The 57,671-nt window shown below is 43.1% G+C and carries 55 protein-coding genes and 1 pseudogene (1 of these 56 only partly in view); 32 read left to right on the top strand and 24 right to left on the bottom strand.

All coding sequences use genetic code 11. The annotated features are described in order from the left end of the window. Positions 1-146 precede the first annotated feature (146 nt). From EGI32_RS10530 to EGI32_RS10495, 8 genes are all read left to right on the top strand, one after another. The gene (locus EGI32_RS10530) at positions 147-1,187 is read left to right on the top strand and encodes a putative sugar nucleotidyl transferase (protein ID WP_255155358.1); all 1,041 of its coding nucleotides are present in this window, start codon (positions 147-149) and stop codon (positions 1,185-1,187) included. Positions 1,188-1,266: 79 nt separating this feature from the next. Further along, on the top strand, positions 1,267-2,028 hold the full coding sequence (gene tpiA, locus EGI32_RS10525) for a triose-phosphate isomerase (protein WP_255155357.1): 762 nt from the start codon (positions 1,267-1,269) through the stop codon (positions 2,026-2,028). A 119-nt stretch (positions 2,029-2,147) separates the two neighbouring features. Next, entirely contained in the window at positions 2,148-2,669 is a 522-nt protein-coding gene (locus EGI32_RS10520; protein ID WP_255155356.1) for a hypothetical protein, read from the top strand. Next, entirely contained in the window at positions 2,656-3,510 is an 855-nt protein-coding gene (locus EGI32_RS10515; protein ID WP_255155355.1) for a hypothetical protein, read from the top strand. The genes EGI32_RS10520 and EGI32_RS10515 overlap by 14 nt, the downstream gene beginning before the upstream one ends. A 39-nt stretch (positions 3,511-3,549) precedes the next feature. Then, a complete protein-coding gene (locus EGI32_RS10510; protein ID WP_255155354.1) occupies positions 3,550-4,857 on the top strand; it encodes a lipopolysaccharide biosynthesis protein in 1,308 nt (435 codons plus the stop codon). A 27-nt stretch (positions 4,858-4,884) separates the two neighbouring features. Then, positions 4,885-5,724 carry a hypothetical protein gene (locus EGI32_RS10505; RefSeq protein WP_255155353.1) on the top strand — a complete coding sequence of 280 codons (840 nt, stop codon included), beginning with the start codon at positions 4,885-4,887 and terminating at the stop codon, positions 5,722-5,724. A gap of 1 nt (position 5,725) precedes the next feature. Further along, on the top strand, positions 5,726-6,907 hold the full coding sequence (locus EGI32_RS10500) for a glycosyltransferase (RefSeq protein WP_255155352.1): 1,182 nt from the start codon (positions 5,726-5,728) through the stop codon (positions 6,905-6,907). 144 nt (positions 6,908-7,051) lie between these two features. Continuing rightward, a complete protein-coding gene (locus tag EGI32_RS10495) occupies positions 7,052-7,936 on the top strand; it encodes a L,D-transpeptidase (protein WP_255155351.1) in 885 nt (294 codons plus the stop codon). Between the two features lie 44 nt (positions 7,937-7,980). Here EGI32_RS10495 and EGI32_RS10490 read toward each other — a convergent pair whose 3' ends face one another. The 5 genes from EGI32_RS10490 to EGI32_RS10470 form a co-directional block, all read right to left on the bottom strand. Then, positions 7,981-8,250 carry a YtxH domain-containing protein gene (locus EGI32_RS10490; RefSeq protein ID WP_255155350.1) on the bottom strand — a complete coding sequence of 90 codons (270 nt, stop codon included), beginning with the start codon at positions 8,248-8,250 and terminating at the stop codon, positions 7,981-7,983. A gap of 112 nt (positions 8,251-8,362) precedes the next feature. Continuing rightward, entirely contained in the window at positions 8,363-8,905 is a 543-nt protein-coding gene (locus EGI32_RS10485; RefSeq protein WP_255155349.1) for a GNAT family N-acetyltransferase, read from the bottom strand. 10 nt (positions 8,906-8,915) lie between these two features. Then, positions 8,916-9,362, bottom strand: coding sequence for a GNAT family N-acetyltransferase (locus tag EGI32_RS10480; RefSeq protein WP_255155348.1), 447 nt, complete (start codon positions 9,360-9,362; stop codon positions 8,916-8,918). Positions 9,363-9,470: 108 nt separating this feature from the next. After that, on the bottom strand, positions 9,471-10,064 hold the full coding sequence (locus EGI32_RS10475; protein ID WP_255155347.1) for a hypothetical protein: 594 nt from the start codon (positions 10,062-10,064) through the stop codon (positions 9,471-9,473). A 257-nt stretch (positions 10,065-10,321) separates the two neighbouring features. Continuing rightward, the gene (locus tag EGI32_RS10470) at positions 10,322-10,504 is read right to left on the bottom strand and encodes a hypothetical protein (protein ID WP_255155346.1); all 183 of its coding nucleotides are present in this window, start codon (positions 10,502-10,504) and stop codon (positions 10,322-10,324) included. A gap of 300 nt (positions 10,505-10,804) precedes the next feature. On the opposite strand from EGI32_RS10470, the pseudogene EGI32_RS10465 reads away from it, so the two are divergent. The 3 genes and pseudogenes from EGI32_RS10465 to EGI32_RS10455 form a co-directional block, all read left to right on the top strand. Further along, positions 10,805-11,812, top strand: a pseudogene (locus EGI32_RS10465) (pyruvate dehydrogenase complex E1 component subunit beta); the annotation flags it as partial. Between the two features lie 140 nt (positions 11,813-11,952). Continuing rightward, the gene (locus EGI32_RS10460; protein WP_255155345.1) at positions 11,953-12,807 is read left to right on the top strand and encodes a DUF6089 family protein; all 855 of its coding nucleotides are present in this window, start codon (positions 11,953-11,955) and stop codon (positions 12,805-12,807) included. 172 nt (positions 12,808-12,979) lie between these two features. Next, a complete protein-coding gene (locus tag EGI32_RS10455; RefSeq protein WP_255155344.1) occupies positions 12,980-14,803 on the top strand; it encodes a UbiD family decarboxylase in 1,824 nt (607 codons plus the stop codon). A gap of 210 nt (positions 14,804-15,013) precedes the next feature. On the opposite strand, the gene EGI32_RS10450 is transcribed toward EGI32_RS10455, so the two are convergent. Further along, a complete protein-coding gene (locus EGI32_RS10450) occupies positions 15,014-16,153 on the bottom strand; it encodes a serine protease (protein ID WP_255155343.1) in 1,140 nt (379 codons plus the stop codon). 2 nt (positions 16,154-16,155) lie between these two features. After that, positions 16,156-16,722 (bottom strand): sigma-70 family RNA polymerase sigma factor, encoded by a 567-nt coding sequence (locus tag EGI32_RS10445; RefSeq protein ID WP_255155342.1) that lies wholly within the window; start codon positions 16,720-16,722, stop codon positions 16,156-16,158. A 141-nt stretch (positions 16,723-16,863) separates the two neighbouring features. On the opposite strand from EGI32_RS10445, the gene EGI32_RS10440 reads away from it, so the two are divergent. The 8 genes from EGI32_RS10440 to EGI32_RS10405 all read left to right on the top strand — a co-directional run bounded on the left by EGI32_RS10440 (position 16,864) and on the right by EGI32_RS10405 (position 25,068). After that, entirely contained in the window at positions 16,864-17,067 is a 204-nt protein-coding gene (locus EGI32_RS10440) for a hypothetical protein (protein WP_255155341.1), read from the top strand. Between the two features lie 499 nt (positions 17,068-17,566). Continuing rightward, positions 17,567-18,409: a prephenate dehydratase gene (locus tag EGI32_RS10435; protein ID WP_255155340.1), complete on the top strand. Its 843-nt coding sequence runs from the start codon at positions 17,567-17,569 to the stop codon at positions 18,407-18,409. A gap of 134 nt (positions 18,410-18,543) precedes the next feature. Continuing rightward, the gene (locus EGI32_RS10430) at positions 18,544-19,728 is read left to right on the top strand and encodes a pyridoxal phosphate-dependent aminotransferase (protein ID WP_255155339.1); all 1,185 of its coding nucleotides are present in this window, start codon (positions 18,544-18,546) and stop codon (positions 19,726-19,728) included. Beyond that, complete coding sequence (locus EGI32_RS10425) at positions 19,725-20,597, top strand: prephenate dehydrogenase (RefSeq protein ID WP_255155338.1); 873 nt, start codon at positions 19,725-19,727, stop codon at positions 20,595-20,597. Before EGI32_RS10430 ends, EGI32_RS10425 begins: the two co-directional genes overlap by 4 nt. A gap of 45 nt (positions 20,598-20,642) precedes the next feature. After that, positions 20,643-21,716, top strand: coding sequence for a chorismate mutase (locus tag EGI32_RS10420; RefSeq protein WP_255155337.1), 1,074 nt, complete (start codon positions 20,643-20,645; stop codon positions 21,714-21,716). 6 nt (positions 21,717-21,722) lie between these two features. Continuing rightward, complete coding sequence (gene aroB / locus EGI32_RS10415; protein WP_255155336.1) at positions 21,723-22,751, top strand: 3-dehydroquinate synthase; 1,029 nt, start codon at positions 21,723-21,725, stop codon at positions 22,749-22,751. A 31-nt stretch (positions 22,752-22,782) separates the two neighbouring features. Further along, on the top strand, positions 22,783-24,060 hold the full coding sequence (gene aroA, locus EGI32_RS10410; RefSeq protein ID WP_255155335.1) for a 3-phosphoshikimate 1-carboxyvinyltransferase: 1,278 nt from the start codon (positions 22,783-22,785) through the stop codon (positions 24,058-24,060). 18 nt (positions 24,061-24,078) lie between these two features. After that, the gene (locus EGI32_RS10405) at positions 24,079-25,068 is read left to right on the top strand and encodes a chorismate synthase (RefSeq protein ID WP_255155334.1); all 990 of its coding nucleotides are present in this window, start codon (positions 24,079-24,081) and stop codon (positions 25,066-25,068) included. 110 nt (positions 25,069-25,178) lie between these two features. Here the strand turns inward: EGI32_RS10405 and ychF are convergent, their stop codons facing one another. Next, complete coding sequence (gene ychF, locus EGI32_RS10400; RefSeq protein WP_255155333.1) at positions 25,179-26,276, bottom strand: redox-regulated ATPase YchF; 1,098 nt, start codon at positions 26,274-26,276, stop codon at positions 25,179-25,181. Positions 26,277-26,489: 213 nt separating this feature from the next. Between ychF and EGI32_RS10395 the strand changes: the two genes are divergently transcribed. Beyond that, positions 26,490-27,908 (top strand): nucleoside recognition domain-containing protein, encoded by a 1,419-nt coding sequence (locus tag EGI32_RS10395; protein WP_255155332.1) that lies wholly within the window; start codon positions 26,490-26,492, stop codon positions 27,906-27,908. A 128-nt stretch (positions 27,909-28,036) separates the two neighbouring features. On the opposite strand, the gene EGI32_RS10390 is transcribed toward EGI32_RS10395, so the two are convergent. The 5 genes from EGI32_RS10390 to EGI32_RS10370 form a co-directional block, all read right to left on the bottom strand. Next, the gene (locus EGI32_RS10390; protein WP_255155331.1) at positions 28,037-28,804 is read right to left on the bottom strand and encodes a DUF4397 domain-containing protein; all 768 of its coding nucleotides are present in this window, start codon (positions 28,802-28,804) and stop codon (positions 28,037-28,039) included. Positions 28,805-28,820: 16 nt separating this feature from the next. Continuing rightward, positions 28,821-30,479 carry a SusD/RagB family nutrient-binding outer membrane lipoprotein gene (locus EGI32_RS10385; protein ID WP_255155330.1) on the bottom strand — a complete coding sequence of 553 codons (1,659 nt, stop codon included), beginning with the start codon at positions 30,477-30,479 and terminating at the stop codon, positions 28,821-28,823. A 28-nt stretch (positions 30,480-30,507) separates the two neighbouring features. Continuing rightward, complete coding sequence (locus EGI32_RS10380) at positions 30,508-33,720, bottom strand: SusC/RagA family TonB-linked outer membrane protein (RefSeq protein WP_255155329.1); 3,213 nt, start codon at positions 33,718-33,720, stop codon at positions 30,508-30,510. A gap of 68 nt (positions 33,721-33,788) precedes the next feature. After that, positions 33,789-34,538, bottom strand: coding sequence for a DeoR/GlpR family DNA-binding transcription regulator (locus EGI32_RS10375; protein WP_255155328.1), 750 nt, complete (start codon positions 34,536-34,538; stop codon positions 33,789-33,791). A 147-nt stretch (positions 34,539-34,685) separates the two neighbouring features. After that, the gene (locus tag EGI32_RS10370; RefSeq protein WP_255155327.1) at positions 34,686-36,017 is read right to left on the bottom strand and encodes a serine hydrolase; all 1,332 of its coding nucleotides are present in this window, start codon (positions 36,015-36,017) and stop codon (positions 34,686-34,688) included. A 55-nt stretch (positions 36,018-36,072) separates the two neighbouring features. Between EGI32_RS10370 and serA the strand changes: the two genes are divergently transcribed. Next, complete coding sequence (gene serA, locus EGI32_RS10365; protein ID WP_255155326.1) at positions 36,073-37,311, top strand: phosphoglycerate dehydrogenase; 1,239 nt, start codon at positions 36,073-36,075, stop codon at positions 37,309-37,311. 69 nt (positions 37,312-37,380) lie between these two features. On the opposite strand, the gene EGI32_RS10360 is transcribed toward serA, so the two are convergent. Beyond that, positions 37,381-38,097: a hypothetical protein gene (locus EGI32_RS10360; protein WP_255155325.1), complete on the bottom strand. Its 717-nt coding sequence runs from the start codon at positions 38,095-38,097 to the stop codon at positions 37,381-37,383. A gap of 186 nt (positions 38,098-38,283) precedes the next feature. On the opposite strand from EGI32_RS10360, the gene EGI32_RS10355 reads away from it, so the two are divergent. Together EGI32_RS10355 and EGI32_RS10350 are read left to right on the top strand one after the other, a co-directional pair. After that, on the top strand, positions 38,284-39,546 hold the full coding sequence (locus EGI32_RS10355; RefSeq protein ID WP_255155324.1) for an NAD(P)/FAD-dependent oxidoreductase: 1,263 nt from the start codon (positions 38,284-38,286) through the stop codon (positions 39,544-39,546). 1 nt (position 39,547) lies between these two features. After that, positions 39,548-40,261 (top strand): YqjF family protein, encoded by a 714-nt coding sequence (locus EGI32_RS10350; RefSeq protein ID WP_255155323.1) that lies wholly within the window; start codon positions 39,548-39,550, stop codon positions 40,259-40,261. Between the two features lie 139 nt (positions 40,262-40,400). Here the strand turns inward: EGI32_RS10350 and EGI32_RS10345 are convergent, their stop codons facing one another. From EGI32_RS10345 to EGI32_RS10310, 8 genes are all read right to left on the bottom strand, one after another. Beyond that, positions 40,401-40,916, bottom strand: coding sequence for a hypothetical protein (locus tag EGI32_RS10345; RefSeq protein WP_255155322.1), 516 nt, complete (start codon positions 40,914-40,916; stop codon positions 40,401-40,403). 59 nt (positions 40,917-40,975) lie between these two features. Next, on the bottom strand, positions 40,976-41,692 hold the full coding sequence (locus EGI32_RS10340; RefSeq protein ID WP_255155321.1) for a copper homeostasis protein CutC: 717 nt from the start codon (positions 41,690-41,692) through the stop codon (positions 40,976-40,978). A 120-nt stretch (positions 41,693-41,812) separates the two neighbouring features. Then, a complete protein-coding gene (locus EGI32_RS10335; protein ID WP_255155320.1) occupies positions 41,813-42,841 on the bottom strand; it encodes an isoaspartyl peptidase/L-asparaginase family protein in 1,029 nt (342 codons plus the stop codon). A 120-nt stretch (positions 42,842-42,961) separates the two neighbouring features. Continuing rightward, the gene (locus EGI32_RS10330) at positions 42,962-43,270 is read right to left on the bottom strand and encodes a phosphoribosylpyrophosphate synthetase (protein WP_255155319.1); all 309 of its coding nucleotides are present in this window, start codon (positions 43,268-43,270) and stop codon (positions 42,962-42,964) included. A gap of 92 nt (positions 43,271-43,362) precedes the next feature. After that, complete coding sequence (locus EGI32_RS10325; protein ID WP_255155318.1) at positions 43,363-43,530, bottom strand: hypothetical protein; 168 nt, start codon at positions 43,528-43,530, stop codon at positions 43,363-43,365. Positions 43,531-43,829: 299 nt separating this feature from the next. Beyond that, entirely contained in the window at positions 43,830-45,182 is a 1,353-nt protein-coding gene (locus EGI32_RS10320; RefSeq protein WP_255155317.1) for a dihydrolipoamide acetyltransferase family protein, read from the bottom strand. A 153-nt stretch (positions 45,183-45,335) separates the two neighbouring features. Continuing rightward, on the bottom strand, positions 45,336-46,583 hold the full coding sequence (locus EGI32_RS10315; protein ID WP_255155316.1) for a competence/damage-inducible protein A: 1,248 nt from the start codon (positions 46,581-46,583) through the stop codon (positions 45,336-45,338). A 23-nt stretch (positions 46,584-46,606) separates the two neighbouring features. Further along, the gene (locus EGI32_RS10310) at positions 46,607-47,197 is read right to left on the bottom strand and encodes a Uma2 family endonuclease (protein ID WP_255155315.1); all 591 of its coding nucleotides are present in this window, start codon (positions 47,195-47,197) and stop codon (positions 46,607-46,609) included. A 46-nt stretch (positions 47,198-47,243) separates the two neighbouring features. Here EGI32_RS10310 and dacB point away from each other — a divergent pair, with 46 nt between their 5' ends. Together dacB and EGI32_RS10300 are read left to right on the top strand one after the other, a co-directional pair. After that, complete coding sequence (dacB, locus tag EGI32_RS10305) at positions 47,244-48,653, top strand: D-alanyl-D-alanine carboxypeptidase/D-alanyl-D-alanine-endopeptidase (RefSeq protein WP_255155314.1); 1,410 nt, start codon at positions 47,244-47,246, stop codon at positions 48,651-48,653. Between the two features lie 125 nt (positions 48,654-48,778). Further along, positions 48,779-49,216 carry a DUF6526 family protein gene (locus EGI32_RS10300; RefSeq protein ID WP_255155313.1) on the top strand — a complete coding sequence of 146 codons (438 nt, stop codon included), beginning with the start codon at positions 48,779-48,781 and terminating at the stop codon, positions 49,214-49,216. A gap of 296 nt (positions 49,217-49,512) precedes the next feature. On the opposite strand, the gene EGI32_RS10295 is transcribed toward EGI32_RS10300, so the two are convergent. Both EGI32_RS10295 and EGI32_RS10290 read right to left on the bottom strand, forming a co-directional pair. Beyond that, positions 49,513-49,920 carry a thioesterase family protein gene (locus EGI32_RS10295; RefSeq protein ID WP_255155312.1) on the bottom strand — a complete coding sequence of 136 codons (408 nt, stop codon included), beginning with the start codon at positions 49,918-49,920 and terminating at the stop codon, positions 49,513-49,515. Positions 49,921-50,012: 92 nt separating this feature from the next. After that, entirely contained in the window at positions 50,013-50,423 is a 411-nt protein-coding gene (locus tag EGI32_RS10290; protein ID WP_255155311.1) for a DoxX family protein, read from the bottom strand. 218 nt (positions 50,424-50,641) lie between these two features. Between EGI32_RS10290 and EGI32_RS10285 the strand changes: the two genes are divergently transcribed. From EGI32_RS10285 to EGI32_RS10255, 7 genes are all read left to right on the top strand, one after another. After that, a complete protein-coding gene (locus tag EGI32_RS10285; RefSeq protein ID WP_255155310.1) occupies positions 50,642-53,680 on the top strand; it encodes a tetratricopeptide repeat protein in 3,039 nt (1,012 codons plus the stop codon). A gap of 5 nt (positions 53,681-53,685) precedes the next feature. Next, positions 53,686-55,374, top strand: coding sequence for a hypothetical protein (locus EGI32_RS10280; protein ID WP_255155309.1), 1,689 nt, complete (start codon positions 53,686-53,688; stop codon positions 55,372-55,374). A 6-nt stretch (positions 55,375-55,380) separates the two neighbouring features. Further along, on the top strand, positions 55,381-56,001 hold the full coding sequence (locus EGI32_RS10275) for a hypothetical protein (RefSeq protein ID WP_255155308.1): 621 nt from the start codon (positions 55,381-55,383) through the stop codon (positions 55,999-56,001). A 148-nt stretch (positions 56,002-56,149) separates the two neighbouring features. Further along, positions 56,150-56,551 carry a HEPN domain-containing protein gene (locus tag EGI32_RS10270; protein ID WP_255155307.1) on the top strand — a complete coding sequence of 134 codons (402 nt, stop codon included), beginning with the start codon at positions 56,150-56,152 and terminating at the stop codon, positions 56,549-56,551. A 5-nt stretch (positions 56,552-56,556) separates the two neighbouring features. Then, positions 56,557-57,021 carry a hypothetical protein gene (locus tag EGI32_RS10265; protein ID WP_255155306.1) on the top strand — a complete coding sequence of 155 codons (465 nt, stop codon included), beginning with the start codon at positions 56,557-56,559 and terminating at the stop codon, positions 57,019-57,021. A 12-nt stretch (positions 57,022-57,033) separates the two neighbouring features. Then, positions 57,034-57,453, top strand: a complete 420-nt coding sequence (locus EGI32_RS10260; RefSeq protein ID WP_255155305.1) for a protein-export chaperone SecB — start codon at positions 57,034-57,036, stop codon at positions 57,451-57,453. Positions 57,454-57,532: 79 nt separating this feature from the next. Further along, positions 57,533-57,671, top strand: partial view of a class I SAM-dependent methyltransferase gene (locus EGI32_RS10255; protein WP_255155304.1) — the 5' end (the start) only. The gene runs 758 nt beyond the window's last position; 139 of the gene's 897 nt are visible here — the first part of the coding sequence; it begins with the start codon at positions 57,533-57,535; its stop codon lies off the right edge, out of view.

Below are 57,671 nucleotides of genomic sequence, written 5' to 3'. Positions count from 1 at the left end.
AAATCCCCTTGGTTCGTCCCGGGGGATTTTTTATTTCAACCATTAGAAATTACGAATTACGAATGGATTTCATTTAAATGAAGTATTCTTTCAAACTGTGCATCCTTAATTCGTATTTCGTAATTCGTAATTCGTAATTTTATAGCATGGACATTTTCTTAGATGACAGCAGGTGCCGGGAGGGTTTATTCCCCTTTACACTTACCAGGCATGCGGCCGATATCCGTATCGGGATCTATACCATTAAAGAAAAATGGCAATTGCTGACAGGGGCCAATATTTTCTCTTCAGAAGATAACATTCCCCCGTCAGCGCTCACCATCAATGCCAATATCATTCCTACAAACGACAACATCGATACGCTGGTAAAAGCCGCTTACGATAAGATCGCTGTCATGGAAACGGAGGAGATCCGCATACTGCAACATCCGTGGCAGATCTTTCAATATAATGATTGGGCACTCCGTCACGATTTTAAAATAACGTCAGAAGGCAGGCAGTCCGGGGCTTTCAGCGATACCAACACTTATATCAATCCTTCAAATATTTTTATAGAAGAAGGCGCTGATGTACAATACAGTATACTGAATGCAGTTGCCGGCCCGATATATATCGGGAAAAATACCGTGGTGATGGAAGGTAATATGATCCGAGGGCCGTTCGCTTTATGCGAAAGTGCCACATTGAAAATGGGCGGAAAAATATATGCCGCCACCACCATCGGCCCGCATTGTGTAGCAGCAGGCGAAATAAAAAATGCCGTGATGTTTGGCTTCAGCAACAAAGCACACGATGGTTACCTGGGTGACAGCGTGATAGGCGAGTGGTGCAATCTCGGCGCCGGCACCAGCAACAGCAATGTGAAAAACACGGGCGGCAGCGTACAATATTTTCTCAACAATAATATGGAATTCACCAGTGCGGGCAACAAAGGCGGGCTGCTGATGGGCGATTACAGCCGTGCCGCCATCAATACGTCTTTCAATACAGGCACTGTAGTAGGCGTTTGTTGTAACATATTCGGCGATGTATCTTCACGAAAATATCTCGCTGATTTTTCGTGGGGCAATGACCGTTATATCTTCGATAAAGCCATCAGGGATATTGATGTATGGAAGAAAATGAAAGGAAACAGTGTGAATGAAAAAGAAATTGAAATGCTGAGGAAGATCTATGAATCTCAATGAGTTCAAACGTTCTTTAACATCTTGAACCTTTGAACTTTTTAAACAACAGATAAACCAACAAACTAAAATAAATTCAATCATGCGTAAACAAATTGCTGCGGCAAACTGGAAAATGAACCTCACTCTGCAACAGGCAGAACAACTGACCGACGAATTACTGGCTGCCGGAATTTCATTGAAAGAAGATCAACTGGCTATCTTTGGCGTGCCTTTTCCATACATCACAAAGATCAGGGAGAAACTGGAAGGAACGAGCCGCTTATATGTTGCTGCGCAAAACTGCTCTGCAAATAAAAACGGTGCATATACCGGTGAAGTGAGCGCCGAAATGCTCAACAGCATCGGGCTTAAATATGTAATCATAGGCCACAGCGAACGCAGGGAATACAATCATGAAGACAATGCATTGCTGGCAAAAAAAGTTGATATTGCCTTTGAAAATGGCCTGCAGCCGATTTTTTGCTGCGGCGAGCCATTGCAGATCCGTGAAACTGAAACACAGAATACTTATGTGGAAACACAATTGAACGAAAGCCTTTTTCATCTTTCTGCTGAGCAAATGAAAAACTTCATCATCGCCTACGAGCCAATCTGGGCCATCGGTACAGGCCGTACTGCCAGCAACGAACAGGCCCAGGAAATGCATGCGCATATCCGCCAGGTACTGGCTTCTAAATATGGCGCTGAGATTGCTGATACGGTTTCTATCCTGTATGGCGGAAGCGTAAAAGCGGCCAATGCAAAGGATATTTTCGGACAGCCGGATGTTGATGGCGGATTAGTAGGTGGTGCAAGCCTCATCGCTACAGAGTTTGCGGCCATCATTGCCAGCCTTAAGTAATGGTCAATTTTATAATGGATAATGGATAATTTTCCATCTGATTGAATAAAATTCCATTTTTGAAATCACTGTCTATCGGCAGCATTATCCATTATCAATTATAAAATTATCCATTAAATATGTATCTTAAAAAATTATACCACTACAATAAACCCGGTTTTTACATCTTCTTTTTATTGTTGCTGGCGTTTCTCGCCATCAATTATAAACAGGGGGCGGTGGCAACGCCGGTTTATATGTATGGAATGTATGGTTCGCCCAGGTACAGCACAGATACACAAAACATCTGTCAGTTGTCGGTCAATGGCCGCCAACTCGATATGAATACAATCCCGTTTGCGCAACGCGACCTTTTATTGTTGTCGCCGGGTAATTATCAACTACAAAAAACAATTAATCCTGAAGTGCTGTTTTCCATGAAAAAGATATTCGGATTTACCGGGCTCATGAAAGATGATCTTTTTCTGAATCATATTTCGGATGAACAGTTTAACGATTGGTATTTGAAAACGATCAGCAAAGTATTGGGCAGGAGTGTGGCGAATGTCGTGCTCACCAGTCGCAACTTTACCTGGAGCCCGCAAGGCATGCAGCCTGTAAGTAATCCTTTAAATGAATTGAGTATTGTTGCTGACAAATAAAAATATCAATCGCTTCGCCGCTTTTTACCTGCTATGTTTCCTGCTGAGTTATGCATGGTTCTTTTTTTATGGATTTAATTTTTCCGCATTACAGCCGGTATATTTTTTAAACAAACCTGATGTTACCGGAAATTTTTTCATGCTTACGGGCTTGCAGCAACAGTTGATAAAACATCAGTGGATGAGGATACTGATGGACACCCTATACCTCCTGTTGCCTTGCCTTCTTGTGTTGGCATGTTTTAAAAAAAGCAGGCTGCAAGGTTTTCTCGCCGTTGCAACATCAGTTTTCAGTATGCTGTACGGCTATTTTTTTACTATGATGTGTTTTGGCAGCATCGAAGGATTCATTGCCTGGATGCTTGTTCCGTTGTTGTTTATTTCAACATCCACCAAGGGTTTTTATTACCTCCTGCATGGACTGCGGATATTGTTTATTCTCTTCTTTTTTACAGCGGCTCTCTGGAAAATAAGATTGGGCGGGGTTTTCAATACAGATCAGTTTTCGGGCATATTGATCTACCAGCATGCCAATTTACTGGCAGAGCATCCGCAGGGATGGTTTGCCGCGATCATTCGTTTTCTCGTGGATCATCCGGCCTGGTCTTACTGCCTGTACCTCGCGGCGTTCCTGCTGGAATTTGTTTTTGTGACAGGATTATTTACGTGTAGGTATGACCGTTATCTTATCCTGCTCTTTTGTGCATTTGCGGTAGCGGATTATTTCCTGATGGAGATCGTATATTTTTTCTGGTTGCCGTTCATGGGATGTTTTTATTTGTCGCGGCATGTATATGATCCCGAAGTAGAAAGGCTGAAGGAGCAAAACCAACGCCGATAATGTTATCTTTAAAACCCAATCAAATCTTTTAACTACCGGATGCTGGCAAAATATCTATACAGGAATATCTTATGGAGGGGGCTGCTGCAGCTTTCCGCATTCCTGCTGAACATATTGCTGGCAAGGCATTTCGGCGCAGCCATCAGCGGCGATATCTTTTACCTCGCCAGCATTTATTCCTTCATGGTGCTGTTGCTGAGCCTGAGCCTGGAATCCGGTATGACTTATTACGGCGTGAAAAATGAAGTGCCTGCAGAACGGCTGGTGAACCTTTCGCTGCTGATGAGCATTCTTTCAGCCGCATTGCTCTGGTTACTGTCTTACTTTTTTAAAGTTGGTGAAAATGGCTTGCGGCCTTTGTTTGACGCCATCTGCATTTCTTTTGTCTGCGGTAATTTATTATCCACCTACAGTAACAGCCTCTTTACCGCACGAAAAGATTTTGTGTTACCCAACATCATCGCTATAACTATCAATTGCCTGCTGATACTGGTGATGCCGGGCAATGGCATCGTTGCACAAACTTTGGCAAACGATTCTTCTTATTACAATTTTTACTTTTACAGTTTCCTGGTATCGGGCATTTTTGCGACTATTTTTTTCTGTATAAAATATATACGTATCCTCACTTTCAGGTTACCTTCCGCAGATTTTCTCAAAAAAATATTCCGGTATAGCCTTACCGCCTGGATCGGCAACCTCATTTTTTTTCTCGTTTACAGGGTCGATTATTTTTTCGTAAAAAAATATTGCATGGCAGACGACCTGGGAAATTACATTCAGGTTTCCCGGATCGCACAACTTTTTTTCCTGCTACCAACCATCCTGGCAGCGGTTATCTTTCCACTAACGGCTTCGGGTAACCGAAAAAATATGCTGAGGTTGCTGGCTGTCATGTCGCGGGTGATACTCTTTGTTTACCTGCTGGCCTGTATATTGATAGGTATTTCGGGGCAATGGCTGTTTCCCTTTATATTTGGAGACAGCTTCACTAAAATGCACACCGCCTTCCTTTATCTTACGCCGGGAATACTGGCTTTGTCGATGTCGTATTGTATTACCGCGTACAATGCCGGGGTAAACAATCTGCGGGTGAACCTTATTTCAGCCTTCATCGCTTTGCTGATCATCGCAGGAGGTAATTTAGCCCTCCTGGGATATTATTCCATCAATATTGCTGCAGCAGTCAGTAGTTTGGGCTATTTCGCTTTACTTGCTTACGTGATGATCCATGTAAAAAAAGAATATGATGGCCCTTTGAGCGATTTTTTCATCGGCCGACCTACCGACCTGGCCACATTGAAAAAGATACTGCTGAATACGATACGCCCGAAGAGCAGGCAATAACCAACTTTTATTTACATTGCACTTCAAATGAACACTACAGGCAAATCATTCCTGCAAAAATTACTCGTCAATAAAGTATCCTACACTTTGTTGAAACCCCTCGTATATATTGGCGAACGCCTGAAAGCTTCCCGTGAAAACTTTGTAGATGCCGGTGTTATAGCAGAACTGGAGCGTCAGGTATATGATATCTTTTCTGATGAAGTGGTAAAACATGGTCCTTTCAAAGGAATGAAATTCAGCCTGGAAGCGGCGGGCGATAGTTTGTCGTACTCAAAATTGCTGGGCAGTTACGAAGCCGAGATCCATCCTTTTATTCTTGCTGCCGTAAAAAGAAGGTACGATGAAGTGGTGAATATCGGCTGCCACGATGGGTATTACGCGGTAGGGATGGCCCGTCTTATGCCAGGTACGAAGATCAAGGCATTTGATACGGACCCGGATGCCCATGTAAAAACCAAAGCACTGGCGGTTCGCAACGGAGTAGAGCAACAGATGGTTTATGGTGGTACATATACTGCTGCCGAGGTATTACACAGCGACACCAACCTGCGTTCTTTTTTTATGGTGGATTGCGAAGGTGCCGAAAAAGGTATTTTTACCAGCACCAATGCAAAACAACTCCGCAATGCCGACCTGGTGATAGAATTGCACCTGCATCTCCATTATGATCTAGTGGAATATTTCAGTAAATTATTTGGAGAAACCCATGATATAGACATTGTGGACAGTGTGGATGATCATCTTAAAGCGATTAAATACGATTACCCTGAACTAAAAGACAAAAGCTACCAGCTCAAACGATACATCCTGCAGGAAAGGCCGACTTTCATGCAGTGGATCTTTCTTTCGGCAAAATCAAATTAATATGAATGGGCATGCTGCTGCAAAACGGATACTGGTGCTGCCTTCGTGGTACCCATCGGCTGTGCAGCGTGCAGTAGGTGATTTTACACAACGGCATATTCAGGCCATCTCCACCATTGCTTCGCAATATGTAATTCATGTTGTAAAGGATGAAGAGGGCACGATGACAAAAAAAAATACAACTGTAAAGCAGGTGTATGATACTTACACTGAAGAACTGATCTACTATCATCCTGTAAAGACAGGATTGCGTTTGCTGGACAGATTTATTTCCGATCGTACTTATAACAGGTTGTACAAAAAAGCCATCACAAAATACATCAGCGATCAAGGATTGCCCGAACTCACGCATGTGCATGTTGCATTAAAAGCCGGCACGATGGCTGTCTGGTTGAAAAAGAAATATGGAGTTCCTTATGTTGTAACAGAACACTGGAGTGGGTATCTCGATGCTGCGGAAGAAACCTTTACAGATCTTCATCCGCTCGTTCAGGAAAGAGGGAAGCAGGTATTTGAGCAGGCTTCAATGGTCACTACGGTTTCGTCGGTACTCGCAAAAGCACTTAAAAAGTTGTTTACGCTCCAGGCATCTGTTGTGGTACCTAATGTAGTTGACCGGGAAGTTTTTTTTGCGAAGCAGCATGAACGCACAGAAACAGTTCGTTTCATCCACGCATCTTCCATGAGCTGGCCCAAAAATATAGAAGCTATATTAAAAGCGGTTGAGTTGCTGAAGGAAAAAGATCCCCGGTTCGTCCTTCGGTTATTTGGCCCCTTATCAATTGAATGTAAGACGCTCATCCGTACCTGTGGCATCAGCGATCATATCATTCATGAAGGAGAAGTAAGTCAGCAGGTACTGGCCGCGGCCATGAGGGCTTCTGATGCATTTATCATGTATTCTCGATACGAGACTTTCGGGAATGTGATCATTGAATCAAATGCCTGCGGCCTGCCGGTGATAGCAAGCGATATCCCTGTATTCCGGGAAACTATAATAGAAAACATCAACGGTATTTTTGCGGGAAAAGACGATCCGGCCATGCTCGCTGAGAAGATGCTTCAAATGATGCAGGGAAAAATAATCTTTAATAAACAGGTGGTGATTGATTCTGCCGCAAAATATCACTATGAGGTGGTGGGACAACAATTCTCTCAACTGTATGAATCAATTAAAAATTAAGAATTAAAAATTAGCAATTAATAGTATATAACAGTATTTAAGATATGCAAACCTGATATATCCCCATTCTTAATTCTTAATTTTTAATTCTTAATTGATTTGGCATAGATTTTTCCTTAATGAGCGAAACCAACAGCCTCATTTATGAAATCATCAGGATTCATCTTAGCCGCAATAGCGGTAAGTTTATTTTTTACCCAGTGTAAAAACAATAGTAACGAGCAATCTCCCAAAAAGAAAACTGCTTCTCAAAAACAACGCAAAGCACCACCTTCGTTCACTTATACGCTTGACACTACGAAGCAATGGTTATCGAAAAATGATTCTTCTTTGAACGGCCATCAGCTTGATATACTGATGGCGGTGAACAGGACGGATGCTGACAATCTGAAAAAACTTCCGGTGATCATCGTACCTTCTGATATGAGCGGGGATATTGAGTATTACATGGGGTTTCCGCTGAGCGTGTCTTCTCTGGAAGAAGTAAACAAGATCATTTTCTTTTCATATCCATCGCAAACGTTCGCCGCTTACGATCATGGCGAGCTGGTGTACAGCGGCCCTACCAATATGGGGCGAAAAAAAGACCCTACACCCGAAGGATTGTATTTCACCAACTGGAAAGCCGAGCAGACCACCAGTACCTTCAATGATGAGTGGGATCTGAAATGGAATTTCAATATCGAAAATAAAGAGGGAATAGGCTTTCACCAGTATGAGCTTCCGGGATACCCGGCCTCCCACAGTTGCCTGCGCCTGCAGGAAAGGGATGCAAAATTTTTGTACAACTGGGCGGAGCAATGGGAACTAAAAGGCTCGGATGATATCCTGGCAAAAGGTACACCGGTAGTGGTATTCGGCACTTATCCGTTTGATGGGGAAAAGCCCTGGCTGCAGTTGGCCGGGGATCCAAAAGCATTGGATATTTCTGTAAAAGACCTTGAAGCGGTCAGCAATAAATACCTGGACAATATTTTAACAGAGCAGAAAAAAAGAGCGGACTATTTTGCCGTAAAAAATAAACAATAAAAACAGCATAAAAATCCCCGTAAATATTTACGGGGATTTTTGCTTTAATATCTTCCTGCCATGGTGGGTGGCGTAATGTCGAACTGTGTACTTTCAACCTTATCTATGGCGTTATCGGCAAGATTTTCTACACCTTCACGGATCCCTTCTATTTTATCGGTCACCCTGTCTGTTATCCTGTTCCAGCCTTCTTTCATATCGTTGCCGAGTGTAGCCAGTTTGCGCCTTGTTTTGGCTCCTTTCTGCGGAGCATATAAAATACCCAAAATAGCGCCGGCTGTAAATCCCACCAGCATTTTCTGTATTGTAGTCATGATTGTGAATTTTAGTATGCAGAAATACATACATAACTGTGCCAAAAAATGAGGAATAAGAAATGGTAAATAAGTAATAAGAAAGTGGCTGACTCATTAAGAGCAGTGCTGATCAGTCTCTCTGTTTTCCTGTAACCAGCATCTGGTTCCCGACCTCAATCTCAAATAAACCCAGCACAATCGCACTATAATGCGCCGGCAACTCATCTGTAGGTTCGGGGATCACCTGGCCGAGAAAATTGAAACCGCAGAATATGTAATAATCGATCAGCCCCTGGTTATCGCCCCAGGTATCCATACGGATGAATTTTTTATTATGTTCTTTTGCGTGAAATTTAGCCCATTCTATGATCGCTTTCACGTAATTTTTTCCACGAAAAGAAGGGTGGGTAACAATGCGATGTATGTAGATGGATGGATCCGCATTTTTTTCTTTCCAGATAAACGGATCTTCATAAGCTATGGCGAACACACAAGCCACTTCATCAGCTTCCATGATCTTCCATTGCTTGTTTCCGGCGATTTCCTTTTTAACCATATCCCGGTCAAACGGCAACCAGTGTTTATGGAATTTCGTTTTTTGATATAGCACTGCCATTTCGTAAAAATCAAAAATAGTCCCCATGTCAGCTTCAGTGCTTTGAACGATCGTCATAACTCCCATTTTAAAAAACGCTGACGGTTTCCCATTGCGCTTTTGTCATTTCAAATTTTGTTTCTTTTGTTCCATGAAGACCCACTTCAATCCAGCCTTGCAGCCTGTAAAATGTTTCAGCCCTGGTGTTGAAAGCGGTTCCAAGCCACACGGTTTTATCTGTCTGCGAAAAATACCAGTTTAACATGAGCCCATGCAATTTTTTGCCGATACCTTTTGCTTCGTATTCCGGATCGATAAAAAGGGCCCAGATATTATTGTCCACAAGATCTGCTATCGCGAAACCAACTACATCCTGGTCGATCTCGCAAACCCAGCCTTTTCCCCTTTCAAATAGAAAAGTTTTTACATCCTGATCGGGTACCAATGCAGGATCAGAAAGCGTATTTTCCTTCACGGAATTACGCACCCGTTGAATTCCCGGGATGTCTGATAACAGGGCTTCTCTGAAGATCATGGTACAAATTTAATGGGTTTTAGCACAGCGACCCAGCCGCGGGCAACACAGCGGCTGGGTTTTGATATACGACACGTGGTATCCCGAGGCGGCGGGGTGAAATGAAGATCATTTGATTAAGATTGGGGGTAATGTAAAGTTCAACACACTATCCACCATCCTGCGTTTGCCGAATTTAAGGCTAGTGAGGAAAGGGTTGATATTGTTGCCATAAGCCCTGGTACTGAGTGCAAAAAGCATCAGCCCTTTCCTGCCTCTCTTGTCAGTGAAATTTTTATAACGGTAAATATTATGCTCCGCGATGTCATTACTGCCATCTTTGGAATTTTGCGTTAACAAAAAATCGATCATATATTCACCTGTGGAAGCATTCGAAAAGGTTTCGAACTGTACGGCGGGATTGGCTTGCTTCATCACTTTCAGTTCCTGTAATTTAGCAGCTACCACATCTTTGATGTTGATGCTCCCGGTAACGGCTTCCACCATCAGCATTGAGCTAAAATGGCCTGTAGTATCGCCTTTGCGGAGATATTCCTGCTTGTAATAAGCTGGTGAGGGGTGTGATGACCAATCGAGATAATAAGCCTGCGAATTAAAATTCAGCGGGCCCGGTATCTGCAGGTAGTCGGTTTTCTGGCCATAACTGCCCATCGAGATCAATATAGCCGCCAGCAGAAAGGAAAATGCTTTATTCTTTTTCATCGAATGTTTTTTATGATGCAAAAGAAAATGCTTTTCCCCGTAACGAACTTGTTGCTGCAACAAACGGGCATGGCTGGTTTCCCAACGTTAATTGTTACTGGACAAATTCGCCTGTCGTGACAATTGTCCGTACAGGTTGCGCACTCCGGCTCTTTGCAAGACCTTCGGCCAGAAGGTGATTTTTCGGGGCTGCAGATGAAATCACATCATCAGTATTATGCCAAATAATTCAAACACGCATTGGCCCACAGGATTTTTCACCACGAAAACCTGCGCACCGAAAATATCCTGCGTTGGCGTTGGATACTCCACATATCTGCTGTTGTGAATGGCTTCTTATTACCAGTATCAGTTACCAGCCTTTCTTCGGTCTGAGTGGTTAATGTCTTGATTTCGTTTGTGCTCAATTTCTGGAGCAACCTGGTTGATTGTATTTTCATGCCAGAAGCATTCCTAAGCATGTGCCAAATTGTAACTTATTGAAAATGAATTATTTCGAAAAGCCTGAAAAATTGAGGTGTGCGCATCCGATACAGTCACCTGTTTCATATGCGTACAGTTTTCAGGTAAATGAGTCAATAGTCAATTGGTAAACCTTCGCAATGTGACAAATAATCAGGAAGTGTTGATTGCCGCATTCCGGTCGTCCGTCGTCCGTCGTCTTTGATCTGCTTCCGGCGTCCGATAAACTTTTTGTCATCTGACAGTTATGGAATAAATTTGCCCACCGTAAAAGGACTAAACAAGTAAAACAAGAAATCAACATGCGACAAATTGCCTTTAGAGAAGCTTTGCGTGAAGCTATGCAGGAAGAGATGAGACGTGACGAACGTGTATTTTTAATGGGAGAGGAAGTGGCGGAATACAATGGTGCTTACAAAGTGAGCCAGGGTATGCTGGATGAATTTGGCGAAAAAAGGGTGATCGATACACCTATCGCAGAACTTGGTTTTACGGCAATCGCTGTTGGTGCGGCTCAAAATGGCCTTCGTCCGATTGTTGAATTCATGACATGGAACTTCGCGGTATTGCCGCTTGATCAGATACTGAATACGGCTTCTAAAATGCTGGCCATGAGTGGCGGGCAGGTAGGTTGCCCGATCGTTTTCCGCGGTGCAAATGGCAGCGCTGGTCAGTTGGGTGCCCAGCACTCTACGGCATTTGAATCTATGTACGCAAATATCCCGGGCCTGAAAGTTATTTCCGTATCTAATCCATACGACGCCAAGGGGTTATTGAAAGCAGCTATTCGTGACGACGATCCCGTTGTTTTCATGGAAAGTGAAGTGATGTATGGCGATAAAGGCGAAGTGCCTGAAGAAGAATATGTTCTGCCAATCGGTAAATGTTTCGTAAAAAGGGAGGGAAAGGATGTAACCATCGTTTCTTTTAATAAAATGATGAAAGTGGCGCTTGGAGCCGCTGAAGAACTGGCCAAAGAAGGAATTGAAGCAGAAGTGATCGACGTGGCTACAATTCGTCCGCTGGATTGGTTCACCATTCTTGAAAGTGTTAAAAAAACAAACCGTTTGGTGATCGTTGAAGAGCAATGGCCGTTCGCTTCCGTTAGCTCCGAAATTGCTTACAGGATCCAGAAAGAAGGGTTCGATTACCTGGATGCACCAATCCGCAGGATCACAAGTGCCGATGCCCCAATGCATTATGCACCCAACCTTGTAGCCCTTTATTTACCGGATGTAGCACGCACCGTGAAGCTGGTGAAAGAAGTGATGTACCTTAAAAAATAACAGCATTTCTGCCGCAAGGATAAAATTGTGAAAATCTATTTGCAAAACGAATGTCAGACGAAATAAACCCGTCGAACATTCGTTTTGTTGGTATATTCCCTACTGTAACCGGCAAACAATACAATTAATCCTTTTTTTTGGTGAAAAAATATTTCTTCGTTTTCCTTTTATTACTAACTACCCACTTGTTGCAGGCGCAAAGTTTCTTCACCAGCTTTTTTGCAGGCGTAAGTAATTACAAAGGCGATCTTGGCGATGGCAATAGTGTGCTGCCTAACTCGCATCCCGCTTTTGGGGTAGGTTGCCTGTACGAGTTCAATCACCGCATGCTGGTACGACTGGACGGTACTTTTGGTAAAGTGAGCGGTTCTGATAAACTTAGCCGCAATCGCGACAGAAACCTGAGTTTTTACAGCAAGATCAACGAATTTTCCGTAAGCTTCGAGTATGTACTTTTTGATCTTTATGATTATAAGGTCTCCCCATATGCTATCCTGGGCGTAGGGCGTTTTAACTTCAATCCGTTTACCAAAAACAAAAACGACCAGGTAGTAAATCTTTACGAGCAAAATACCGAAGGACAAGGGTTTTATAAAGACAGAAAAGCCTATAAACTTACGCAGACCTCCATTCCGTTCGGCGGAGGATTACAATGGGCTATCAATGATGATAAACGTCTGGCAATTGTAGTTGGGATACGCAAAACATTTACAGACTATCTTGACGATGTAAGCACAACTTATGTAGACCAGGCTTTGCTTACGGAAAAAAGAGGAAGTAATGCTGCCAGCCTTGCTTACAGGGGTGGCGAAGTAGGGGCGGGTAGTTATCCCCGTGATGGTGCAAAACGTGGTAATTCCAATAATAAAGACTGGTATTCATTCTCCGGCATAAGTTATCGCGTGCGGCTTAAAGCCCGCGGAGCCAAAGCCCGCAATATACGCGTGGATAAGATAAGTAATAATAAGTCGAAAACGAGTTGCCCTAAGTTCTAGTGGCTGACGACAGACCACGGACTACAGACGAAAGACCACAGATGCCCGGCTACTCTTTACCGGAAATCGTCACAGGTAGTACACCTCCGATCACAGATCATACATCATAGATCATACATCATAGATCATACATCTTAGATCATACATCATACATTAATTCTACCTTTGTACAATGCTGTATAGATCATTAGAAGAATGCCTCATCGACCTTGAGAAGAAAGGGCAATTGATAAGGATAAAAGAAGAAGTGGATCCACATCTGCAAATGGCGGCAATTCATTTACGTGTTCATGAAAATGGTGGTCCTGCCATTTTATTTGAAAAAGTAAAAGGGAGCAGGTTCAGGGCTGTGTCCAATATTTACGGAACATTGGAACGTAGTAAGATCATCTTCCGCGATACGCTGGATACCGTTCAGCAATTGATCGAAATAAAAAACGATCCGGTAAAAGCCATCAAAAGCCCTGTCAAAAATTTCAGCGCGGGGCTGGCCGCGTTGAAAGCACTGCCACTGAAAAACCCGATTTCGAAACCTGTTTTGTTTGAAGAAATAAACATCAGCGATCTCCCGCTGATCCGGCACTGGCCGATGGATGGCGGCGCATTCGTAACCCTCCCACAGGTATATACCGAGGATGCCGATAAACCCGGGATCATGAGTGCCAACCTGGGAATGTATCGTATCCAACTCAGCGGTAATGATTATGTGCAGGATAAAGAGATAGGCTTGCACTACCAGTTGCATCGAGGTATAGGTGTGCACCAGGCAAAAGCCAACAAACTTGGGAAACCTCTCAAAGTAAGCATATTTGCCGGAGGGCCACCTTCACATGCAGTGGCTGCAGTAATGCCGTTGCCCGAGGGTATCAGCGAAATGACTTTTGCCGGGGTGCTTGGCGGAAGAAGATTCCGGTATGTTTACAAAGATGGTTTCTGTATCAGTACCGATGCAGATTTTGTGATCACCGGTGAAGTTTTTCCTAATGAAAATAAACCTGAGGGGCCGTTCGGCGATCATCTCGGGTATTATAGTCTGAAACACGATTTCCCCCTTATGAGAGTACATAAGGTTTATGCAAAGAAAAATGCCATCTGGCCCTTTACCGTGGTGGGGCGTCCTCCGCAGGAAGATACCAGTTTTGGGCAGCTTATTCATGCCATGACGGGCAGCGCCTTACAACAGGAGATCCCCGGATTAAAAGAAGTGCATGCAGTAGATGCCGCCGGCGTACACCCGTTACTGTTAGCCATCGGAAGTGAGCGGTATACACCTTATGCGCAGACAAAACAACCGGCAGAATTATTAACCATCGCCAATCATATATTGGGAACAGGCCAATTGAGCCTTGCCAAATTTTTATTCATCACTGCAGATGACGACAATAAAATAACTACACATAACGTGAACGAGTACCTGCAGTTTGTACTACAACGTATAGATTGGAAAAGGGATGTTCATTTTTACACCAACACCACCATTGATACCTTGGATTATTCCGGTACCTCCATCAACAGTGGCAGCAAAGTGGTATTTGCCGCCTACGGCGAAAAGATAAGGGCTTTGGCTAACCAATTTTCTCTTATAGGTTTCCCCGAAGCAAAAATCGCTTTGCCGGGAGTTGTTGTGTTAAAGACAGCTCCATTTACAACCCAGGCTGCTGCTGCAATTGAAGCGCAACAGCTCAGCGATTCATTGAAAAATAAACTGAGTGAGTTAAATGGTATCGCGTTGATCATTCTTGCAGACGATGCTAATTTTACCAGCGCTACGCTGAATAATTTCCTTTGGGTAACTTTTACCCGTTGCAATCCATCGCATGATATTTATGGGGTAGATAGTTTTACTATAAACAAACACTGGGGCTGTAATGGCCCGCTGATCATCGATGCACGTAAAAAGCCGCACCATGCGCCGGAACTTATAAAGGATGAAACAGTGGAAAGGAGTATCGGTCATCTTTTTGAAAAGGGCGGGAGCTTATATGGTTACGGGTGACGGGATACGGGTTTTGATCGTTTGCGAAGAACTCTGCGAGAACCCTGTCCCCTCATGTTCTCTGCGGTTGAACCAACTTCTTATTGTGGAGAACATGAGTAAATAGCGTTCCCGCAGAGAGAAAAATACAAAGGCTGCAATTTAATTGCAGCCTTTAAAGTATTATTACGTTTCGCTAACGGTCAAAAAACTCTTCAGCGTCACCTGATCTTAATTCCCTTTGATCATGAATACATAATCTTCCATCTTCTTGATCTGTGTTTCCCTCGGTAGCCCACGCAAGCCAGATGTGGAAGTTATTTTGATATCGCTGTGATCTTTTAACTTTTTCACTTCATCCACAGCCCTGTAAATGTTGGCTGATTTTATCGCGAATACCACACCATCCGCATCATTTTCTGCACTGGTAATGATACCGATCAGTTCCCCATTTTTGGTAACAACAGGAGAACCACTGCTGCCTTCATTAGCCGAAGTGCTCAACTGACAATAAGTGGTATCCATTTTAAAACCGTTCTTGGCGCTAACATACCCTTCTCCATAAACGATCTCCTGTTTAGGAAAACCCAGCATGAAAACCTGTTCTCCAAGATCAGCATTTCTTTTCCTGATAGAGTAGGGAAGAGATGGCAGCTTTTTGAAATCCTTATCATTTACTTTCAGTATGGCGATATCATGCTGTTTGTTCACATAAATAGACCTTGCAGAAAACTGTTGCCCTTTGTTATTTTCAATGATGAGATAGTTCTTGGCATCATTGATCACGTGAGCATTGGTAACTATATAATTATTGTTGGGATCGATCAAAAAGCCAGTTGCCCTGAATTTAGAAACAACTTTGATTACGTTGGTAGATTTTGTAACTGCCGGGAAGTTGTTGTTATTACTTTCAGCAAGGCTATCCAATTTGATAGACATTTTGTTGATGCTATCTCCCTGGATCTTAGTTATGTCGGACAACAATTTGAGATCACCTTCTTTCCCTTTGTTGGTAACAGTAGAAACTACAGAAGCTATAAAAATCGATACCAAACCGGCAATCGAGGCCGCAACCGCGGTAATACGTTTATATTTATTCCAAAGCTGAATAACTTTAGCCGGTTGTTTGGCAGGAGCTTTTGAAATGAAGCCTGCGCTAACCAGGTTGGCTTCCACTTCATGCAAGGCATGTTTGAAACTTTTGGTTCCACCGTAATTATTCAATTCGTTCAAAAAGAAAAGTTGTTCTACAACAGCCTGATCCAGTTCGGGATTATTTTTTCTGAGATCTTCGAAATAGATCTTTTCCTGCGCAGACATTTCACCGTTCACGAATCGTTCCACCGCATCTATGAGTAAAGTATCTTCCATCACTATTCTACATTTTTATATTGAGCAAAAAATAATTTTTTTAATCTGACCAGGCATTTATACTTCTGCGTTTTGGCATTGTCCGCATTGGTATATCCAAAATCAGCTGCTATCTCCTGCATATGTTTCTTTTGAATATAATAAGCTTCCAAAAGGCTTTTGCAGGGTTCGCCGATTTTCCCCATCGCATTTTCCATCAGGGTGAAATCGTGCTGCTTTTTTTCGTGGTTTTCAATTTCTTCTTCAACAGGTACGGTTTCTTCGAGGTGTTCAGATTGAACCGTATAACGGTTCATTTGCTGTAACTTCTTCAACCATAATCTCCTGCAAATGGAGTAGATAAAGGTTTTTAACTGGCAATTGAGCTCGAAATGCTCCTGTTTGGCTTTTTCAAAAAGAACTATCATGGCTTCCTGGAAAATGTCCGCGGCGTCATCGGTAGTTCCACTGTTGTTGATAACCAATGACTTAACCATGTTGTAATGCTCTCTATAGATACGTTCTATCGAGGTTTTATCCTCAGTAGCAAGCCCTTTCAGTAAAGTCTTCTCTTGTTCTAATGTATTCACCAGTCTGTTTATATTAATACTTTATTGTTCGTTAAGTAACCCAAAGCAACGAAAAAAAAAGTTTTTAAAAAAGTTGGGTTACCTTTTTTAACTCCCGGTATTAATAAGAAATTATAATTTTTAATTAATTAAACAAAAACAATGAAAAAATTCTTAGCAATCGCAGTTATCGCAGCATCTTTTGTAGCTTGTAACGATGGCGAAAAGAAAGTAGAAGAAACTAAATCTACTGACACAGCAACTGTTGTAACTCCAGCAACTACTACTGCTCCAGCTGATACTGCTACTGTAGTAAAAGATACTACTGTTAAAGTAACTACTACTACTGATACTCTGAAAAAATAATTTTTCGTGTATAAGTAATATCAATAACTCGTTTGCCGGTTATCGATAGTATAAAGATTTTCAGGCAAGCAATCGTAAGAACCCCGCGGATTTCCGCGGGGTTCAATTTTTAAATTGATGAAAATCCGATTGTGTCAATTTCGAAACAGCAGTTTCAATTTTGACACAAGGCCTGCAAAATTATTTTGTCTGTTAGTACAGTAACATCTAAGGTTGATTCTAAAGCGAAATCAGGTTGTCGTTTTCAAAATCAGCACTTATTTTATTCGGTTTGTTCATTAAAAAAACTTTTTTTTGTTTTTATGAATCAAACTTCTACTTTTACACTCTTAATGGCAACAGCAACTACATACAACTGGTCATCTTATTTTTACTTTTATTTTAGTAAGAAGCCGGGAGCTTGTGTGTAACTGAGTATAAAAAATAAACAGCTTTACATAAGAAAGTCCCGGCTCATCAGCCGGGACTTTTGTTTTTTAGTCCAAAATGATACTAACTGATGAACAAATTGACAGAATCTAAAAAAGTAGCCATCCAGGGGTTTGAAGGAAGTTTTCACCAGACCGCCACCCGGCAATTTTTTGGAAAAAATGTAGAAGTGGCCTGCTGCGCAACTTTCAGGGAACTGATAAAAAAGGCGGAAGACAGAACGCAAACGGACGCGGCTGTAATGGCGATTGAAAATTCTATTGCCGGCAGTATTCTCGCCAACTACAATCTACTTCAGAGATCGTCCCTCACTATCACCGGCGAAATTTACCTACAGATAAAACAAAACCTTCTTGTCAACCCGGGTGTATCATTAGAAGATATCCGCGAAGTCCATTCGCACCCGATGGCGCTTCAGCAGTGCCTCGAATTTCTCGACAAATACAATTGGAAACTGGTAGAAACAGAAGATACCGCTCTTAGCGCAAAACATATTCATCAGCATAAAAGCAAGCATGTAGCGGCCATAGCGGGAAAACTGGCAGCAGAATTATTCGATCTGGAAATGATCGCACCGAATATTCATACACTTAAAAATAATTACACCCGTTTTCTCGTACTACAGCGCGAAAAAGAAGCGCTAGAAGTAGAAGGGGCCAACAAAGCTTCCGTGAATTTCAGTACGGATCATACAAAAGGCAGCCTGGTAAAGGTTTTAGGGAAAATAGCAGAAGCCGATATAAATCTTAGTAAACTACAGTCATTCCCGATTCCCGGAAGCAATTTCAATTATTCTTTCCATGCCGATATGGAATTCGATGACAAAGATCAGTTCTATAAGCTGGTGGAAAAAATAAAACCGGTGACAAATACTTTTAAGATCTATGGATTGTATAAAAATGGGAATAAATAACTTTTGTTACAGGAATTGAAGCTAATTACACGAATTGCACGAATTATCTTTTGTAGCATTTCAATTTAAGTAAGTCGCTTCAACTCTTTAAAACATAATTCGTATAATTAGAAAAATCAGTGAAATAAAAAAACATGCAAACAGCAAAACGTCTTTCAGGCATCAATGAATATTACTTCTCTCAAAAATTGCGGGAGATAGATGTTATGAATAAGGCAGGAAAAAATGTGATCAATCTTGGTATCGGCAGTCCTGATATGCCGCCGCATCCTGATGTGATCAAAGTGTTGAATGAAGAAAGTGTAAAACCTAACGTACACGCCTACCAGAATTACAAAGGCAGCCCAGTATTGAGGAATGCTATGGCTCAATGGTATAAAAAATGGTATCATGTGGAACTTGACCCTGAGACAGAAATATTGCCCCTGATCGGAAGCAAGGAAGGTATCATGCACATCTGCATGACCTACCTCAATGAAGGTGACATCGCACTGATACCTGATCCCGGTTATCCGACTTACAGCAGTGCGGTTTCCCTGGCAGGTGGCGTGCCGGTTACTTATCAGTTGAGTGCCGAAAATAAATGGTATCCTGATTTTGATTCCATCAGTGAAATCCTGAAAGATAACGGTACCGCACAAACGCTGATGTTCGTGAATTATCCGCACATGCCTACAGGCCAGCTTCCTACAACAGAAGGGATGGAAAAACTTATCGCTTTTGCAAAAGCGAATAACATTTTATTGGTGCATGATAATCCATACAGTTTTATCCTCAATGATCATCCCATGAGCCTGCTGAGTATTGAAGGTGCAAAGCAGGTAGTGGTAGAATTGAATTCATTGAGCAAAAGTCACAATATGGCGGGATGGCGTGTAGGCATACTGAGCGGTGCAAAAGAACGCATCAACGAAATATTAAAATTCAAAAGTAATATGGACAGCGGAATGTTTCTTCCGCTACAACTCGCCGCAGCAAAGGCCTTAACATTAGGACAGGAATGGCATGACAGCGTGAATGAAGTTTACCGTAAACGTCAGCAAAAAGTTTTTACTCTTTTGGAAATATTGAATTGCAATTTCGATCGCAACCAGGCCGGAATGTTTGTGTGGGCAGCAATTCCTGACAATTATGCAACAGGATATGAATTGACGGATGCCGTTTTGCAACAGGCAAATGTATTCATCACGCCCGGGGGCATATTCGGTAAAGCAGGAGATAAATATGTGAGGGTAAGTCTTTGCAGTCCGGAAGAAAAAATAACAGAAGCGATCGACAGAATCAACCAAACGGGATCTTTCAATCTGAAAACAGCATGATGAACGACAATAATGATAAACAACTGGTAAATAATGTAGCGGTGGTAGGCATCGGGCTCATTGGTGGTTCGATGGCGCTGGCATTAAAGGAAAAAAATATAGCCGGAAAAATATATGGCGTAGATGCCAACAGCTCGCACTGCGAAAAGGCGATGGCATTGGGATTGGTGGATGAAATACAAACAATGGAAGAGGCTATCAGGTTATCGGACGTGATAATTTTGGCAGTGCCGGTAAATATTGCGGATGCATTACTGCCACGGATCCTGCAATTGTCGGAAGGTAAAGTGGTGATGGATGTGGGCTCTACAAAAAATGCCATCTGCCAGAGTGCCGCCACATCGGTAAACAGTCACCGTTTTGTTGCTACGCACCCTATGTGGGGTACAGAGTTCAGTGGTCCGGAAGCCGCAGTTACAGGAGCTTTCGTAAATAAAGCAGTAGTGATCTGTGATAAAAAAAATAGTGCGCCTGATGCAGTTTCACTCGTGGAAAGTATTTACAAAAGATTGGGGATGCATATTCTTTTCATGGATTCGGTTTCGCATGATGTACATACAGCGTACATTTCACACATATCGCATATTTCGTCTTTCGCGTTAGCGAATACGGTTTTGGAAAAAGAAAAAGAAGATGAAAATATTTTCGAACTGGCGAGTGGTGGTTTTGAAAGCACTGTGAGGCTTGCAAAAAGTAATATCGATACCTGGGTGCCGGTATTCAAACAGAATAAAGAGAATGTACTGGATGTATTGAACGAACATATTGCTCAATTGAAAAAATTCAAAAGCTGCCTCGAAAAAGAAAATTTTGAGTACCTGGGAGAACTGATACAGAATGCGAATAAGATTAAGCGAATACTTAAATAAATTACGAATTAATTCATCACATACACATTAATAAAACAAGATAGAATGAACGACAACATCAAAGAAGTCTGGAACAAACGTCCGTTGATCATCAGCGGCCCATGCAGTGCCGAAACTGAAGAGCAGGTGCTCGAAACAGCCCGTAGGCTGGCTGCTACCGGCAAGGTAAATATGCTTCGTGCAGGGATATGGAAGCCAAGAACCAAGCCCGGCCTGTTTGAAGGTATTGGTACAAAAGGTTTACCATGGCTGTTGAAAGCAAAACAGGAAACCGGCTTGCCAACTACAGTGGAAGTGGCTACGGCAAAACATGTGCAGGATGCCTTACAGTTTGATGTTGACGTATTATGGATCGGCGCCAGGACAACAGTGAACCCTTTCAGTGTGCAGGAAGTAGCGGATGCGTTGAAAGGTGTAGACATACCGGTGCTGATAAAAAATCCGATCAATCCGGATCTTGAATTATGGAGTGGTGCTATCGAACGCCTTCAAAAAGCCGGGCTCAAGGACATCGGGATGATCCATCGTGGATTTTCTTCTTATGGTAATACTCAATTCCGCAATGCCCCGATGTGGCATCTGCCGATAGAAATGAAAAGGCGTTTCCCGGAAATGCTGCTGGTGTGCGATCCTTCTCATATATGTGGCAACAGAACGATGCTGCAGGATGTTTCGCAAAAAAGTATTGATCTGGATTTCGGAGGGTTGATGATCGAAAGCCACATCGATCCGGATAATGCATGGAGCGACGCTAAACAACAGATCACACCTGAAAGACTGAGCGAAATGCTGGGAGACCTGGTGTGGAGGGAAGAAAATATTTCTACACAGGAGTTCATAACGGCACTGGCTACACTAAGGGAGCAGATCAATCATATTGACGATGAATTGCTGACACTGATCGGACAACGAATGAAGATTGCCGATAAGATCGGGCAATACAAACGCGATAATAACGTGACCATCCTTCAAACCAATCGATGGAATGAGATCCTTGACAGGGCAGTAGCAAAAGGGGAAGCATTAGGATTGAGCAAAGAATTCATCATTCGTTATTTTGATGCAGTACATTTGGAAAGTATCAGTCACCAGAACAAGATCATGTACGATCAAAAATAAAAAATCATGAAGGAACAGACACATTTGTTTTCCAATAAATCGGTGAATTACATTTTTGGAGGAAACATAACCGGAACGCTGGAACAATATGACAGAGAGAAGATCGTCATCATTACAGATGAGAATGTCCATCGGTATCACCACGGTGTTTTTGAAAAATTCAGGACTATCGTTTTAAAAGCAGGTGAACAATATAAAACCCAGCAAACAGTTGATGGTATCATTGTGCAGTTGCTGGAGATGCAGGCCGATAAAAACACGGTAATAGTAGGAGTGGGTGGAGGAGTAGTGACGGATATGGCCGGTTATGCCGCAAGCATTTTCAAACGCGGAGTAAGGCTTGTATTGGTTCCTACCTCAATCCTTGCCATGGTGGATGCCGCCGTCGGGGGTAAAAATGGTGTAGATGTCGGCGTATATAAAAATATGGTAGGTACGGTTTATCAACCGGAGATCATACTTTTCGATCATGACTTTCTGAAAACATTGCCTTATGAAGAATGGGTGAATGGTTTTGCGGAAGTGATCAAACATGCGTGTATCAAAGACCGTAAATATTTTGAATTCCTGGAGCAGCATGAACTACAGGATTTCATGGATGATGGCGAATTGATAGCGGATCTTATCATGAAAAATGTTGGTATCAAAACTGCTATCGTCATTGAAGATGAATTTGAAACAGGAGAAAGGAAGTTGCTGAATTTCGGCCATACACTTGGCCATGCGATAGAAAATATTTATCACTTGCCTCATGGTCATGCAGTAAGCATCGGGATGATGGCAGCCTGCACTATTTCTGAAGAGATCAAAAATTTTCCTTCGGAAGACAAGGGGAGAGTTAAAGCATTGCTTTTAAAATACCAGCTTCCGGTGAAGATTAAATATGAAACAGAAAAGATATGGAAGGTATTGCTGATGGATAAAAAAAGACAGAATGATTCTATGAGTTTTGTGCTGCTGAGGTCTATCGGCGATGGTATTATCCAATCCATACCGTTGGTTCAGTTACACGATCTGCTGGACCAGGGAGTGTAATGATTTTGTACAGAAAAATAATTTTGAATAAATGAAAGTTATCATTAAGCCGGGAGCGGTAAAGGGAACGATACATGCCCCGGCTTCCAAGAGCGCCATGCAGCGGGCTTGTGCATTGGCTTTATTGCACGAAGGAAAAACAAGCATCACTAATCCCGGGATAAGCAACGATGATAAAGCGGCATTATCGATCATCACCGCATTAGGTGCTTCGGTGTCTGCCAATGTTGACGGAAGTCTTGAAGTGACGGGGCTGAATGGTTCGGGAGACAATACCACCAAGACTATCGATTGCGGAGAGAGTGGTTTAAGTATACGGATGTTTGCACCCATAGCGGCATTGCAGGATGCATCTATAACGGTAACGGGTAGTGGAAGTTTGCTGAAGAGGCCGATGGATTTTTTTGACGAAGTATTTCCTTCGCTCGGTATTTTTATAAAGTCCAATAATGGTCATCTGCCGTTGGAGATCAAAGGCCCCTTGAAACCGGCGGATATCACCATCGATGGATCACTCAGCTCCCAGTTCCTTACCGGTCTGCTGATCGCTTTTGCTAAAGGCGCTGCTAAGCAGGTAACCATTGCCGTTAGTAACCTCAAAAGCAGGCCTTACATCGATCTTACGCTTCAGCTGATGAAGTATTTTGGTTACAAAGTTCAAAACAACCATTATGAATCTTTCACAATAGAACCAGCTACGGCTTCTCCTGATCCTGTAAAGTATACGGTAGAAGGCGATTGGAGCGGTGCTGCCTTCTTATTGGTTGCTGGTGCGGTTTCGGGTTCACTTACTGTAAAAGGCCTCGATGTATTTTCTGCGCAGGCGGATAAAGCTATATTACAGGTGCTGATGGCGGCGAAAGCGAATATCAGTATCACTCCTGAGGAGATCACTGTTTCTTCAAAAAAACTGGATCCTTTTCATTTTAACGCGACAGATTGCCCGGATCTTTTTCCGCCGCTGGTTGCACTTGCCGCATACTGCGATGGTACATCGGTGATTGAAGGTGTGAGCAGGCTTACGCATAAAGAAAGTAACCGTGCATTGACGTTGCAGGAAGAATTTGGAAAGATCGGTATCGGGATAAAATTGCAGGATGATCTTATGATCATTGAGGGAGGAACGCCTGTAAATGCCGCCACAGTGCATTCCCGCCACGACCACAGGATCGCAATGGCACTTGCTGTTGCTGCTCTACGTTCAAACGGGGCTATCGAAATTGAAGAAGCGGAAGCCATCAATAAATCTTATCCGTCATTTTACGAACATTTTAAAATGATGGGTGTGGACACAACAATATTTGAATAATCATATTACCTTACAGCAATGAATAGTTTCGGAACAATTTTCAGGTTAAGTATTTTCGGCGAAAGCCATGGCCCTTCTGTTGGGATTGTGATAGATGGCTGCCCGCAGGGGCTGGGGCTGGATGCGGCAGATTTCGCAACAGATATCGAGCGAAGAAAAGGCGGTACACAAAAAGGAACGACACCGCGTAAAGAAGATGACCTGCCGATCTTTTTATCGGGCGTCTTCAACGGCAAAACAACCGGCGCACCACTTACCATTATTTTTGAAAATAAGAATACCAGGAGTTCCGATTATGAAAAATTGCGGAGCGTACCCCGCCCGGGTCATGCGGATTTCGTGGCGTCTAAAAAATACGATGGTTTTGAGGATTACCGCGGTGGCGGACATTTCAGCGGAAGGCTTACAGTTTGTATTGTTGCCGCGGGGGTGGTAGCAAAAAAAATACTGGCTTTTGTAGATGAGAATATTTCGTGTGCGGCAACAATCACAGAAATAGCAGGGGCGCGCAATCTGGAAAAAGGGCTGCAAAATGCCATCGATGCCAAAGACAGTGTAGGCGGGATTGTTGAATGTACTGTTACAAATTTACCGATAGGTTTGGGCGAGCCGTTCTTCAATTCAGCGGAATCACTGATCAGCCACGCAGTCTTTGCTATTCCTGCCATCAAGGGCATCGAATTCGGAGCAGGTTTTGCAGCAGCAAAAATGTATGGCAGCGAACACAACGATGCCATACTGGATGCCTCAGGTAAAACGGCTACCAATCATGCCGGCGGTATTGTTGGTGGTATCACCAATGGCAATGATCTTATATTTCGTGTAGTGGTGAAGCCTACTTCATCTACACCAAAAGAGCAACATACGTTGAACATCGAAACACAGGAGATCGAAAGTTTTTCTGTAAAAGGAAGACATGATCTTTGTATCGCATTAAGGGTGCCTGTGGTGCTGGAAGCGATGACAGCTTGTGTGCTGGCCGATCTTCTTTTGTTGGCGCAAAGGTGAATAGTGAATAGTGAAAACTTTGAAGTCTATATTTTCATGGATAACCAAAAAATCCCACGTGAAGTGGGATTTTTTTAATTCGTGTAATTCGAGAAACTCGTGTTATAATATTATACGTTGAATCTGAAGTGCATCACATCTCCATCCTGCACCAGGTATTCTTTTCCTTCTATTCGCAGTTTACCATTGTCCCTGCAAGCCGCTTCGGAACCATATTGTACAAAATCGTTGTAGGCGATCACTTCCGCTTTGATGAAACCTTTTTCAAAATCACTGTGGATCACACTCGCGGCCTGCGGAGCTTTCCATCCCTGCTGTATCGTCCACGCACGTACTTCCTGCACACCTGCGGTGAAATAAGTAGAGAGGTTCAATAATTTGTAAGTAGAATGGATCAACCTGTCAAGCGCCGGTTCGGTCATTTTATATTCTTCCATGAACATCGCCTTATCGTCCGGATCTTCAAATTCAGCTATCTGCGCTTCTACGGCGTTTGTCATGATGATGACTTCGTTGCCTTCATTTTTTACCGCTTCTATCAATGCATCAGAAAATTTATTCCCGGTATGCATGCTGGCTTCATCAACATTCGCCACATATAATACAGGTTTGTCTGTCAGCAAAAAGATATCGGCGATCGCTACTTTTTCTTCTTTCGTCAATCCCAGTGAAATGATATTTTTTCCTTTTTCCAGGTGTGCTTTGCAACGTTGCAGTACATCCAGTTCGGCTTTCATCTTAGGATCGTTCTTCGCCAGCTTTTCGGTACGCTGCATTTTTTTATCGACACTTTCCAGGTCTTTCAGCTGAAGTTCGGTTTCGATGATCTCCTTATCACCAACAGGATTGATGGGGCCTTCATCCCGCAGGATGTTATCATCTTCAAAACAACGGATCACCTGGATGATGGCATCTACTTCACGGATATTGGCCAGGAATTTATTTCCCAAACCTTCTCCTTTGCTGGCGCCACGCACCAATCCGGCGATATCTACGATCTCGATCTGTGTAGGAACGGTGCGTTGCGGAACTACCAGTTCTTCCAGTTTTTTTAACCTCGGATCAGGTACATTCACCAGACCGGTATTGGGTTCGATGGTACAAAAACGGTAATTGCTCGCCTGTGCCTTCGCACTGTTGCTTACTGCGTTAAATAAAGTGGATTTGCCCACATTTGGTAGTCCTACGATGCCTGCTTGTAAAGCCATAAGAAATGTATGATGTTAGATGTATGATGTATGATGTATGATGTGGAAGGACTTTTTAACTGAAATGTCATTTTTCCCGGCACATCGACATTTTTTTCAAGGACGCAAAGGTAAGCTTTGTAAATTTCTTTTCCCACTAATGTAGTAACTTTCAGACTCTATGGTATAATAAGTTAATATATCATACATCATACATCTAACATCATATATATTATGGCTTTAAGTCGTATCTGGTCGGCGTTTATCATCATTGCAATTGCTGTAGCCTGCATCAAGTCTGTATTTTTCCCAGCGGGAAACCGTACTATTTTCACCACTATGGTGACTGGTAAACCGGGCGATACGATCAGTATCCGCAAAACGGCTGTCGCGGAGACTGATGCGAAGATTGTAGCTTTCCTGGACAGCAATAAAGGAAAACCTTATGTGGAGAATGGCATTCAAACGGTGAAAAACGGCGATCAGGAATTGCATACCTACCGGTTGCAAACAGCGGAAGGCATTGTGGATACCTGCCAGACCGCCGTTACTTTATGCCTTAAACTCATCGGCTTTATGGCGCTTTTCATGGGTTTCATGAGCATCGCCGAAAAAGCCGGTGGCATCCGTTTTTTATCGAGGCTCATCGGGCCTTTCTTTTCCAGAATATTTCCGGAGATCCCCAAAGGGCACCCATCGATGGGGCATATGGTGATGAACTTCAGCGCCAACCTGCTGGGACTTGACAACGCGGCCACTCCATTTGGCATAAAAGCCATGGAAAGCCTGCAGGAACTGAACCCCGACAAAGACAGGGCTTCCAATTCGCAGATCATGTTTCTTTGCCTGCACGCATCAGGACTTACTCTTATACCTGTGAGCATCATTGCACTGAGATCTGCAGCGGGAGCCACCAACCCGATGGATATTTTTGTACCATGTATGATCGCGACATTTTTCGCTACAATTGCTGCCATGATCATCGTTTCGGTAAAGCAAAAAATAAACCTTTTTCAACCGGTTATTCTCGGTTGGGTGTTGGGGATATCGGCATTGATCGCGTTGCTTGTAGTATATATCAAATCGTTGGATACTGATGCCGTACAGGTGTTTTCCGGCATGCTGAGCAGCGGAATCATATTACTGATATTCATTCTTATCATCCTTGCCGGCTTGTATAAAAAAATAGACGTATTCTCTTCTTTCATCGATGGCGCAAAAGGTGGCTTTGAAACTGCGGTAAAGATCATTCCTTACCTGGTGGGAATGCTGGTGGCTATCAGTCTGCTGCGTACCAGCGGTACATTCGACGCTGTTATTAACGGCATGAAAACGCTGTTTGCTGCTATGGGCTCAGACACCCGTTTTGTGGATGGTTTGCCAACTGCTCTCGTCAAACCTTTTAGCGGGGGTGCGGCCCGTGGAATGATGGTAGATACGATGAAAAATCCTGCATTGGGCGGGCCAGATTCTTTTCCCGCACGATTAAGTTGCATTTTACAAGGCAGCAGCGATACTACGTTCTATGTGATAGCTGTTTACTTCGGTGCTGTATCTGTAAAAAATACGCGGTATGCAGTAGGAGCGATGCTGCTGGCCGATCTGGTAGGGATCATCACTTCGATACTGCTATGTTATTTCTTCTTTGGATAGAAAAGGTTCAAAAGTTCAAAAGTTCAAAGGTTATGGTTCAAAAGGTTTAAAAAGTTCAAAGGTTCAAAATGTTGGCTTGTAAAGTGCCTCAACATTTTGAACCTTTGAACCTTTGAACTTTTGAACTTTTAATAATTATTGTAGATCAATATATTTTTCCCCTTTGTTGAAGTAGCCGTGGTACTTCCTTTGTAAACGATGGTGTATACACGTTTCCTGCTAAAGGAAGCGGTGTTGAATACAGCCAATGCGTTCAAAGTGCCGGCACGCCTTACAGTGAGCGTATCGGACTGGGTTGTGTACGGGAACTCAACAAATGCCGTAGCGCCTTTTTTGGCTATCCCGGAAAAAATATTGGCGTTATATCTTTTGGAGTAAACGTCTACTGCTTTACCTACGGTATCATTCATAACTGCATGTACAAAACGCAGGGATATTTTACTGGTGTCCGGAATGGTGAATTCATCTTTCAGCCAGATGCTGGAATAAGCATTGTCCCTGTCAACAGAATCGGTGATCAGGAAACTATATTTTTCTCTTTCCAATAATGTTCTTGGCAGAAAAAGGATGGTGTTTCCATTTACTGAAGATTTCAGGCTCACCCTGTAAGTACCCTGGCGCACTTCCGCGTAGGTATTGATATTGGAAGTGAGGGCGGGGAAACCACCGTTGAATGTAAGCAGGGGGCCGCTCAGTTTGTTATCGTTGAGATAAACGTTGAACGAATCGGCGGTATTGAACACCTGCCTGAAATTAGGTGCTATGTGTACCACTTTTATATAAGCCGGATCCAATGTAGTGACAAAATCTTGCTGGTGGTCGTGATCTTTTTTGCAGGATGAGAACACTGCAACAGTTAAAGCACTGATGGTTATTATGCTGATAATTTTTTTCATAAATAATTTTTAATGATTAGGGTTGAGAGAACCAACATTCTACAGTGTGGTAATCTAATTTATCCGCACCGATCCTCCTGAGTTCGTTCAGGTTCCACACATATTCCGAGTTATACCTCGGGCGGATCCTGTTTACTCTTTTGCTATTGTTATCCGGATAAAGATCCGATCCCGATGGTACCACGAAGCCGGTATACACCTGCCTGTTGGTGCCGGATTCAAAATCATCGTAATGATATCTCCTCATGTCTACCCATGTTTCAATGGCTCCATGAATATAAAGGGCGATATATTTCTGCAGCATGATATGGCTCAGGTTCAAATCGGCGGTTGTAGCTGGCACTACCAACGGGTTTGCCAGGAAGCTTGCTTTGATGGCAGGAGTGATCACTTCTGCTGGTGGTACATTGGTATTGTAGGTGGAAGTGAGCATATCGAAATTCAGGCTGATGCCTAATGTGTAAGCCGCCAGGGCAGTGGCTTTATCACCTTTCCTGTAAGCCGCTTCAGCTTTCATGAACTGAATTTCAGCTGCAGTGATGATCGGCGTTTCGGAATTGTTCCTGAAAAGGTACCTGCAGTTATTATCATTTCCGGGAGTGGCGTTGTTTACGGTATTGGATACCTGGCTTGCCCCGAAGAAACTTTCCGGACGATCATTGGGAGCAAGCACGTTCTGCCCTTTGTTAGGCGAAAGGCCTTTGAATGTACCCGCTGCATTTTTCCTTAAAAGATAAACTGCCCTTGGATCAACAACACCTGCAAAGCTGATGTTCAGCCCTGATTCCAGGTCGGCGATGAATGCCGATTGGCGGATGGCTGTTTCGGTGCCGATAGAAACACTTCCGAGGTTACCCCTTAGCGGGCCGTAGAAATTCGTGTTTCCGCTGATACCTGTGCTGGCATATTTTACGCTTGCGTTTTCCGCATTGGTAGCAATGGAAAGGTTGCAATAGTGGATCACAGAATCCGCATTGTAACTTGATTTATTTGTAAGGTGATTGAAGCTTCTTGCCATAACACCGTATACAAATTTTTTCCATTTGTTGGCATCGCCATTATAAAAATAAGCATCTCCGAGTGCCAGGTTAGCCGGACTTACAGCATCGCCTGTCTTGCTTAAATTTTCGAGTGATTCCCTGCACAACTGGCGCACGTAACTGTAGATCACATCCTGCGTTACATAACTGAATGTAAGGGCACTGGTGTTCAATGCTTCTGCCGGATTGATCACATCTCCGTGAAGATCTGTAAGGGTAAGCCAGCTCCATGCCTGGATGGCTTTACCAACACCTACATAATCCCATTTGCCTTCTTCTGCACCCCACTGGATCATCTTGGCGCAGTTTTGCCCGATGTCGTAAAAATGGGTACGCCATACGGAAGCGGCGTTATCGCTGGTAGTACGGGTTCCACTCATACGGTCATAATCTCCGTTCGCATTGCAAAACAAAAAATTCTGTACATATTTTCCTACAAAACGGATATCGTTCAAAGTGCCATGGCCGGCAGAATTGCCAGACATGCTTGAAATGATCCCGGGTAATAATTGTTCTATCGGAACTTTTACATCGGCATTAGGATTTGCGTATGCATCATCGATCTGCTTATCACAGCCGGGCAATACCAGCATTGCCGCTGCAACGATCGAGATACTCAAGAATATTTTTTTCATTTTATACTTATTTAAATACATGATCAAATTAGAAACCAGCCCTGAAACCTACGTTAACACTGATAGGAGTGGCGATATTTCCGTAATCGAAGCCCCATCCGCCAACACCACGTGTACTGGCGTTGTTGGAACTTGATGCAGGATCAGCGCCGCTATAGTTGGTGATCAGGATCAAATCGTTCGCTGTAACGAAGAAGCCCAATGATTTGAAATAACGTAATTTTTTCAATCCTTCCGGATTGAACTGGTATGTAAGTGTAACATCCCTCAGCCTGAACCAGTTCACATTTTTTTCAACAAATTCTTCTTCTGCCATGCGGGATACATAATATGCCTGCAGGTTGTAAGGAACTACAGAGATTGTATTTTTGGTAGGGTTTGCCGTATTCTGAAGGCCATCATTCAATACACCTTCTATCACACGTGGGGTTTCCCTGTCGGCAGTCCTTTTGCTTTTACCATTTACGGTCAGGTACATATCTGTTCCGTTGAAGATATCGCCACCAACTTTCAGATCCCAAAGGAAATTCAGGCTGAAATTTTTATACTTGAAGCTGTTGAGTGTTCCCAATGTGAAATCAGGATTCCTGTCGCCGATCACTTTGAAAGTAGCATCGATCACAGGAAGACCATCAGCAGGGTTGATCAGGACCTGACCCTGGTTGTTCCTCATGTAGCTGTAACCGGTGATAGATGTTGTAGGGCCGCCATTCACCAGGCCACCACGGGCATTTGCATAAACCCATGTATCAGATACATAGAATTCAGGAACGTTGGCAGGTAATGTCAACACCTTATTTTTCATCTTGTTGAAATTGAATTTCACATCCCACCTGAAATCTTTTTTTACAACAGGTGAGAAGCCCATGCTGATCTCCATACCCTTATTCCTTGTGCTGGCAACGTTGATGGTATTCAACACGAAGCCGGTACCATAACTTGACCTGAAGTTTTCAGCGATCTGGTCTTTCACCAAAGTATTATAAACGGTGAAATCCAGGTTCAGCCTGTTGTTGAACAACCTCAACTCAGTTCCGATCTCGAATGTTTTCTGGCGTTCGGGTGTAAGGAAAAAGTTGTTGTTGTTGAAACCGTAAGCATATCCGCCACCGCTTGAAGTAACAGTATTGAATACTGACTGGTTAGCATACGGGGAACTTGACCTTGCTGTATTGGCGATAGAACTCCTCAATTTGAGATAGTTCACATAACCACCTTTCTGCATCTTCGGGAAGATGTCGGAAACGATCACACTAAGGCTGGCAGCCGGGTAATTGTATTTCCTGTAATCTTTCGGGAAGATCGATGAATTTTCAAAACGGTGAGAATACGTAAGGAATACCAGGTTGTCGTAATTAACCGAAACTTCACCAAAGTATGCCAGCTGGCGTAACTGGCTGTAATTGTATTCCTGCTTCCTGTTGGCATTGTTGAGCCTGATCCTGGTGGATGCACGGGTGATGCTGCTATCTTCAAGATTGTTGCTGATAGTAGAAGCGAATGCGTTATTGGTGATGATTGATCCGCCTTTATACATCTGTCCGTTTGAACCTATGGAATCAACCAGGTTGGTTCCATATACAGAATACATTTCTGTTTTATAATCCTGCCACATCGTACCAGCCATCACACGTGCCCCGAATTTACCAAAATTCTTTTTGGCGGTCGCGGTAATGGTATGGTTGTATCCAGTGTAGTTTTTATAATAATTATCCAGTGATCCTCCCAAACCTCTTGTAAGCAGAGATGACAAAGGATGATAGAAGGAATAACCTTCGGAACGATAGATGTCGTAACTGAAACGTCCGGCTACTTCGAGCCAGGATGCTGGTTTGATATTGATACCCATTGTAGAGATCAGCCTGTCTGTTTTATCCTGACTCCTGTTGTTGTAAACGCTGAAGAAAGGGTTATCCAGGTCGTCATTCGGGCTAAGGAAATTCAACGGGTTCTTGCCCCCATCAGAATTCTGGTAATTCCTTACATCGTTATCAGATGGCCATATCAATAAGTTCAACAGGTAACCACCGGCGCCTCTTCTTGGCTTATCGTTCTGGCTCCTGATAACAGAAACCGCAGGGGTGATGGTCACGTATTTAGTGATGTTGGTAGAATTGCTCAGCCTCAGGTTATATTTTCTGAACGTGTTTTCAGGAATAACACCTTCCTGATCGAAGAAACTGCCCGAGAAACGGAAGCTTGCATTCTTTTTACCGTAATCAACACTGATATTATGGGTTTGAGAAAAACCTTCCTGGAAGAAATTCTTGGCGTTGGAGTATTTCTTGGTAGTATCGCTGTAGCGTGGGCCAAAATACGTGAATACGGAAGAGGAGTTCCCGTTATTACCCGCATCGAAATCATTGTTCACTTCAGGATAGCGGCTAAGATGCTGCCACCTGAAAGCATTGTCATAACTTACTACTACACGCCCGTTGGTATTTTTACCCCTTTTGGTAGTGATGATGATTGCACCCGAACTTGCCTGGCTACCATACAATGCGGTAGCTTCCGGGCCTTTCAGTACAGTGATCGATTCGATATCTGTCGGGTTCACATCTGCGATCCTGTTAGTATAATCATTTGTCCTGTTGGAAGTCTGGTTCACGTTCCTTGCGGAAGTTTCTACCAACCCAAGTCCCGAGCCGCTGTTGCTGGTCTCATTGGTGGTCTGGTTATCCACGATGGCACCATCGATCACAAACAAAGGCTGGTTATCGAGCGCCAGTGAGTTGAAACCACGCAGCACGATACTGCTGGAAGCGCCTGCCTGGCCGTTGGTGGAATTGATGGTCAAACCTGCAACCCTTCCCTGGAGGCCATTGAGGAAATTTTCGCGCTGCGTTTCAGCTACTTCTTTACCGGTTACCGTTTGATTGGAGAAACCCAGCTCTTTGGGGTTGCGTTTCTGATCCATGGCAACTACTACCACTTCTTCCATTTGCTGGTTGACGCGGGATAAACTGATGTTTACTGCGCCGGAGCCAACTTTAGCTTCACGTGTGCCGAAACCTACGGAAGAAAAAACCAATGTCTGGCCGGGGCTGGCATTGATAGTGTATGCTCCCGACTCATTGGTCTTGGTTGCCTTACTGGAGCCTTTCACACTTACGGTGATGCCGCTCAGCGGGCTGTTGTTTTCTCCCGTTACAATTCCCGAAACCGGGGATTGGGCATAAATAGGATTGCTGCATAGCACCAACATGCCGGAAAAAAGGATCAAAAGAAGAATTTTTCTCATAACAATTCTGTTTTGGTTTGTTAAATTGTTTGGTTCGTTTAGATTGGTCAGTATAGGAATCGGCGGTATTAAATTATATGTATGCCTGCTGCTGCATAGGGTGCCAGCAAAGGATCTTCGGGATCAAGCTCTGTCACCAGCGTATCTATCTTCAAGGCATCGCACACATGTATCGGCTGCACGCTGTTGATCTTTTCGGCAATGCTGAGACAGATCGTTTTTTTTGCGGAAGCGATCATCTGTTGTTTCAATTGCACTACATCCCAGTCGTTGTCGGTGATGCCATTTTCCATATCGATCGCGTTGATCCCCAATATGCACAGATCCGCTTTTATGTTTTTGATGCGTGCGATAGCGTCGGCCCCTGTTGTGATCTTGGAGGTTTTGGACAGTTTATCGCCCAGCACGATCACTTCTATGTTCGGATGGTGCATATATTCTACTATTGCAGGTATGCTCCCCGAAATGAAAGTCGCGTGTAAATTATGTGGTAATACCCTGGCAAGTTCAATGATAGTGGTACCACCGCCGGTGAGTACGAACATCCCGTCTTTTATGAGCGATGAAGCTTTCTGGGCGATGACCCGTTTTTTATTCTGGGCATATATCTTACTGGAAGGAAAACCGGTGGAATCGAAGGAGTGGGAAAGGGCGCCACCGTGCACTTTGATCAGCTTGCCGGTATCGGACAATTCCTGCAGGTCTCTGCGGATAGTGTCTTCAGAAACGGCAATTTCGGAGCTGAGGGTAGCGGAAAGCACTTTATTGTGCAGGTTTACCTGATGTACAATATAGGCCTGGCGTTCCCTTTTAAGCATTCCTTTGTCAGTTTAATGTCAAATTAAAGTTAAATATTGCAAAAAACCGCAAAAAAATATGAAAAGTAATGCACATGCCAGGTGGAAAACCTGCAAAAACGCATTTTTTGATAAATGTTGATGGGGTGACTACCGCGGGTAGTCTACTCATTTCTTCTTTGCAGCAACCTTGCTTTTCGGAATTTCCTTTTTCGACGCTTTCTTTTCCCTGGTCACCGGCTCAGGCGAAGGAGAGGCCGCAGAAGTATTTTCAGTATCTTCTTCGGCCACCTTGTCGAAGTAGTGTGCAAAGTTGTTGATGAGGTATTTCGCTTTATACGTAGCGCTGGTATACCTGTTGTTCAATACGATGATGGTAGCATCCTCGTCAAACAGGCGCAGGAAAGCCGCATTGTTGCCATGCCACCAGCCATTGTGAAAGATCATTTTCTTCCCGTTGGGAAAATTGTCCATGCGCCATCCAAGCCCGTAATTTTTCACCCCTTCCTTTTCATTGCTGTACGGTTTATAGGCTTCCGCAAGGGTTTGTGGCGTAAACATCTGGCCCGATACCAGTCCGCGATCCCAGTTCAGCAGATCGTGTGGCGTGCTGTAGATATTCTTATCTCCATACACATCATCGAGGAACATCAACGGAATTTCCCGTCCACGCCAATCGTAATTAGGCGGGATGGTGCTGCTGCGGTCGGGAGTATATACAAAGCTGTTGTTCATCTGCAGCGGCTGAAAAATATTATCGTGGATATAAACAGGGAACGATTTTCCGCTTACTTTTTCTATCAGCAAAGCCAGCAAAGCAAAGTTGGTATTACAATAAGAAAACCTTGAATCAGGTCTTGCGATATTTTCCATTTCTGCTTTCCTGTTTACCAGGTAATCGAAAATGTCCTGGTTCTTCACATGGACTTTCTTATCGGGCCACATTTTATCCATGAAATGAAGATAATTAGGCAGGCCGCTGCGGTGATTGAGCAAAGTGCGGATGGTTACACCCGGGTAATTGAACGTAGGAAAATATTTGCTGTACTCATCGTCGAGGCCGATCTTCCCTTCCTGCCAAAGTTTTAGGGTAGCCATGCCCGTTATGGTCTTTGACACTGAAGCTATATGAAAAGGCGTTTGCGCATCTATACTGTCTTTACCGCCAAGCTTTACTGCCCCTTTGTAACGCTCATATACTATATTACCACCTTTTGCCACGATGATGCCGCCATTGAATCCTGTATTGCGCAGGATGGTGTCGTACCAGGCTTCACATTCGTTGTGAAGCCTGGTTTTTTCTTCGGGTGACATTTCTTTTGCCACAGGCAAAGCGATCGTTTTGATGCTGTCTGCGGGAGCAGTGGTATCCGTTTTTTTACTGCCGGAATTGCAGGAGAAAAAAGCCAGAGTGGATGATATCAGTAAAAGACGAAGGGGGAAGGTTAAGCTATTATATTTATGAAATGCGATATTATAGGAACTGAATATATGGATCATCATTATTTATTACATGCTTATAGAATATATTTGTGCAAAATAACGGGTATTTATTATGGCAGAGAAAAAATTAACAAGTTATCCAAAGGAAAAGATCAATATTCTTTTTTTAGAAAATATAAGTGATGTGGCTATCAGCAGGTTTTCAGAAGCTGGTTATGTGAATGTAAAAAAACTAACCGGGGCTGTGAGCAATGATGAATTGATAAAAGCGATCAAGGACGTACATATACTGGGTATCCGCAGCAAGACGCAGATTACCAGGGAAGTGCTGGATGCGGCCAAAAAATTACAGGCGATCGGGTGTTTTTGTATTGGTGTAAACCAGGTGGATCTCAATGCAGCCACCGAAAACGGGGTAGTGGTGTTCAATGCGCCTTATAGCAATACCCGCAGCGTAGCCGAACTGGTGATCGGCGCATCTATCTTACTCGTTCGCAAGATCATCGACAAAAATAAAGCGGCACACGAAGGCGGCTGGTTGAAAGATGCCAGTGGCAGCCATGAACTTCGTGGTAAAACGATCGGTATCATTGGTTATGGAAATATCGGCAGCCAGGTGAGTGTGTTGGCAGAAGCTTTGGGTATGAAAGTATTGTTTTATGATGCCGAAACAAAACTGCCCCTTGGCAATGCACACGACAGCAAAACCCTGAAGGAACTATTGAAAAATTCTGATATAGTTACCCTGCATGTACCCGAAATAAAATCTACCGAAAATCTCATCAACAAAAATAATCTCGCTCATTTCAGGAAGGGCGCTATCCTCATCAATTATGCCCGTGGTACAGTGGTGGATATCCCGGCTTTGCGCAAGGCCATACTCAGCGGACAGATCGGCGGCGCTGCCATCGATGTGTTCCCGGTAGAGCCGGAAAAGAACGGCGATCGTTTTGAAAGCGAGTTGCAGGGGTTACCGAATGTATTGCTTACTCCGCACATCGGCGGAAGCACCCAGGAAGCGCAAAGCAACATCGGCGTGGATGTGAGCAATAAATTATTCAACTATCTCGAAAAGGGCATCAGCACCGGTTCGCATACATTGCCTGCATTGGCGCTGCCACCACAGGAAGGTACGCACCGCATTCTGCATATACACAAAAATGTGCCGGGTGTACTCAGCCAGGTAAATACGTTGCTTGGACAAAATAATATCAACATCGTGGGGCAATACCTCAAAACCAATGATGATATCGGTTACGTGGTACTGGACGTAGAAAAAGTGTTGAGTAAAAATGCGATGGAGTTGCTGAAAGGGATCAAAGAAACGATCAAAGTGAGGATGCTGTATTGATAGTACTATTTAGATTCTTACTTAGACTTTATGTGTTCTATATAAAAATATAGACAGTTGTTTGCAATGTTATTGCTTCAAAGTTTTTATACTCCATTTTATCATATAAATTACATAGCGAACACCAAAAAGGATAGTAATTGTAAGAATCAGGACAGAAAATACACAATCCCAGAGTTCAGAATTATCAAATACTTTTTGTTCATGAATCGTACTTACTCTTTTTAAAGAATCTATTTTCGAGTAGAGGTTATTAGATTCATTTTTACTCTTTAAGTCATTTGGAAGAATTGTATTTATTTGGATATATTTTTTATCATACGTCGTTTGAAATAAACCTTCATTCAAATCTAACTCATCGAAAGAATTCGTTTTCCCCTTCTTTTTACTATTTATTTTTTTAGTAGAAGCAGGCCTTTTTTGGGGAAATAATGGATTCTCAATTTTATTATAGACGTCAAATAATTGTAAGTTGCCATCTTTTAATTGGTACGCAATACCTGATTTATTAAAAAAAATATATTTCCTTGATTCTTCACTGTTTCCTACTGCCTCATAATAAACTTTAGCATATTCAATCTGATTTTCCAATTTCGAGTTGTAGTTTAGTGATAAATTGTCTGCTGCATTTTTTGTATTATCTATTTGCAATTGTATAGAAGTAATTTTTCTTGAATGATAATTTGTAAACACAGAAACTACTCCATAAGTAACTAAACTTATAACTAAAGTGGATAGAAAAATCAGTATTTCACGTGCTATGATTTTTTTGTTTTTTAAATTCATGTTAAGCTTGAAATCGTTTTATTGAAAATTCTATAATATGTAAAATAGGCAAAATATTTCTTTTTGAAATATTGGCAATATCAAGAATCAGTGAAACATTTATAAAAACTGTTAAATAGCTAATTTGTTTATAAAACTTTCAATAATTACTGAAAGTTTAGTATATTTGTGATCAAATAAATTGTTATGAAAATAGTCATCATAGGAGGGGGATTCGGAGGCCTGAGGCTGGCGAGGAAACTGAGCAATAAAAAGGGTTTTGAAGTGACGCTGCTGGATCGTTTCAACTATCATCAATTTCAGCCGTTGTTTTACCAGGTGGCCACTGCGGGGCTCGATGCCAGCAATATATCTTTCCCTTTGCGCAAGGTTTTTCATGCAGTTAAAAATGTGCGTTACCGCATGGCGGAGGTTCAAAATGTGGATGTGGCAAATAATAAAGTGGTAACGGATATCGGCGATTTTGAATACGATCGTCTGGTGATCGCCACAGGTGCCGGTACCAATTTTTTTGGCAATGCACAGATGGAAGCGAATGCATTTCCAATGAAAAGCACGGCTGAAGCGTTGCAGTTGCGCCACAGGCTGCTGCACAATTTTGAAGACGTGCTGATGGCAGAAGATCCCCTGGAGATCGAACGGCTTATGAACATCGTGATAGTTGGTGGTGGCCCCACCGGCGTGGAATTGAGCGGCGCAATAGCTGATATGCGCAGGTTTGTATTGCCAAAAGATTATCCTGAAATTGATTTCAGTAAAATGAATATCTACCTGCTCGAAGGGTCACCAAAAACGTTGGGTGTGATGAGTGAAAAAAGCAGCGTACAATCCCGTCATTACCTCGAAAAGCTGGGCGTCAAAGTGATGACGAATACCATTGTAAAAGATTATGATGGAAAAACGGCGATCACACAGGATGGCCATAAGATTGAAACTTCGATGCTTATATGGGCGGCAGGTATCAAAGGAAATGTTCCGGCAGGGATCGATCCTTCATTGATAGTACGTGGCAACAGGATCACTACTGATCGCTTCGCAAAAATAAAAGGTTCGGAAAATATCTATGCAATTGGTGATGTGGCTTATATGGAAGAGCCTGCTTTTCCACACGGCCATCCGCAGGTAGCGCCCGTGGCGATCCAGGGAGCTGACCTGCTGACAAAGAATTTCATCGCGGAGATCAATGGTAAACCTTTACAGGAGTTTGTATACAAAGACAAAGGCGCAATGGCTACCGTTGGCCGCAACCTGGCGGTGGTAGACGTTCCCAAGCCGAAGCTGCATTTCAGTGGTTTCTTCGCATGGCTGGTGTGGATGAGCCTTCACCTGATGCTGATATTGGGCGTCAAGAACAGGTTCTCTGTATTTTCCAACTGGCTGTATAATTATTTTACCAGAGATCAGAACCTTCGACTTATTTTCAAGGAATTTTACAAAGAAAAAAAATAGTATGGCGCGATCGTTTCTCGAAGCAGAATGGAATAACCTCATCATGGCCAACTATGCCATCGATCCCGCGCTGCTGTTGCCTTACCTTCCCCACAAAACAGAGCTGGATACTTTCAATGGAAAAGTATATGTCAGCCTGGTTGGTTTCATGTTTGAGAAAACAAAAATGCTTGGCTTTCGCATACCATTCCATATCAATTTCGAGGAGGTAAATCTGCGGTTCTATGTGCGCTTCAAGGATGATGGTGAATGGAAGCGTGGGGTAGTATTCATCAAAGAGATCGTTCCGCGGATCGCTATAAGTGTGGTGGCAAATGTGGTTTACAAAGAAAAATATGTGTATATGCCGATGAGCCATTTCCTGCGCCTGGACAACGATGAACAAACCATCGGTTATGCCTGGAAGTACCGTGGCCGCTGGAACAGGCTCGAAGCAATTACGGCTAAACAATCTGTACCAATGAAACCCGGAAGTGAAGAGGAATTCATCGCGGAGCATTACTGGGGTTACTCACGCCATTCGGCAAATATCACTTATGAATATGCTGTACAACATCCGGCATGGGAAATTTATCCCGTGAAAAATTACACCATTGATTGTGATTTTGCAACATTATACGGAAATGCTTTTGGTTTTCTTACCAATGCCGAACCAACATCTGTATTTATTGCCAAAGGTTCACGGGTAGCGGTTTTGAGCAAACGAACCTTGTAGTTGCGTCTAACGGGTGACGGGCTGTTGATCGTTCGCAATACTTCCTCTGCGAAAATCTCTGCGTTCTTCTTTTCTCTGCGGTGAAGTGACTTCTCTGTAGCCGCAGAGCGCCAGAGACAGCAAAGCTTTCACATAAATATTAATGGTTGAACATTTTCAATAATTTTAATGCCCTGCTTTTAAAAGCCGGTTTTTCATCGCCGAACTGTTCTTCTATCAGCAGTTTTATTTCCGGAATGATGTCAGGATATTTTTTGGCAAGGTTTCCAAGTACAGTCAAAGAAAAGGCTTTGATAGCGACTGCTTCATCGGGAGAAGCTACCAGTTGAAAACAAAGGTCCATGATACTGCCGCAATATTTCTCGGGAATGTCAACATGCTGCAAAAGCCTTGCCCCATTGCGCTTCACGGCATCAGGCTGATCATTTTCCTGCATTTTAGCGATCAACTTAGGATAATGTTTTGTAATTAAATTCGGATGCGCCTGCACACAATAACTCACCGGCCAGGCGCTTCGCTGAACGATCCGGTACTCATCATTGAGAAAAAGTTTAAATAATTCGTCGAAGCGTTTTTGATCAGCACCTACCCACGCCACAATATCATCGCATTGCTGGCGGGAATGTGCGGCAAGTAGCTTATGTCGCAAATCCATGATTCAATTAAGAATTTAGAATTAAGAATCCATGTCGATTATGTCATAACCCATCACTTCTAACTTATCACTTCTAATATTTTTCTCACTTCACCCTCATCAACATTGACTGATTTAAGGTCTTCATTCATCGTTTGACTTTTGAATTCCATTTTACTGTTGATGGTCGACCGTGCGGATGAATGAAATTCAACTGCGCCTGTAAGTTGCGCCAGCTCTGCAATATTAGACGAACGAACGCCGCTGCCGGGCATGATGACGATGCGTTCGTTTGCCTGCCTGATCAGCTGTGCAATGTTTGAAGCACCTTCCATCGCTGTCGGGTAAAAGCCGGAAGTGAGTATGCGTTCACAACCCAGTCCGATCACATTTTCCAAAGCCTGCTGATGATCATTTACCCGGTCGAATGCCCGGTGAAACGTTACACTCATCGGGTAAGCGATCTTCACCAGTTCGCTGCAGCGTTTCATATCGATGCTGCCATCTGTGTTTAAAATGCCGATGACCACACCATCGCAGCCGATTTGCTTGCATAGGAGTACATCGGATTTCATGATGGCGAATTCTTCACTACTGTATAAAAAATCGCCCCCACGCGGACGAATGATCGGGAAAAGATCGATGCTTACGTTTTTCCTGGCCGCTTCAATGAAACCTTTGGATGGTGTAGTACCACCTTCGCCGGGATTGTCGCAAAGTTCGATGCGGTGGGCACCAGAGGCTTCGATGCTGAGGCAGCTCTGGATGTTGAAAGCGATTACTTCGAGGGAGAACATCAATTGAAAATTAAGAATTAAAAATAAAAAATGGCTGATGCTGGTTGCTGGATGTTTTCTGGAGTAATTCTGTTTGTTGCTTCGCTAAGATAACCAGCATCCGGCAACCAGTATCTCGCATCACTTCACTGTTCCATCATTTTTTAAAATAAATTTTGATTGATAAACCCTATTTTCCTTCCCGCTTTTTACAGAAAAAACAAATCCGCTCTGGATCGAGTAAGCGCCGTATTCTCCTTTTTTGTTAAGCGCAACAAATCCTACCTGTAGGGTCTTCGCTTTTGCACGATCGCGGTTGACGATGCGTTCACAGGCTTTTTTGCAGGCCGCTTCGGGGCTGTATCCCTGCCGCATGAATTCCACCACGAGGTGTGTGCCACAGATGCGGATCACTTCTTCGCCGAGCCCGCTGCTGGTGGCGGCGCCCACTTCATTGTCTACAAACAGTCCGGCTCCGATGATCGGCGAATCTCCCACGCGGCCATGAAGCTTGAATGCCATCCCGCTGGTAGTTACAGCACCGGAAAGATTGTTGTTGGCATCCATAGCCACCAGGCCCATCGTATCGTGGTTGGGTGAGCCATCTTCAAAAAAATTCGGGGCGAACGGACCATTTTGTTTTTTATTTTCAATATTGATGACCGGTTTGTATTCGCTTTTTTTCAACCATTCGGCGTATGCTTTTTTTGCATCTTCCGATAACTCTGCCGGTTCTTTTGGAAAGCCATTTTCTATAGCGAATTGCTGTGCACCGTTACCAACCAGGATTACATGGGGCGTTTTTTCCATCACTTTTCTTGCAACAGATATCGGGTGTTTGATCTGCTCGATTCCCGCTACTGCGCCGCAATTGGCATGTTCGTCCATGATACAGGCATCGAGTGTAACAATGCCGTCCCTGTCGGGATAACCACCTAATCCCACGCAACAGCTGATCTCGTTTTCGATATGTACCGCTCCGGCTTCCACAGCATCGAGTGCCCGCCCGCCGGGTTTGCTGAGTACTTCCCATGCCGCCCCATTTACTCCCATGCCGCTTTCCCAGGTAGAAATCACGATGGGTTTGGTACCGGCACTTGCAGCAAATGAAAACAACGGAAGCGAGGATAATCCCAGCGAACTGAGCGTAAGAAATTTCTTCCTGTCCATAAATAATTAGGAATTACAAATTACGAATTACGAATTCTGACGTTGAAAAAGTGAAATACAATAAAACTAATGTATTTCACTATTGACTATTGACTATTGACTATTCACAATTGACTATCACTATTCGTGGTGAAAACTGAGTTTTTTGAGAAGGTTGGCATCCACATCTTCTGCGTAGATTCCGTAAGCCGATGTGAGTACTCCCTTCTGCTGGCGATCTTTTGATTCGATAGCGTACACCACATCTTCATCAGAAGGATTTGTTTCGCCTTCAAAACGGTAGGTTTCCATGATCTCAAATTCGGAAGGATTCAGGCAGGAGCCATCTTGAGAGCAGGTTATCTTATCAAAAGCGATATTGAAATCGAGTACATATCCCCGGTCTTTCAGTCCATTGATGGCATCTACTACTGTTTCGTAATTTTCCATAAAATAATTTTGATTCACTAAGGTAATCAAAATCCCGTTTTATTAAGGGCGTAACGAATATTGGCTACAAAAACCTGTAAACAGAAAGGAAATCAATTATTTGAACTGGCATTATCCGGTTTGAAAGCGCCTTGCGGCTGACCCGGATTTTTTTCGTTGTACCCTTTTTTTACCTCTTTATCCTGTGCAGGTTTCCTGGTAAGATCTTTTTTGGATGATGCTTTCGCAACGGGGATTTTCGATTCTGCTTTCTTTTTCATACACTTATTTTAAGAATGTATATAGAAAATAATGCCAACTTCAGACAGAAAGTGATTTAAATGAATAAGTTTTGATAGCAAAGATTTACCCGGAGAAAATAAGATCGCAGATTTCAAGGGGATAACACGATTACACAGATTGTTTTTACTACGTAAAAACGAAAATGCAGTTTATAAAAAGTTGAACTCGTTTATAAACTGCATTTCATTTTGCGTCAGCAAAATAATCTGCGCAATCCTTTTATCTTTTTGAAATCTGCGATTTGATTTCTTTATATATTCTCCGCAATAAATGTTGATTATATCTGCCTGTTTGAATCAAAATTCTCCAGTTCTTTGCTAACGGCATTGAGGAAGGTTGATCCCAGTGCGCCATCGATGATCCGATGATCGTAACTTAAGGAAATGTACATCATATGGCGGATACCGATCGTATCACCCTGTGCTGTTTCAATAACCATCGGCCGCTTTTTGATGGCGCCTACAGCCATGATCGCTACCTGTGGCTGATTGATGATCGGGGTTCCCATGATGCTGCCAAACGTTCCAACGTTGGTCAAGGTGAATGTACCCCCAATAGTATCATCCGGTTTCAGTTTGCCGGTCCGTGCCGCATTAGCCAGTCCGTTCACTTGTTTGGTAAGGCCCACGAGGTTCAGCTGGTCTGCATTTTTTATCACCGGTACTATCAGGTTTCCGGTTGGTAAAGCAGTGGCCATACCTATGCCGATGTCTTTTTTAACGATGATCCTGTCGCCATCAACTGAACTGCTCAGCCATGGATATTTTTTGATGCATTTCACAATTGCTTCAATGAAAAGCGGGGTAAATGTTATCTTTTCACCTTCGCGTTTTTCAAAATCTTTTTTCACCCTGTCGCGCCACAATACCAGGTTGGTTACGTCGCATTCTGCAAAGCTTGTTACGTGCGGACTGGTGTGTTTGCTGTCGACCATATGTTTTGCGATGAGCTTGCGCATGCGATCCATTTCGATGATCTCCACATTGCCCTGGTAAACTGTCGGAAGTGAGGCTGCCGCCGATTTTGGTTGCTCCGCTGACTGTTGTTTATTATCTGCAGGCAATACGGTTACCTGCTGCGATTGCTGCTGTTGCTGCACCGGTGCTTTGCCGCGGTTGGCTACAAAAGCCAGGATGTCTTTTTTGCTTACCCTTCCGTCTTGGCCGGTACCCGGAATATTTTCCAGCTCGCTCATACTGATACCTTCGCTTTGTGCGATGTTCAACACCAGCGGAGAATAAAATCTTGGTGCGTTGCTGCTATTGGAAGAGGGGGCAGGAATGGTGTTGGACGGAACGAACGGGATATCTTCTACCAGTCTGGCTTCTTCATATTCCTCAGCAGCGGGAGCCGACGGGGTAGAAGGGATGGTGGCCGCAGACTGGTTTGCGCCAACGCGTATTTTGGCAATGACGGTACCGATCGGAACCACATCATTTTCTTTAAAAAGGATTTCTTCGATCACACCCTCGGCTGTGCTGGGAACTTCACTATCCACTTTATCGGTAGCGATATCCAGTACGGTTTCATCCTGGGCAATCTTATCACCCGGATTCTTATGCCATTTAAGAATGGTGGCTTCCATGATACTTTCGCCAAGTTTGGGCATTACCAGATCAACTAAACTCATATAGCTACGAAAATTTATTTAAGCGCAAATGTAAGCAAAAAGTGATTAATGGATAATGGATAACGGTTTAATGGATAATCCTTCTATTCAAGGTTTTTGCCATTAGCAAAGACACTTTAAAGTATGATATATTATCCATTATCCATTAATCTATTATCCATTTAATATGAACTCCCTCAGCATATTCAAAGCATTAACAGCCGTCAGCTGGATATTTCTTGTCCTGTCGAACCGGAAATGGAACTTCTTCGCCGCCAGTTTGTTTTTATCACCTACGCAGATCCATACAGTGCCTACAGGTTTGTCGGGCATTCCGCCTCCAGGCCCCATGATGCCGGAAACGGCTATGGCATAGTGCGAGCCGATATTTTTAAGTGCACCTTTCGCCATTTCATACACTACTTCCTCGCTTACGGCGCCTTTGTCGAGCAATGTACTTTCTTTTACCTGCAGGAGGTCTTCCTTTGCTTTGTAAGAATAACTCACCACGCTGCCATCATAAAATGCCGAAGAGCCGGCAATGGAGGTGAGCAGATGGGCGATATAGCCTCCCGTGCAGCTTTCGGCCGTACACATGGTTTGTTTGCTTTCCAGTAAGATCTTCGCGATCACTTCCTGCATCTGGGCATCTTCATTGATGACCAGAAAATCCTTCACGCGTTCCTGAAGGGCTTCAAATCTTTCGTCCAGTACTTTTTCGATCTCATCTTTTGCTTCACCCGAAGCTGTCAGCCTCAATCGCACCATCCCGTAATTCGGAAGATAGGCGAGTTTTATGTAAGATGGTAAAGCTTCTTCGATATCCTGGATCATATCGGCCAGGTAACTTTCGCCGATGCCGTAAGTGAGCAGGGTGCGATGCGCAATGAACGGCAGCGGAAAACTTCGCCGGATATAAGGGATCACATCGTCGGTCATCATTCCCTGCATCTCGTGGGGAACGCCCGGCATGCTCACGTACACTATGCCATTTTTTTCAAAAAGCATACCCGGTGCGGTTCCGCGTTTGTTGAGCAATACTTTGCAATTGTCGGGAACTTCTGCCTGCTTGAGATTTCTTTCCGTAAGTGGCCTTTTGAAAACAGTTTCAAATAAATACTGAAGATTGCGCAAAGCACCTTCATCAACGATCAGGTTTCCGCCGAAATATTCTGTCAGCAAGGGTTTGGTGATATCATCGGCGGTAGGGCCCAGGCCACCGGTGATGAGGATAATATCGGCATGACGGCTTTCTTCATCGAGGGCGTTCCAGATTGCGTCGCGGGTATCGCCAACGGCTACACGGCGCAGAACGGCTATACCTGCTTTATTCAATTCCTGCGCCATCCAGGCGCTGTTGGTATCTATAACCTGTCCGATCAGTAGTTCATCGCCGATGGTGATGATGGAAGTTTTTATCATGGTGGAATGAGTAGAGAAATATATTACTTGAATGAGATGCCTTCGTAAATATCTTGCAAAGAAATGTTTAAATGGACAGTATCGATTACAAAAAAAACTTCAATAGAATCATGATATGTCACCAGCCAGCTATTGTCTGAATTGCGGATATTCTTTTGAACGAATATTGATTCTGAATCAATGATGATATATTCCTTCAGGGATACTATTTCCCGGTATAGTGAAAATTTTTGGCCCAGATCATAATTGGCAGTTGATTTTGAGAGTATTTCTATTATTACTGAAGGATTTGTCACTGTATCTAATGAGCTGTCAGTTGTTTGAGGTTCTCCACAAATGATGGAAATGTCAGGATATGTATACAACGTATTTTTTGGGATATGAATGCGAAGGTCATTGTTATACGGCTGGCAAGGTTTACCACGAAGCCTGCTGATGAGTTCTCCTGTAATTCTGGTTGCAATTTTACTATGATTGATCGATGCCCCGCTCATAGCAAAGATCTCACCCTGATAATACTCATGTTTCTCTGTAGCTTCCCGCTCCATGGCCAGGTATTCTTCCGGGGAAAAATGATTGTATTTCACCGCAGGTTCTTCCGTTACATTTTCCATGTATCAAATTTAAATCTTTTAGCTTTGATAAATGAATATTTCAACCATGAAAGGAATTGTTTTTTTACCGCTGTTTTTTGTTGTTTTCAACGGGTTTGCGCAAAACCTGCAGTCACGGCTGGCTTCCGCTGTCACGGTATTGGAAAAAGATAAACAATTCGAGCATGCCATGGTTGGGATGTATGTTGTGGAGACTTCCACCGGTAATGTGATATTTGACCGCAATGCACAACTCGGACTCGCCCCTGCAAGTTGCCAGAAAGTGATCACCAGTGCCAGTGCTTTTGAACTACTCGGAAAAGATTTCCATTACAAAACCTTGATTGGTTCTGATAGTATCCCCAAAGAAGGAAACATGCTGGGAAACCTTTTTTTTGTTGGAAACGGAGACCCCACGCTCGGTAGCTGGCGTTGGAAGCAAACTTCTGAAGAAAATGTGTTGAAAAAGGTCACCGGATCTTTAAGGAAAAACGGTGTTGAGTATATTCAGGGAAATATTTACTCCGATGACCGCTATTTTTCTTACAACCCGGTGCCCGACGGATGGATATGGCAGGATATAGGAAATTATTATGGTGCCGGAGCCTGGGGATTCAACTGGCGCGAAAATCAATATGATCTTGTACTGGCTTCTACCAATACGATCGGCGAAAGAGCGGTCATTGTATCCACCAACCCTCCGGTAATAGCCGATGACATAACCAACCTGGTACGTTCTGCCAAAAAAGGCAGTGGCGATAATGTTTACCTTTATGCAGCGCCTTACAGCAAAGAAATATTCGCTTCAGGTACTATTCCTGTCGGGGAAAACAAATTTATTGTCGCCGGCGCATTGCCGAATCCGCCGGGGACTTTTTTAACGGCCGTATCAGCCGCGATCAAAAAAGAGGGTATAGGGTTTACCAATAGCCTGTTCACGTTCAGTTATGCGCTTAAAAATAATTCTCCTTTGCCAGAAATGACCTCCGTTTTGGATAGCATCATTTCCCCGTCATTCGACAGTATGAACTTCTGGTTTCTCAAAAGAAGCGTCAATTTATACGGTGAGGCGTTTGTAAAAACCATCGCTGCGCAAAAAACACCTATCGGAAGCACCGATAGTGGCATCGCGGTCATTCGTCGCTTCTGGAAAGAAAAAGGAATTGATCCCGCTTCGCTGAAAATACAGGATGGCAGCGGGCTTTCGCCGGCTAATCGTGTTACCACCAACGCGTTGGTATCTGTGTTGCAATATGCAAAAAAACAACCCTGGTTCAATTCGTTTTACAACGCTTTACCAGAAATGAACGGCATCAAAATGAAAGACGGATACATCGGTGGTGTAAGGAGTTATACAGGTTATGTGAAGTCAAAAGATGGAAAAGAGTATACCTTCTCTTTTATCGTCAATAATTTTGATGGCAACCCCGGAACGGTGAGGGAGAAGATGTGGAAGGTGCTGGATCTGCTGAAATAGTGAATAGTCAATAGTGAATAGGCAATAGTGAAACCTTTGAGGTTTTTACCAGATACAAGTAATCAGGACATATATTTTATTCGTGTAATTCGTGTAATTAGCTTTAATTCGTGTAATACAACAATATGAAAGAACAAAGTTTCAAAAACCACACAAGGCTTGTACGCTGGTTCCACTTCGTGGGCTACCCGCTGATACTGATCACACTGGTTGGCGCCATCTACAAATGGTACCGCAATTATTCCACGCATATCGGTGGGCTGGTATTGCCTGCACTCATCGTCAGTGGAACCCTGGCCCTCGCCATTACGGCCTGGTACACCCGCTCATTCGCATTGCGGGCGCAGGACAGGGCGATACGTGCCGAAGAAAACCTGCGTTATTTTGCCATCACGGGTAAACTACTGGATAGTAAATTAAGACTCGGACAGATCATCGCCCTGCGTTTTGCTCCTAACAACGAATTTGTAGACCTGGCGCACCGTGCAGTAAATGAAAACCTTTCGCCGAAGCAGATAAAGGCGGCGATCGTGCATTGGAAAGCGGATCACCACAGAGTGTGAGGTCAATTAAGAATTAAAAATGAAGAATTAAGAATGCAAGCGGAGACATAAGCGGAAAAGGATCGCAGATTTCAGAAGGATGAGGGAGATTGCACAGATTATTTTGCTAAAGCAAAATGAAAATGCAGTTTATAAGTTTTGCGACTTAAATAAAAGTTGCAAAACTTATAAACTGCATTTTAGTTTTTACGAAGTAAAAACAATCTGTGTAATCCCCTTTATCCTTCTGAAATCTGTGATCTCTTTTTCGCTTAACTCTTCGCAATCATTCGTAATTCGTAATTGTCAATTCGTAATTAAAAATAACCTTTCAGCTTTTCTTTCAGTTCATTCGGCATTTCCGTCCGTATCATCCTTTTCGCCTCCATGAAATAAAGTGTTACATCCCCGGCATTCAGTAACTGATCCTGCTCGTTGTAGATTTCCGAATGAAATACGATCTTATGATTCACCGGGAATTCGCGGAGGGTAGTCTTTACAGTGATCAGGTCATCGTATTTTGCAGGGCGCAAAAACCTGCTGTGAATATCCACCACCGGCATGATGATGCCCATCGCTTCGATATCCTTATAAGTAAACCCCAGCTGGCGTATGGCTTCCGTACGGCCGATCTCGTAAAACTGGGCGTAATGGCCATGATAGACGATCCCCATCTGGTCGGTAAGGGCGTAGTGGATGCGGATGCTTGTTTCAGTTGTATACATATAATTACGAATGACGAATTACGAATTACGATCAGAACATCAGCTGCCTGATAAATTCGTAATTCGTAATTGGTAATTCGTAATTAAAAAGATTATTTGCCGATTAAGCCGTCTACACTCACTCTTCCGGGCCCTACAAACAACAACGCTGCATAAACACCCAGGAATAATGTCGCGGCCTCCCCGTCAGAAAAGATATGTCCATGATGCGCTACTGCAAGTGCATAGATCATGCAGATCAATACCGGTATGCAGGCAAGCCTGGTAAACAGTCCGATCATTACAAATAAGGCGCAAAAGAATTCGGCAAATACCACGAGCGCTGTAGTGGCTGTCTGGCCAATACCCAGAAAATTGGGCATCTTGGAAGCAGTGTCGGAAAAATGGATCAGTTTGCCATAACCATGGTTGGCCATCAGCAGCCCGCCAAATACAAGCCTTAATACAAGCGTAGCAAAATTGAATGCCCCCGCTGAATATCTGGTCGATAATAATTTCTTCATAGCAATATGTTTTTTTGTAAAAATAAGGAACGGCCTTTACAAATCGCCGTGGAGTTTTTCGAAAAAAGAAATTTCTTTTACCAGTCCTTTAACAGGGATTTAAAGATAGATTCAGTTGGTTTACATAAAATGAACAGCAAATATTTTCTTTGGAATAATGTTTGTTGATGCAGCGTAGGTTTTACATTTGCAAAAGTATCATTACAACTAACCCAATAATGACTAAAAAAATTCTTCTGTCGCTGCTCCTCGCAGCCGGTGGTATCGCTGTATTTGCACAGCCCACCCATACGATCACCGACCCCGAAAGAAAATATAAGGAAGTAAAGGAGCATATCGCCAAAGAGGAATATGCTTTTGCTTATCCGCTGGTGAAAGAGTTGAAGAAAATGTATCCTGATAACAATACCACCGACCATACGTATATAAATGATGATGTAAATTATTTTTATGTGGTATGCGAACTCAAGCTGATGCAGGATATCGGCAAATCGGATGCAGAGCACTACATTGCTTCCGTAAGCAACGAGCCACGACGCCAGATCATGAGTTTTCACCTGGCGCATTATTATTTCCTGAAAGATGATTTTAATAACGCCATCACTTATTTCGATAAAGCCGGTTATGAAAATCTAAGCAATGAACAGATTGCTGATGCGAAATTTGAAAAAGCATACGCTCATTTCAATCTCAAACAATTCGACCAGGCAAAACCGCTCTTCAACGAGATCCACCAATTACCTTCCAATAAATATTATATTCCCGCTAATTATTATTACGGGTTCATTTCTTATTACGACAAACAATACAGCGAAGCGCTGAAAGCCTTCAAATTGGTGGAAACATTTGATGAATACAAAGGCGTAGTACCTTATTATATAGCCGAGATATATTATTTCCAGGGAAAAAAAGATGAGGCATTGAATTACGGAACGAGTGTGTTGAACAGGCGCAATACGTTGTATTATGAAAAACAACTGAAGTTGCTCATGGGACAGATACTTTTCGAGAAAAAAGAATATGCCCGTGCACTGCCTTTGCTGGAAGATTACGTAAACAGTACGCCTAAGGTGACAAAGGAAATATTGTACGAACTGAGTTATTGCTACTACGAAGCAAACCAATACGAAAAAGCGATCAGCGGGTTCAAGCAACTCAGCAATGAACGCGATTCAATGGGACAGAACAGTATGTACCTGCTCGGCGACCTTTACCTGCGTACCAACCAGAAAGCCAATGCCCGCACGGCTTTTCAATATAGCGCTTACAACAGCAGCAACAAGCAACAACAAAAAGTTTCGCGTTTCAATTATGCCAAACTTTCTTACGAATTAGGTTACCAGGATGTGGCGCTCAACGAAATGAAAGGTTACCTGAAGTCTTATCCCAACTCCGAATACGACACGGAAGCGAAAGAAATACTGGTAAGCCTGCTCGCCGGAACCAATAATTTCAATGATGCATTGGCCTTGTATAATTCTTTCGACAAGCCTACTCCGATGATGCAGAAGGCCTATCCACGCATACTTTACGGCAGGGCTATCGAATACATCAACGATCAGCAGCTGGCTTCCGCGGATGACCTGCTGAATAAGGTTTTATCGAATACATACTCTGGAAACCTGGTGGCTTATGCCAATTTCTGGAAAGGGGAAATTGCGTACAGGCAGCAGCGTTATGATGACGCGATCCGCTTTTTAGCCATTTACCTGCAAAGCAATCTGCCGGCACAAGGTGAGGCCAATCCGGCTGCAGCCCGCTACAACACCGGGTATAGCTGGTTGCAGAAGGAGAATTACAGTAACGCACTCACCAATTTCCAGGCAGTGGCGAAAAGCGTCTCAGCTTCTTCCATTTCATTGGAACAGGATGCTTACGTACGCAGCGCCGATTGTTATTACATGTTGCGTGATTATGCAAAAGCAACCGCCATGTATGATAATGTGATCGCGAATGCCTTGCCGCAAAGCGATTATGCCACTTACCAGAAAGCGATGATAGCAGGAGTGAAAAGCAGTGCCGATAAGATCAAAAACCTCAATACGCTCACAAGGCAGTATCCATCAAGTAATCTCGTAAATGATGCGAATATGGAGATTGCCCTGACTTATATAGCTGATGAAAAATTCCGCGATGCGATCCCGTATCTTAATAATATCATCAATTCGCCGTCAGGCGGCGGCCTCAAGCCAAGGGCTTACCTCAAATCGGGATTGGCGCATTACAATGCCGATAATAATGCTGAGGCCCTGAAAAGCTACCAGTTGCTGATCCGGAAATATCCACAGTCGCCGGAAGCCGATGAAGCCATGTCGGTCATAAAAGACATTTATGTAGAAGAGGGAAGGCCGAATGAGTATGTGGAACTGATGAAACAAAACGGCAAAGCTATCTCTGTGAGTGAGGCAGATTCGCTGACGTATTCCGCGGCCATATTGAAATACAACAATAAGGATTGCAACGCGGCTATTGCGGGTTTCAACAATTATCTTTCTAAATATCCTGCAGGGGCTTACAGCATTGAAGCTAATTTTTACAGCGCCGATTGTTACCAGCGAAACAAGGATTTCAAGAATGCCCTGCTGAATTATGATGCGGTGAATAAAAAAGGGCTCAACAAATATTTTGAAAAAGCCACACTGGAAGCTGCACAGATCAACTACTTCGAACTGAAAGATTATGCGGCAGCCCGCGGTTATTTTGAATCACTCCGCAACAATGCGGTCAACCAGGATAATATGCTGGAAGCCTTGCGTGGATTGGTTCGCAGCTATTACATGCTCAAGGATTACAGCAAAGCCAATGATGCCGCTAAAGAACTGGTAGGCAAAAAAGGTATCAGTACCGATGATAAATCGATCGGGTTCCTGGTGCTGGGTAAATCGCAGCAGGTGGCCAATGACTGTAACGCAGCCATCACTTCTTTTAAATCGGCCGCGGCTATCAACAAGACAAGCTGGGGTGCCGAAGCCAGGTACGAGATCGCCAATTGTTACATGACCCTCAACAACACTGCTGCAGCCGAAAAAGCTGCGATGGCCGTGATCAAGGAAACAGGTTCATATGATTTCTGGGTGACCAGGTCTTACATCCTGCTGGGTGATATTTTCATGCAGCAAAAAGATTATTTCAACGCGAAAGCCACTTATGAAAGTGTAGCTAAAAATTCCGGCATTCCTGAATTGAAAAATGAAGCGCAACAGAAATTTGAGAAGGCGACAGCGGAAGACAAACAAAATTCTAAAATAGGTAATTAAGCAACATGCAATATCTACAACCCATTCATATCAATAAACTAAACATGTACAGCCGTATTTCCGCTTTCATAGTGTTCAGCATTTGTTCGCTGCAGGGCATGGCACAACGCGATAGCGTAAAGGTAGCAGGGGGCATCGATATCACTTCGGCGTACAAGCCTGTGCTGCGCAATGCGGTGAAAATAAATTTCTCCGGATCGCAGCTGAGCGCAGATACCAGCAGGCCAGTGTTCAATTACAATGTACCGTCGCAAAACCTGTTTTATGCTTATCAGCCCATTTCGCTGAGGCCATTGGCGCTGGCGCAGGACAGCAACCTTTACCTCGGCAACAGGCATTATGTAAAAGCCGGTTTTGGTAGTTATACCACACCATATGTGAAAGCTGGTTTTAGTTTTGGCGATGGCAGAACCAGCCTTGTCAACATCACCGGAAGTTACATCGGCTCAAAAGGGAACGATATCAAATTCCAGGATTATTCCAGGATCAACATAAAAGGGGCGGGCAGTTATTTTGGAGAAAAAAATGAAGTGTATGGTTCGGCAGCGGTGCGCCAGGATAAATATTACCTGTACGGATACGATCATAACAAGTACCCGAATATAGAAAAAGACGATATCCGCAACCAATACGAAGAGATCAATATCGCCGGCGGCTTCCGTAATACCAAGCCGAACGATATGGGCTTCAGTTACAATCCCAATGTTGATATCAGCTATTTTACCAGCAAGGATAAAGCATCCGAAACCACGATCAGGCTGAATGTACCGGTTGAAAAAACACTCGGTGAATCCTTCCGTGCAAAAGTGGAAGTGGCTGCAGACCTTACGAAATTTTCTACCATCGGTTATATTCCCAACAATATAAAATTCAACAACAACGTAGTATCTATAGCACCATCAATCATTTACACATCGCCGTTGGTAAAGATCAATGGTGGCGTAACACCTACCTGGAATAATGGCGATTTTACTTTATTGCCGAATATCCATGCCGAGGCACAATTGCCGGAGAAGAATTTTGCCCTGCAGGGCGGATGGATAGGGCGTTATACAAAAAACACCTTAAAGAACCTGGTGGAAGTGAATCCGTACCTGACCCCGGCTTTGTTTCAGAACAATACCAAGGAAATGGAATACTACGGAGGTATTAAAGCCACGCTGGGCAAACATTTCAACTTCAGTGCAAAAGCGGGGCTGGTGCAGTATACCAACCTGGCGCTGCTGATCAACGATACTTCAGGCGTGGATAATGACAATAAATTCACTGTTGTCAACGAATCCAAAGCGAAGAATTTCAGGATACATGGCGACATCAGTTATATCAACCAGGATAAGTTTACGTTTACCGCAGGGCTTACGCTCAATGGCTATACCAACCTGAAAGACAATGATAAAGCCTGGGGAACCATCCCGATGGAATTTACCAGCTCCGTGCGCTGGTGGGCATTTCAGCGGTTCATGTTCAAGGCCGATCTGTATCTTTTTGGCGGCAGCAAATACATTCAGAAGGGAAATACCTTTAAGACCACCGATGGTGGGACCGACCTGAGCATCGGGGCTGAATACCGTATCAACAAACAATTCAGCCTTTGGCTGGATGCCAATAATATTTTTAATGATAAATATGAACGTTGGCATAATTACCAGGTTTACGGCTTAAATTTGGTCGGGGGGATACTGATCAAATTTTAATTGCACATGCAGGATATTTTAGCTACATATTTATTTCAGCACAAACATTGCCCGTTGCCCGGCATCGGGTCACTTATTGTAAAGGAGCATCCGGCCCATGTACAGCCCGGCGAACGGACGATCACGGCTCCCAAACCGTTTATAGGCTTGTTTCGCCAGGATTTTTCCGCAGCGGGATTGATCCGTTACATAGCGGTAGAAAAAGGCACCAGCGAGGAAGAAGCGCAGGCTTCTTTGAAACAATATTGCCGCAACCTCAAATTCATGGGCGCACACGAAGAGATCGTTCTTCCATCGGCCGGCCGTTTTTCCGTTTCGCAGGATGGCAATATTTTATTTTCCGCGGAGGAAATGCCTCCGGTTTATTCGCTACCGGTGAACGCCGAAAAAGTGATCCGCCCCAATGATCCGCATTCGATGCTGGTGGGCGACACCGAAACCACTAATACGGTCATGACAGAATTCTACAGTGATGAACAGGGCGCTCCGGCCGACCGCTGGTGGATCTGGGCGATCGTACTCACTGTATTAGCGGCAGCCGCCATTTTCTTTCATTACCAGGGATCGGGAGCAAATGGTTCCGGCGGTAACGGGCAGAAAGTCATTTCGCAAATTAATTTTAACTGAGGTTAAGTGAAAATTTACTGAAAATGTAATAATCGATAAATGAAAAATATTTAGTCTTGATAAAGAGAATTATGTAACACTAAATTAATAAAAAGAGGGGTTTTAGATAAAAATTGTAATATTGTGCCATATTCGTAACCCTAATTATATGTCTGAATTATTGGAAAAGTCTAGACAAAGTTTACTTTCTGCAAAATCTTTAGTAAAAGAAACTTATTATTCTTCGACAGTTAATCGCTCTTACTATGCCTGTTTTCAATTTATATTACATATACTCTTCACAAAAATCAAGAAAGATCCAACAGAATTTTATAATGAGGTTCAAAATGGTAAAAACGGCACACACACTTGGGCATCAAAATTGATTAGTTATGAATTAGCGAAGAAAGATATGATTGATTACAAGTGGTTTCAAGGGCATGTTCCAGCATTGAAAGAGCGCCGTGTTAACGCAGATTATTATCAAAGTGTAATTAGTCAAGAAGAAGGGTATAAAGCCATTTCAGAAGCAGAGAATATAATAAATCTTTTAGTAAAGAATTTCAAATAATTACAATGACTCCAGTTGAATTTTTAAAGAACGAACTTAATACATTGGCAACTAGTTTTCCTAATGTTCATATAAAATATGGATATAATAATGTTATTGATACACATATCGTCGAACTCCTTCCTTTAATTGAATATAGTTCAAACCAGGATCTTGATAAGGCATGGGTACCTTTATCCATAAACTTTATGGAGAAATTTAAGAATGAAGAAATAGCATTTATTTCTTCAGATTCTAGTTTGTCTTTAAAACACGTCATTTTCGAATTTAATCCTAAAGCATGCACTGAAGAAAATGTGCTTACTGAGCTTTACCAAGAATTGGCGAAAAATGAACTTGAATATAGTTTTCCAACCCAAATACCACAATTGGTAGTATTTGACACATTTGCCAGTTTAAAAAAATCTAAAAAAACAGATCAGGTAGAAATTGAAGAAAATGAATGTACAAGTTATTCCATAGCCGCTTAAACAATATATTTCATGCCCGAAAATATACCCGAAGTCGAACATGTAAAAACTGGTAGTTACAAAGTTGAAAACATCTATTTGATAGAATCATCATTTACCAGGGAAGTAAATTTCAGTGCAGCAAATGGCGAAATAACCAATGAACTGAATATTGATTCCGAAGCACTTGAAAGCACCGATGCGGAAAAGTTTGGTGTTACTTTGCAATTAGATTTCATAGGCAAGCAAGGTGAAATGAATGTCTGCAATTCAAAAATAAAAATGATTGGTATTTTTGAAAAGTTAGGTGAACCCCCACTACCAGAAGAAGTGTTTAAGAGAATTAATGCTCCTGCAATAATTTATCCATTTATAAGAGAGCATTTGCACAACATTTGCCTAAAAGCCGGAATATCAAATGTTCTCTTGCCGACAGTAAATTTTAAAATTTAATTGGAAAATAATTCCCAAGTCCGATTCCTTCCGGCTATTCAAAAAAAATGGCTTTTCTTTGCAGCCAAATTTCTACTGAATGATTCACCACGCTTCTTGCCCTGTCTGCGAAAGCGGGCCTGTTGTGCCTTCTTTTTCAGCGAAAGATTATACGGTTTCTTCCGAACGGTTTTCCATCAGCCTTTGTGCCAATTGCACCGCCATGTTCACGCAGGATA

Origin of the sequence: Ferruginibacter sp. HRS2-29, assembly GCF_024343615.1 — a bacterium.
GTDB lineage: Bacteria > Bacteroidota > Bacteroidia > Chitinophagales > Chitinophagaceae > Ferruginibacter.
The sequence above is the reverse complement of the archived record's forward strand: the minus strand, read 5'-3'. Positions and strand labels throughout refer to the sequence as shown.

Excerpts from the sequence above, each read along its gene's own strand:
- EGI32_RS10275 (WP_255155308.1), top strand. The coding sequence starts at position 55,381 with ATGCAGGATATTTTAGCTACATATTTATTTCAGCACAAACATTGCCCG.
- EGI32_RS10520 (WP_255155356.1), top strand. The coding sequence starts at position 2,148 with ATGTATCTTAAAAAATTATACCACTACAATAAACCCGGTTTTTACATC.
- EGI32_RS10440 (WP_255155341.1), top strand. The coding sequence starts at position 16,864 with ATGAAAAAATTCTTAGCAATCGCAGTTATCGCAGCATCTTTTGTAGCT.
- EGI32_RS10495 (WP_255155351.1), top strand. The coding sequence starts at position 7,052 with ATGAAATCATCAGGATTCATCTTAGCCGCAATAGCGGTAAGTTTATTT.
- EGI32_RS10345 (WP_255155322.1), bottom strand. The coding sequence starts at position 40,916 with ATGGATTTGCGACATAAGCTACTTGCCGCACATTCCCGCCAGCAATGC.
- EGI32_RS10280 (WP_255155309.1), top strand. The coding sequence starts at position 53,686 with ATGCAATATCTACAACCCATTCATATCAATAAACTAAACATGTACAGC.
- EGI32_RS10480 (WP_255155348.1), bottom strand. The coding sequence starts at position 9,362 with ATGATCTTCAGAGAAGCCCTGTTATCAGACATCCCGGGAATTCAACGG.
- EGI32_RS10510 (WP_255155354.1), top strand. The coding sequence starts at position 3,550 with ATGCTGGCAAAATATCTATACAGGAATATCTTATGGAGGGGGCTGCTG.
- EGI32_RS10370 (WP_255155327.1), bottom strand. The coding sequence starts at position 36,017 with ATGATCCATATATTCAGTTCCTATAATATCGCATTTCATAAATATAAT.
- EGI32_RS10375 (WP_255155328.1), bottom strand. The coding sequence starts at position 34,538 with ATGCTTAAAAGGGAACGCCAGGCCTATATTGTACATCAGGTAAACCTG.
- EGI32_RS10390 (WP_255155331.1), bottom strand. The coding sequence starts at position 28,804 with ATGAAAAAAATTATCAGCATAATAACCATCAGTGCTTTAACTGTTGCA.
- EGI32_RS10450 (WP_255155343.1), bottom strand. The coding sequence starts at position 16,153 with ATGGAAGATACTTTACTCATAGATGCGGTGGAACGATTCGTGAACGGT.
- EGI32_RS10340 (WP_255155321.1), bottom strand. The coding sequence starts at position 41,692 with ATGTTCTCCCTCGAAGTAATCGCTTTCAACATCCAGAGCTGCCTCAGC.
- EGI32_RS10360 (WP_255155325.1), bottom strand. The coding sequence starts at position 38,097 with ATGAATTTAAAAAACAAAAAAATCATAGCACGTGAAATACTGATTTTT.
- EGI32_RS10430 (WP_255155339.1), top strand. The coding sequence starts at position 18,544 with ATGCAAACAGCAAAACGTCTTTCAGGCATCAATGAATATTACTTCTCT.
- EGI32_RS10325 (WP_255155318.1), bottom strand. The coding sequence starts at position 43,530 with ATGAAAAAGAAAGCAGAATCGAAAATCCCCGTTGCGAAAGCATCATCC.
- EGI32_RS10350 (WP_255155323.1), top strand. The coding sequence starts at position 39,548 with ATGGCGCGATCGTTTCTCGAAGCAGAATGGAATAACCTCATCATGGCC.
- EGI32_RS10470 (WP_255155346.1), bottom strand. The coding sequence starts at position 10,504 with ATGAAAATACAATCAACCAGGTTGCTCCAGAAATTGAGCACAAACGAA.
- EGI32_RS10405 (WP_255155334.1), top strand. The coding sequence starts at position 24,079 with ATGAATAGTTTCGGAACAATTTTCAGGTTAAGTATTTTCGGCGAAAGC.
- EGI32_RS10310 (WP_255155315.1), bottom strand. The coding sequence starts at position 47,197 with ATGGAAAATGTAACGGAAGAACCTGCGGTGAAATACAATCATTTTTCC.
- tpiA (WP_255155357.1), top strand. The coding sequence starts at position 1,267 with ATGCGTAAACAAATTGCTGCGGCAAACTGGAAAATGAACCTCACTCTG.
- EGI32_RS10300 (WP_255155313.1), top strand. The coding sequence starts at position 48,779 with ATGAAAGAACAAAGTTTCAAAAACCACACAAGGCTTGTACGCTGGTTC.
- dacB (WP_255155314.1), top strand. The coding sequence starts at position 47,244 with ATGAAAGGAATTGTTTTTTTACCGCTGTTTTTTGTTGTTTTCAACGGG.
- EGI32_RS10320 (WP_255155317.1), bottom strand. The coding sequence starts at position 45,182 with ATGAGTTTAGTTGATCTGGTAATGCCCAAACTTGGCGAAAGTATCATG.
- EGI32_RS10285 (WP_255155310.1), top strand. The coding sequence starts at position 50,642 with ATGACTAAAAAAATTCTTCTGTCGCTGCTCCTCGCAGCCGGTGGTATC.
- EGI32_RS10420 (WP_255155337.1), top strand. The coding sequence starts at position 20,643 with ATGAACGACAACATCAAAGAAGTCTGGAACAAACGTCCGTTGATCATC.
- ychF (WP_255155333.1), bottom strand. The coding sequence starts at position 26,276 with ATGGCTTTACAAGCAGGCATCGTAGGACTACCAAATGTGGGCAAATCC.
- EGI32_RS10260 (WP_255155305.1), top strand. The coding sequence starts at position 57,034 with ATGCCCGAAAATATACCCGAAGTCGAACATGTAAAAACTGGTAGTTAC.
- EGI32_RS10485 (WP_255155349.1), bottom strand. The coding sequence starts at position 8,905 with ATGACGATCGTTCAAAGCACTGAAGCTGACATGGGGACTATTTTTGAT.
- EGI32_RS10380 (WP_255155329.1), bottom strand. The coding sequence starts at position 33,720 with ATGAGAAAAATTCTTCTTTTGATCCTTTTTTCCGGCATGTTGGTGCTA.
- aroA (WP_255155335.1), top strand. The coding sequence starts at position 22,783 with ATGAAAGTTATCATTAAGCCGGGAGCGGTAAAGGGAACGATACATGCC.
- EGI32_RS10270 (WP_255155307.1), top strand. The coding sequence starts at position 56,150 with ATGTCTGAATTATTGGAAAAGTCTAGACAAAGTTTACTTTCTGCAAAA.
- EGI32_RS10330 (WP_255155319.1), bottom strand. The coding sequence starts at position 43,270 with ATGGAAAATTACGAAACAGTAGTAGATGCCATCAATGGACTGAAAGAC.
- EGI32_RS10500 (WP_255155352.1), top strand. The coding sequence starts at position 5,726 with ATGAATGGGCATGCTGCTGCAAAACGGATACTGGTGCTGCCTTCGTGG.
- EGI32_RS10425 (WP_255155338.1), top strand. The coding sequence starts at position 19,725 with ATGATGAACGACAATAATGATAAACAACTGGTAAATAATGTAGCGGTG.
- EGI32_RS10355 (WP_255155324.1), top strand. The coding sequence starts at position 38,284 with ATGAAAATAGTCATCATAGGAGGGGGATTCGGAGGCCTGAGGCTGGCG.
- EGI32_RS10455 (WP_255155344.1), top strand. The coding sequence starts at position 12,980 with ATGCTGTATAGATCATTAGAAGAATGCCTCATCGACCTTGAGAAGAAA.
- EGI32_RS10435 (WP_255155340.1), top strand. The coding sequence starts at position 17,567 with ATGAACAAATTGACAGAATCTAAAAAAGTAGCCATCCAGGGGTTTGAA.
- aroB (WP_255155336.1), top strand. The coding sequence starts at position 21,723 with ATGAAGGAACAGACACATTTGTTTTCCAATAAATCGGTGAATTACATT.
- EGI32_RS10490 (WP_255155350.1), bottom strand. The coding sequence starts at position 8,250 with ATGACTACAATACAGAAAATGCTGGTGGGATTTACAGCCGGCGCTATT.
- EGI32_RS10475 (WP_255155347.1), bottom strand. The coding sequence starts at position 10,064 with ATGAAAAAGAATAAAGCATTTTCCTTTCTGCTGGCGGCTATATTGATC.
- EGI32_RS10385 (WP_255155330.1), bottom strand. The coding sequence starts at position 30,479 with ATGAAAAAAATATTCTTGAGTATCTCGATCGTTGCAGCGGCAATGCTG.
- EGI32_RS10335 (WP_255155320.1), bottom strand. The coding sequence starts at position 42,841 with ATGGACAGGAAGAAATTTCTTACGCTCAGTTCGCTGGGATTATCCTCG.
- EGI32_RS10395 (WP_255155332.1), top strand. The coding sequence starts at position 26,490 with ATGGCTTTAAGTCGTATCTGGTCGGCGTTTATCATCATTGCAATTGCT.
- EGI32_RS10530 (WP_255155358.1), top strand. The coding sequence starts at position 147 with ATGGACATTTTCTTAGATGACAGCAGGTGCCGGGAGGGTTTATTCCCC.
- EGI32_RS10315 (WP_255155316.1), bottom strand. The coding sequence starts at position 46,583 with ATGATAAAAACTTCCATCATCACCATCGGCGATGAACTACTGATCGGA.
- EGI32_RS10505 (WP_255155353.1), top strand. The coding sequence starts at position 4,885 with ATGAACACTACAGGCAAATCATTCCTGCAAAAATTACTCGTCAATAAA.
- EGI32_RS10295 (WP_255155312.1), bottom strand. The coding sequence starts at position 49,920 with ATGTATACAACTGAAACAAGCATCCGCATCCACTACGCCCTTACCGAC.
- EGI32_RS10265 (WP_255155306.1), top strand. The coding sequence starts at position 56,557 with ATGACTCCAGTTGAATTTTTAAAGAACGAACTTAATACATTGGCAACT.
- serA (WP_255155326.1), top strand. The coding sequence starts at position 36,073 with ATGGCAGAGAAAAAATTAACAAGTTATCCAAAGGAAAAGATCAATATT.
- EGI32_RS10290 (WP_255155311.1), bottom strand. The coding sequence starts at position 50,423 with ATGAAGAAATTATTATCGACCAGATATTCAGCGGGGGCATTCAATTTT.